General features: G+C 57.4%; 62 protein-coding genes and 4 tRNA genes (1 of these 66 running past the window's edge). 57 read left to right on the plus strand and 9 right to left on the minus strand.

Annotated elements, in window-relative coordinates; genetic code table 11:
• Positions 1-211 precede the first annotated feature (211 nt).
• The 49 genes from birA (at position 212) to bfr (ending at position 35,636) form a co-directional block, all read left to right on the plus strand.
• Positions 212-1,171 (plus strand): bifunctional biotin--[acetyl-CoA-carboxylase] ligase/biotin operon repressor BirA, encoded by a 960-nt coding sequence (gene birA, locus AC07SI_RS12470; RefSeq protein ID WP_120450163.1) that lies wholly within the window; start codon positions 212-214, stop codon positions 1,169-1,171.
• The gene (locus AC07SI_RS12475; protein WP_495005806.1) at positions 1,161-1,910 is read left to right on the plus strand and encodes a pantothenate kinase; all 750 of its coding nucleotides are present in this window, start codon (positions 1,161-1,163) and stop codon (positions 1,908-1,910) included. Before birA ends, AC07SI_RS12475 begins: the two co-directional genes overlap by 11 nt.
• Positions 1,911-1,917: 7 nt before the next feature.
• Positions 1,918-2,364 carry a hypothetical protein gene (locus AC07SI_RS12480; protein ID WP_106802492.1) on the plus strand — a complete coding sequence of 149 codons (447 nt, stop codon included), beginning with the start codon at positions 1,918-1,920 and terminating at the stop codon, positions 2,362-2,364.
• Positions 2,365-2,506: 142 nt separating this feature from the next.
• Positions 2,507-2,591: transfer RNA gene (locus AC07SI_RS12485), tRNA-Tyr, on the plus strand.
• Positions 2,592-2,615: 24 nt separating this feature from the next.
• Positions 2,616-2,689, plus strand: a tRNA-Gly gene (locus AC07SI_RS12490).
• A 26-nt stretch (positions 2,690-2,715) separates the two neighbouring features.
• Positions 2,716-2,791: transfer RNA gene (locus tag AC07SI_RS12495), tRNA-Thr, on the plus strand.
• A 161-nt stretch (positions 2,792-2,952) separates the two neighbouring features.
• Positions 2,953-3,028 (plus strand) — tRNA-Trp (locus AC07SI_RS12500).
• A 45-nt stretch (positions 3,029-3,073) separates the two neighbouring features.
• On the plus strand, positions 3,074-3,442 hold the full coding sequence (gene secE / locus AC07SI_RS12505) for a preprotein translocase subunit SecE (RefSeq protein ID WP_003194658.1): 369 nt from the start codon (positions 3,074-3,076) through the stop codon (positions 3,440-3,442).
• A gap of 9 nt (positions 3,443-3,451) precedes the next feature.
• Positions 3,452-3,985, plus strand: coding sequence for a transcription termination/antitermination protein NusG (gene nusG / locus AC07SI_RS12510; protein WP_003176436.1), 534 nt, complete (start codon positions 3,452-3,454; stop codon positions 3,983-3,985).
• Between the two features lie 117 nt (positions 3,986-4,102).
• Positions 4,103-4,534: a 50S ribosomal protein L11 gene (gene rplK, locus AC07SI_RS12515; protein WP_003176435.1), complete on the plus strand. Its 432-nt coding sequence runs from the start codon at positions 4,103-4,105 to the stop codon at positions 4,532-4,534.
• Positions 4,534-5,229, plus strand: a complete 696-nt coding sequence (rplA, locus tag AC07SI_RS12520; protein ID WP_003176434.1) for a 50S ribosomal protein L1 — start codon at positions 4,534-4,536, stop codon at positions 5,227-5,229. Before rplK ends, rplA begins: the two co-directional genes overlap by 1 nt.
• A gap of 199 nt (positions 5,230-5,428) precedes the next feature.
• A complete protein-coding gene (gene rplJ, locus AC07SI_RS12525; protein WP_016969477.1) occupies positions 5,429-5,929 on the plus strand; it encodes a 50S ribosomal protein L10 in 501 nt (166 codons plus the stop codon).
• A 78-nt stretch (positions 5,930-6,007) separates the two neighbouring features.
• Positions 6,008-6,373 carry a 50S ribosomal protein L7/L12 gene (gene rplL / locus AC07SI_RS12530; protein WP_016969476.1) on the plus strand — a complete coding sequence of 122 codons (366 nt, stop codon included), beginning with the start codon at positions 6,008-6,010 and terminating at the stop codon, positions 6,371-6,373.
• 219 nt (positions 6,374-6,592) lie between these two features.
• Positions 6,593-10,666: a DNA-directed RNA polymerase subunit beta gene (gene rpoB / locus AC07SI_RS12535; protein WP_025857208.1), complete on the plus strand. Its 4,074-nt coding sequence runs from the start codon at positions 6,593-6,595 to the stop codon at positions 10,664-10,666.
• A gap of 64 nt (positions 10,667-10,730) precedes the next feature.
• Positions 10,731-14,930 carry a DNA-directed RNA polymerase subunit beta' gene (gene rpoC, locus AC07SI_RS12540; protein WP_065909923.1) on the plus strand — a complete coding sequence of 1,400 codons (4,200 nt, stop codon included), beginning with the start codon at positions 10,731-10,733 and terminating at the stop codon, positions 14,928-14,930.
• Between the two features lie 217 nt (positions 14,931-15,147).
• Entirely contained in the window at positions 15,148-15,519 is a 372-nt protein-coding gene (gene rpsL, locus AC07SI_RS12545; protein WP_002555494.1) for a 30S ribosomal protein S12, read from the plus strand.
• Positions 15,520-15,637: 118 nt separating this feature from the next.
• The gene (gene rpsG, locus AC07SI_RS12550) at positions 15,638-16,108 is read left to right on the plus strand and encodes a 30S ribosomal protein S7 (protein WP_002555493.1); all 471 of its coding nucleotides are present in this window, start codon (positions 15,638-15,640) and stop codon (positions 16,106-16,108) included.
• Positions 16,109-16,138: 30 nt separating this feature from the next.
• The gene (fusA, locus tag AC07SI_RS12555) at positions 16,139-18,244 is read left to right on the plus strand and encodes an elongation factor G (protein WP_065909927.1); all 2,106 of its coding nucleotides are present in this window, start codon (positions 16,139-16,141) and stop codon (positions 18,242-18,244) included.
• A 30-nt stretch (positions 18,245-18,274) separates the two neighbouring features.
• Positions 18,275-19,468, plus strand: a complete 1,194-nt coding sequence (gene tuf / locus AC07SI_RS12560) for an elongation factor Tu (RefSeq protein ID WP_025857206.1) — start codon at positions 18,275-18,277, stop codon at positions 19,466-19,468.
• Positions 19,469-19,626: 158 nt separating this feature from the next.
• Entirely contained in the window at positions 19,627-19,938 is a 312-nt protein-coding gene (gene rpsJ / locus AC07SI_RS12565) for a 30S ribosomal protein S10 (protein WP_003186070.1), read from the plus strand.
• An 81-nt stretch (positions 19,939-20,019) separates the two neighbouring features.
• On the plus strand, positions 20,020-20,655 hold the full coding sequence (rplC, locus tag AC07SI_RS12570) for a 50S ribosomal protein L3 (RefSeq protein ID WP_003194649.1): 636 nt from the start codon (positions 20,020-20,022) through the stop codon (positions 20,653-20,655).
• 12 nt (positions 20,656-20,667) lie between these two features.
• On the plus strand, positions 20,668-21,270 hold the full coding sequence (gene rplD, locus AC07SI_RS12575) for a 50S ribosomal protein L4 (protein ID WP_003176424.1): 603 nt from the start codon (positions 20,668-20,670) through the stop codon (positions 21,268-21,270).
• A complete protein-coding gene (gene rplW / locus AC07SI_RS12580; protein WP_002555488.1) occupies positions 21,267-21,566 on the plus strand; it encodes a 50S ribosomal protein L23 in 300 nt (99 codons plus the stop codon). The genes rplD and rplW overlap by 4 nt, the downstream gene beginning before the upstream one ends.
• 14 nt (positions 21,567-21,580) lie before the next feature.
• Positions 21,581-22,405 carry a 50S ribosomal protein L2 gene (gene rplB, locus AC07SI_RS12585; RefSeq protein WP_003186055.1) on the plus strand — a complete coding sequence of 275 codons (825 nt, stop codon included), beginning with the start codon at positions 21,581-21,583 and terminating at the stop codon, positions 22,403-22,405.
• A gap of 16 nt (positions 22,406-22,421) precedes the next feature.
• Positions 22,422-22,697, plus strand: coding sequence for a 30S ribosomal protein S19 (gene rpsS, locus AC07SI_RS12590; protein ID WP_002555486.1), 276 nt, complete (start codon positions 22,422-22,424; stop codon positions 22,695-22,697).
• 11 nt (positions 22,698-22,708) lie between these two features.
• On the plus strand, positions 22,709-23,041 hold the full coding sequence (rplV, locus tag AC07SI_RS12595; RefSeq protein WP_003103908.1) for a 50S ribosomal protein L22: 333 nt from the start codon (positions 22,709-22,711) through the stop codon (positions 23,039-23,041).
• 13 nt (positions 23,042-23,054) lie between these two features.
• Complete coding sequence (gene rpsC / locus AC07SI_RS12600) at positions 23,055-23,741, plus strand: 30S ribosomal protein S3 (RefSeq protein ID WP_003176422.1); 687 nt, start codon at positions 23,055-23,057, stop codon at positions 23,739-23,741.
• 12 nt (positions 23,742-23,753) lie between these two features.
• On the plus strand, positions 23,754-24,167 hold the full coding sequence (rplP, locus tag AC07SI_RS12605; RefSeq protein ID WP_003176421.1) for a 50S ribosomal protein L16: 414 nt from the start codon (positions 23,754-23,756) through the stop codon (positions 24,165-24,167).
• Complete coding sequence (gene rpmC, locus AC07SI_RS12610; RefSeq protein WP_002555481.1) at positions 24,167-24,358, plus strand: 50S ribosomal protein L29; 192 nt, start codon at positions 24,167-24,169, stop codon at positions 24,356-24,358. The genes rplP and rpmC overlap by 1 nt, the downstream gene beginning before the upstream one ends.
• A 2-nt stretch (positions 24,359-24,360) precedes the next feature.
• Positions 24,361-24,627, plus strand: a complete 267-nt coding sequence (gene rpsQ, locus AC07SI_RS12615; RefSeq protein WP_003176419.1) for a 30S ribosomal protein S17 — start codon at positions 24,361-24,363, stop codon at positions 24,625-24,627.
• Positions 24,628-24,650: 23 nt separating this feature from the next.
• Positions 24,651-25,019, plus strand: a complete 369-nt coding sequence (gene rplN, locus AC07SI_RS12620) for a 50S ribosomal protein L14 (RefSeq protein WP_002555479.1) — start codon at positions 24,651-24,653, stop codon at positions 25,017-25,019.
• 11 nt (positions 25,020-25,030) lie between these two features.
• The gene (gene rplX / locus AC07SI_RS12625; protein WP_007896770.1) at positions 25,031-25,345 is read left to right on the plus strand and encodes a 50S ribosomal protein L24; all 315 of its coding nucleotides are present in this window, start codon (positions 25,031-25,033) and stop codon (positions 25,343-25,345) included.
• Between the two features lie 22 nt (positions 25,346-25,367).
• On the plus strand, positions 25,368-25,907 hold the full coding sequence (gene rplE, locus AC07SI_RS12630) for a 50S ribosomal protein L5 (protein WP_003194642.1): 540 nt from the start codon (positions 25,368-25,370) through the stop codon (positions 25,905-25,907).
• Between the two features lie 13 nt (positions 25,908-25,920).
• Positions 25,921-26,226: a 30S ribosomal protein S14 gene (gene rpsN, locus AC07SI_RS12635; protein ID WP_003176414.1), complete on the plus strand. Its 306-nt coding sequence runs from the start codon at positions 25,921-25,923 to the stop codon at positions 26,224-26,226.
• A gap of 208 nt (positions 26,227-26,434) precedes the next feature.
• Positions 26,435-26,827, plus strand: coding sequence for a 30S ribosomal protein S8 (gene rpsH, locus AC07SI_RS12640; protein ID WP_010566853.1), 393 nt, complete (start codon positions 26,435-26,437; stop codon positions 26,825-26,827).
• A gap of 12 nt (positions 26,828-26,839) precedes the next feature.
• Complete coding sequence (rplF, locus tag AC07SI_RS12645) at positions 26,840-27,373, plus strand: 50S ribosomal protein L6 (RefSeq protein WP_003176412.1); 534 nt, start codon at positions 26,840-26,842, stop codon at positions 27,371-27,373.
• 10 nt (positions 27,374-27,383) lie between these two features.
• Positions 27,384-27,734, plus strand: a complete 351-nt coding sequence (rplR, locus tag AC07SI_RS12650) for a 50S ribosomal protein L18 (RefSeq protein ID WP_003186037.1) — start codon at positions 27,384-27,386, stop codon at positions 27,732-27,734.
• 3 nt (positions 27,735-27,737) lie between these two features.
• On the plus strand, positions 27,738-28,238 hold the full coding sequence (rpsE, locus tag AC07SI_RS12655; RefSeq protein ID WP_010566852.1) for a 30S ribosomal protein S5: 501 nt from the start codon (positions 27,738-27,740) through the stop codon (positions 28,236-28,238).
• Between the two features lie 2 nt (positions 28,239-28,240).
• Entirely contained in the window at positions 28,241-28,417 is a 177-nt protein-coding gene (gene rpmD / locus AC07SI_RS12660; RefSeq protein WP_003176408.1) for a 50S ribosomal protein L30, read from the plus strand.
• A 3-nt stretch (positions 28,418-28,420) separates the two neighbouring features.
• A complete protein-coding gene (gene rplO / locus AC07SI_RS12665) occupies positions 28,421-28,858 on the plus strand; it encodes a 50S ribosomal protein L15 (protein WP_003176407.1) in 438 nt (145 codons plus the stop codon).
• Positions 28,859-30,187, plus strand: a complete 1,329-nt coding sequence (gene secY, locus AC07SI_RS12670) for a preprotein translocase subunit SecY (protein WP_003176406.1) — start codon at positions 28,859-28,861, stop codon at positions 30,185-30,187. It begins immediately after the preceding gene.
• Between the two features lie 28 nt (positions 30,188-30,215).
• On the plus strand, positions 30,216-30,332 hold the full coding sequence (gene rpmJ, locus AC07SI_RS12675) for a 50S ribosomal protein L36 (protein WP_002555468.1): 117 nt from the start codon (positions 30,216-30,218) through the stop codon (positions 30,330-30,332).
• Between the two features lie 129 nt (positions 30,333-30,461).
• Positions 30,462-30,818, plus strand: a complete 357-nt coding sequence (gene rpsM, locus AC07SI_RS12680) for a 30S ribosomal protein S13 (RefSeq protein ID WP_003194635.1) — start codon at positions 30,462-30,464, stop codon at positions 30,816-30,818.
• A 30-nt stretch (positions 30,819-30,848) separates the two neighbouring features.
• Entirely contained in the window at positions 30,849-31,238 is a 390-nt protein-coding gene (gene rpsK, locus AC07SI_RS12685) for a 30S ribosomal protein S11 (RefSeq protein ID WP_002555466.1), read from the plus strand.
• An 18-nt stretch (positions 31,239-31,256) separates the two neighbouring features.
• Entirely contained in the window at positions 31,257-31,877 is a 621-nt protein-coding gene (gene rpsD / locus AC07SI_RS12690) for a 30S ribosomal protein S4 (protein ID WP_003176404.1), read from the plus strand.
• A 22-nt stretch (positions 31,878-31,899) separates the two neighbouring features.
• Positions 31,900-32,901: a DNA-directed RNA polymerase subunit alpha gene (locus AC07SI_RS12695; RefSeq protein ID WP_003176403.1), complete on the plus strand. Its 1,002-nt coding sequence runs from the start codon at positions 31,900-31,902 to the stop codon at positions 32,899-32,901.
• A gap of 41 nt (positions 32,902-32,942) precedes the next feature.
• Positions 32,943-33,329 (plus strand): 50S ribosomal protein L17, encoded by a 387-nt coding sequence (gene rplQ / locus AC07SI_RS12700; protein WP_003176402.1) that lies wholly within the window; start codon positions 32,943-32,945, stop codon positions 33,327-33,329.
• A 238-nt stretch (positions 33,330-33,567) separates the two neighbouring features.
• Positions 33,568-35,016: a catalase gene (locus AC07SI_RS12705; protein ID WP_495005807.1), complete on the plus strand. Its 1,449-nt coding sequence runs from the start codon at positions 33,568-33,570 to the stop codon at positions 35,014-35,016.
• A gap of 155 nt (positions 35,017-35,171) precedes the next feature.
• Positions 35,172-35,636, plus strand: a complete 465-nt coding sequence (gene bfr / locus AC07SI_RS12710; protein WP_003176400.1) for a bacterioferritin — start codon at positions 35,172-35,174, stop codon at positions 35,634-35,636.
• Between the two features lie 66 nt (positions 35,637-35,702).
• Here the strand turns inward: bfr and uvrA are convergent, their stop codons facing one another.
• Positions 35,703-38,537, minus strand: coding sequence for an excinuclease ABC subunit UvrA (gene uvrA / locus AC07SI_RS12715; protein WP_106802493.1), 2,835 nt, complete (start codon positions 38,535-38,537; stop codon positions 35,703-35,705).
• 178 nt (positions 38,538-38,715) lie between these two features.
• On the opposite strand from uvrA, the gene AC07SI_RS12720 reads away from it, so the two are divergent.
• The 3 genes from AC07SI_RS12720 (at position 38,716) to AC07SI_RS12730 (ending at position 41,461) form a co-directional block, all read left to right on the plus strand.
• Positions 38,716-40,110 (plus strand): MFS transporter, encoded by a 1,395-nt coding sequence (locus AC07SI_RS12720; protein ID WP_065909934.1) that lies wholly within the window; start codon positions 38,716-38,718, stop codon positions 40,108-40,110.
• Between the two features lie 9 nt (positions 40,111-40,119).
• Positions 40,120-40,635, plus strand: a complete 516-nt coding sequence (locus AC07SI_RS12725; protein ID WP_003232445.1) for a single-stranded DNA-binding protein — start codon at positions 40,120-40,122, stop codon at positions 40,633-40,635.
• A gap of 283 nt (positions 40,636-40,918) precedes the next feature.
• Positions 40,919-41,461, plus strand: a complete 543-nt coding sequence (locus tag AC07SI_RS12730; RefSeq protein WP_495005808.1) for a hypothetical protein — start codon at positions 40,919-40,921, stop codon at positions 41,459-41,461.
• Positions 41,462-41,521: 60 nt separating this feature from the next.
• Here the strand turns inward: AC07SI_RS12730 and AC07SI_RS12735 are convergent, their stop codons facing one another.
• Positions 41,522-42,430, minus strand: coding sequence for a LysR family transcriptional regulator (locus tag AC07SI_RS12735; RefSeq protein WP_495005809.1), 909 nt, complete (start codon positions 42,428-42,430; stop codon positions 41,522-41,524).
• A gap of 101 nt (positions 42,431-42,531) precedes the next feature.
• On the opposite strand from AC07SI_RS12735, the gene tam reads away from it, so the two are divergent.
• Positions 42,532-43,290: a trans-aconitate 2-methyltransferase gene (gene tam / locus AC07SI_RS12740; RefSeq protein ID WP_495005810.1), complete on the plus strand. Its 759-nt coding sequence runs from the start codon at positions 42,532-42,534 to the stop codon at positions 43,288-43,290.
• 21 nt (positions 43,291-43,311) lie between these two features.
• On the opposite strand, the gene AC07SI_RS12745 is transcribed toward tam, so the two are convergent.
• Positions 43,312-43,875 carry a cysteine hydrolase family protein gene (locus AC07SI_RS12745; RefSeq protein WP_495005811.1) on the minus strand — a complete coding sequence of 188 codons (564 nt, stop codon included), beginning with the start codon at positions 43,873-43,875 and terminating at the stop codon, positions 43,312-43,314.
• A 96-nt stretch (positions 43,876-43,971) separates the two neighbouring features.
• Between AC07SI_RS12745 and AC07SI_RS12750 the strand changes: the two genes are divergently transcribed.
• From AC07SI_RS12750 to AC07SI_RS12760, 3 genes are all read left to right on the plus strand, one after another.
• Positions 43,972-44,931: a GlxA family transcriptional regulator gene (locus AC07SI_RS12750; RefSeq protein ID WP_495005812.1), complete on the plus strand. Its 960-nt coding sequence runs from the start codon at positions 43,972-43,974 to the stop codon at positions 44,929-44,931.
• 171 nt (positions 44,932-45,102) lie between these two features.
• On the plus strand, positions 45,103-46,212 hold the full coding sequence (locus tag AC07SI_RS12755) for a DUF3182 family protein (protein WP_495005813.1): 1,110 nt from the start codon (positions 45,103-45,105) through the stop codon (positions 46,210-46,212).
• A complete protein-coding gene (locus tag AC07SI_RS12760) occupies positions 46,202-46,957 on the plus strand; it encodes an alpha/beta hydrolase family protein (RefSeq protein WP_016969461.1) in 756 nt (251 codons plus the stop codon). Before AC07SI_RS12755 ends, AC07SI_RS12760 begins: the two co-directional genes overlap by 11 nt.
• A gap of 106 nt (positions 46,958-47,063) precedes the next feature.
• Here the strand turns inward: AC07SI_RS12760 and AC07SI_RS12765 are convergent, their stop codons facing one another.
• The 5 genes from AC07SI_RS12765 to AC07SI_RS12785 form a co-directional block, all read right to left on the minus strand.
• Positions 47,064-48,020, minus strand: a complete 957-nt coding sequence (locus AC07SI_RS12765; RefSeq protein ID WP_065909945.1) for a lysylphosphatidylglycerol synthase domain-containing protein — start codon at positions 48,018-48,020, stop codon at positions 47,064-47,066.
• Positions 48,010-49,272, minus strand: coding sequence for a cardiolipin synthase ClsB (clsB, locus tag AC07SI_RS12770; protein WP_495005814.1), 1,263 nt, complete (start codon positions 49,270-49,272; stop codon positions 48,010-48,012). Before clsB ends, AC07SI_RS12765 begins: the two co-directional genes overlap by 11 nt.
• The gene (locus AC07SI_RS12775; protein ID WP_106802500.1) at positions 49,269-50,045 is read right to left on the minus strand and encodes an endonuclease/exonuclease/phosphatase family protein; all 777 of its coding nucleotides are present in this window, start codon (positions 50,043-50,045) and stop codon (positions 49,269-49,271) included. Before AC07SI_RS12775 ends, clsB begins: the two co-directional genes overlap by 4 nt.
• A complete protein-coding gene (locus AC07SI_RS12780) occupies positions 50,042-50,968 on the minus strand; it encodes a DUF72 domain-containing protein (protein ID WP_495005815.1) in 927 nt (308 codons plus the stop codon). Before AC07SI_RS12780 ends, AC07SI_RS12775 begins: the two co-directional genes overlap by 4 nt.
• Positions 50,969-51,479: 511 nt before the next feature.
• Positions 51,480-52,682, minus strand: a complete 1,203-nt coding sequence (locus tag AC07SI_RS12785; protein ID WP_106802502.1) for an MFS transporter — start codon at positions 52,680-52,682, stop codon at positions 51,480-51,482.
• Between the two features lie 177 nt (positions 52,683-52,859).
• On the opposite strand from AC07SI_RS12785, the gene AC07SI_RS12790 reads away from it, so the two are divergent.
• The gene (locus AC07SI_RS12790; RefSeq protein ID WP_495005816.1) at positions 52,860-54,965 is read left to right on the plus strand and encodes a mechanosensitive ion channel family protein; all 2,106 of its coding nucleotides are present in this window, start codon (positions 52,860-52,862) and stop codon (positions 54,963-54,965) included.
• Positions 54,966-55,080: 115 nt separating this feature from the next.
• Here the strand turns inward: AC07SI_RS12790 and AC07SI_RS12795 are convergent, their stop codons facing one another.
• Positions 55,081-55,463 carry the end of an Lhr family helicase gene (locus tag AC07SI_RS12795; RefSeq protein WP_495005817.1) on the minus strand. It continues 3,865 nt past the right edge of the window, so the window shows 383 of its 4,248 coding nt (coding positions 3,866-4,248); the start codon falls outside the window, past its right edge — the gene reads right to left on this strand; it ends in the stop codon at positions 55,081-55,083.

Genomic DNA, 55,463 nt, shown 5'->3' on the forward strand with positions numbered 1-55,463 from the left:
ATGGTAGTGTGGGGTTTCCCCATGTGAGAGTAGGTCATCGTCAAGATTAAATTCCAGAACCCCTGTTTGCTAACGCAAACAGGGGTTTTGTTTTGGGCGATCGAAAATGCGCCGGGAGGTGGCTGAGACCTTTAGCGCTTATGTCCGGCCTTTCTATGCAATGACCCTGCGCATGGCTATCATGCGTGCCTCATTGTGAGGCGATACTTGCATGCTGACGTTGTTAAAACTTCTGAAAGACGGCCGATTTCACTCCGGAGAAGCACTTGGCGCCGCCCTGGGCGTCAGTCGAAGTGCAGTCTGGAAACAACTCCAGCACCTTGAGGCAGAGCTGAACCTGCCGATCCATAAGGTTCGTGGCAAAGGGTATCAATTGGCTTCGCCGCTGGTGTTCTTGAGTGCTGAGGAGATCGCGCTGTTTGCGCCCTCGTTGGCGTGGCCTGTTCATATTTCCGACTCCATTGACTCTACCAATGCCGAAGCACTGCGTCTTGTCGAGACAGGCTCTGCGGCGCCGTTCCTGGTGCTGGCGGAGCAGCAAACAGCAGGAAGAGGCAGGCGTGGCCGAAAGTGGGTCAGCCCCTTCGCGCAAAATGTGTATTACAGCCTTGTACTGCGTATAGAGGGTGGTCTTCGACAGCTTGAAGGTTTGAGTCTTGTTGTTGGCCTGGCTGTCATGCAGGCCCTGCGTGAGTCGGGTATGCGCGGGGCTGCCTTGAAGTGGCCAAACGATGTGTTGGTTGGGCAGAAAAAAATTGCCGGGATATTGCTGGAATTGGTAGGGGACCCTGCTGATATCTGTCACGTTGTCCTTGGAATTGGGATCAATGTGAATATGCAGAAGGCTGACGAGGTTGATCAGCAATGGACCTCGGTGCAGCTCGAGACGGGGGCTCCTGTCAATCGTAATGTCCTGGTGGCACAGCTCGGTTTGCAGTTGCAAAGCTATCTTGATCGTCATAGAGCCGCTGGCTTCGCAGCACTTCAGGCGGAATGGGAGCAAAGTCATGCGTGGCAGGGCAAGGCGGTATCGCTCATTGCAGGTGTCAACCAAGTGGACGGCGTGGTGCTCGGCGTCGACGGGCAAGGTGCTTTGCGTTTAAGCGTCGATGGGGTCGAGAAAATATACAGTGGTGGTGAGTTAAGCCTGAGGTTGCGTGATGATTCTTGAGCTCGACTGTGGGAATAGCTTTATCAAATGGCGTGTGCTCGGCTCAGGTGGGGTAGGCGCTTGCGCAGAGGGCGTTGCAGGTTCGGATATCGCGTTGATAGAAAGCCTGGTGGCGCTGCCTGGCTTGTCGCTGACGCGCTGCCGGTTGGTGAGCGTTCGTGCCCAGGAAGAAACAAGCAGGCTTGCCGAGGCGCTGGTGGAGGCTTTTGGCGTTGCTGTTTCCTGTGCGGCCTCTGCGCGTGAAATGGCAGGCGTACGTAACGGCTACGAGGATTTCGAGCGTCTTGGGCTTGATCGGTGGCTGGCAATGTTGGGTGGATTCAAATTGGCTTCAGGTGCCTGCCTCGTGCTTGATTTTGGTACGGCGGCGACTGCAGATTTTATTGCTGCAGATGGCGAGCACCTCGGCGGCTTTATTTGTCCGGGTATGCCGCTCATGCGAAACCAGCTGCGTACGCACACGCGCAAGATCCGTTACGACGATGCCGCCGCCGAAAGGGCTCTGGAACGCCTTTCTCCTGGTCGTACGACCGTAGAGGCAGTCGAGCGCGGCTGCACGCTGATGCTCAGGGGGTTTGTGTTGACTCAGCTTGAGCAGGCCCGTAGCTACTGGGGTGATGACTTCACTGTGTTCCTGACCGGTGGAGATGCCGATCTGGTCCGAGATGCCGTGCCCCAGGCCCGACTCGTTCCTGACTTGGTTTTTGTCGGGTTGGCGATGGCATGTCCTTTATCTTGAGGTGATTATGCGTTGGCTGTTTTTGCTTTTACTCGTCCTCAACGCCTTCTACTACATTTGGCACCAGCAAGAAGCGCCTCTGCGCGCCAAGGATGTCACGCCCTTGAGTCTCTATCGGGGTTCTCAGCAGGATATTCGACTGCTGAGTGAATCGTCGGATGCCGTGGTCCGCAGGGATCGGGCAAAAGCGTCCGATGCGCAAAGCACCTGCTTGTACATCGGCGGCTTTGCGGATCAGCACGAAGCGCAATCTCTCGAACAGCGTCTCATTAGCCTGGATATAAAGGTCAAGCTTCAGTTGCTGAGTACGCCCGACGTCTCGGGTTACTGGCTTCGCGTAGCCCCGGAAAGCCGACGCCTGGCGGATGATCTGCCCTTTGAAAACCTTGCTAAGGAATTCAATGAGTTAAAACATAAAATAATGCTGTGCGAAGGCATTGCAACTCTCGAATAGTTTGCATAGAATGGCGCCCGCTTCGCAGTGAAGACCTTTAAGGCCTTCAGTGAGAAGCGAGGTCAACGCAGCTAACCTCATATTTTTAAATGAGAAAATGCTTGACAGAAGGCCGGCGTGATGTAGAATGCCGGCTCGCTTAGGAGGGGTTCCCGAGCGGCCAAAGGGATCAGACTGTAAATCTGACGTCTACGACTTCGAAGGTTCGAATCCTTCCCCCTCCACCATTTTTAGCGTGAGCTGCAAGCTCCGCGGGTATAGTTTAGTGGTAGAACCTCAGCCTTCCAAGCTGATGATGCGGGTTCGATTCCCGCTACCCGCTCCAAGTTTGCAGGTTGTGCACGGTGTTTTGCTCTTGTAGCTCAGTTGGTAGAGCACACCCTTGGTAAGGGTGAGGTCAGCGGTTCAAATCCGCTCAAGAGCTCCATATAACAAGGCAGATATGAAAATATCTGCCTTTGTTTTAACAGCTGCCTCGGCTTGATTGTGTTGTGCTTGGCTTTGTTGCTGGGTGTTTTCAAGTCTCTAGGGGTTGGTTGTTGTAAAGTCTTTTTCAGGCCTGCATAATGGTCGGCCTGATTTTGTTTTAGGTCAGTAGCTCAATTGGCAGAGCGACGGTCTCCAAAACCGTAGGTTGGGGGTTCGATTCCCTCCTGACCTGCCAGATTCACGTGGTGTGTCTGGCTTTCTTTTCACAGGATCTTCATAGATGACTCCTAAGGCTGAAGCTCAAAGCTCTCGTTTCGATCTCGTCAAGTGGCTCGCCGTAGTCGCATTGGTGGTCGTAGGCGTTGTTGGCAATCAGTACTACTCTGCTTCGCCGATCCTGTACCGCGTCCTCGCTTTGCTCGCCCTTGCCGCTGTAGCTGCCTTTGTAGGCCTGCAGACTGCTAAAGGCAAGTCGTTCGCGGTCCTGGTAAAGGAAGCTCGCACCGAAATCCGTAAAGTCGTTTGGCCGACTCGCCAAGAAACCACGCAGACCACGTTGATCGTTGTGGCTGTTGTTCTGGTTATGGCGTTGCTGTTGTGGGGGCTTGATTCCCTGCTCGGCTGGCTTGTTTCCTTGATTGTTGGCTAAGGGTGTCCCGTGGCTAAGCGTTGGTACGTTGTGCATGCTTACTCGGGTTACGAGAAGCATGTTATGCGCTCTTTGCTAGAGCGCGTAAAGCTCGCAGGCATGGAAGATGGCTTCGGCGAAATTCTGGTTCCCACTGAAGAAGTGGTTGAAATGCGGAATGGCCAGAAGCGTAAAAGCGAACGCAAGTTCTTCCCTGGCTACGTGCTGGTTCAGATGGACATGAATGAAGGTACTTGGCACTTGGTCAAGGACACTCCTCGTGTCATGGGTTTTATCGGCGGTACTGCTGATAAGCCTGCTCCGATCACCGACAAAGAGGCAGAAGCAATTCTGCGTCGTGTTGCTGATGGTAGCGACAAGCCCAAGCCGAAGACTTTGTTCGAGCCGGGTGAGGTTGTTCGTGTCACAGATGGTCCGTTTGCTGATTTCAACGGCACCGTCGAAGAAGTTAACTACGAAAAGAGCCGGATCCAAGTGGCAGTGCTCATTTTCGGTCGCTCTACTCCGGTAGAGTTGGAGTTCAGCCAGGTCGAGAAGGTCTAGCTGGGCAAGCATCCCAACCCCGCAGCCTTAGGCTGTGGGGTTTTGTCGTCACTGGGATAAACGCGCAACTAACCGGGGAGCCTTTCGAGGCGTTAGAACCCGTAATTGGAGTGCCTCATGGCCAAGAAGATTACCGCTTACATCAAGCTGCAAGTGAAGGCCGCTCAGGCCAACCCTAGCCCACCCGTCGGTCCAGCTCTGGGTCAGCACGGCGTGAACATCATGGAATTCTGCAAGGCCTTCAACGCCCGTACTCAGGGTCTTGAGCCAGGTCTGCCGACTCCAGTGATCATCACTGTATACAGCGACCGTAGCTTCACTTTCGAAACCAAGTCGACCCCGGCTTCGGTTCTGCTGAAGAAAGCTGCTGGTCTGACTAGCGGTTCCGCTCGTCCTAACACCGTTAAGGTTGGCACCGTGACTCGTGCTCAGCTGGAAGAAATCGCGAAAACCAAAAACGCGGATCTGACTGCAGCTGATATGGATGCAGCCGTGCGTACCATCGCCGGTTCTGCTCGTAGCATGGGCCTTAACGTGGAGGGTGTGTAATGGCTAAGCTGACCAAGCGCCAAAAGGCTATCGCCGGCAAAATCGAAGCAGGCAAGTCCTACAACTTTGTAGACGCTGCTGCCCTGCTGACCGAGCTGTCGACTGTCAAGTTCAGCGAGTCCGTTGACGTTGCTGTAAACCTGGGTGTTGACCCACGTAAATCCGACCAGGTCGTTCGTAGCGCAACTGTGCTGCCACACGGTACCGGTAAGACTGTACGTGTAGCTGTCTTCACCCAAGGCCCGGCAGCTGAAGCTGCTCTGGCCGCCGGCGCTGACCGCGTTGGCATGGACGACCTGGCTGCCGAAATGAAAGGCGGCGACCTGAACTACGACGTGGTTATTGCTTCCCCGGATGCAATGCGCGTTGTAGGTCAGTTGGGTCAGATCCTCGGTCCACGTGGTCTGATGCCTAACCCGAAAGTCGGCACCGTGACTCCAGACGTAGCTACCGCGGTTAAAAACGCCAAGGCTGGTCAGGTTCGTTATCGCACCGACAAAAACGGCATCATTCACACCTCCGTTGGCAAAGTCGGCTTCGACGCCGTCAAGCTGAAGGAAAACGTTGAAGCCCTGATCGCTGATCTGAAGCGTATCAAGCCAGCTTCCTCGAAAGGTATCTACGTCAAGCGCGTTACCCTGAGCACCACTATGGGCCCAGGTCTGGTCATCGACCAAGGCTCGCTGGACGTATAAGACACAGATTGGCGCGAGAGATTGCGCCAATTGAAAAAATTGGGGTCCCTGCCTGGCGGGGGCTATCCAAGACCGTAGGCGGCGCAAGTCTTAAACCACAAGCCTACGCAGATGGTGCTCCCGGTTCCTTACCGAATCAGACACCAAAACGACATCCGGCTTCGGCCAGATGAAACGGTAACAAGCAGGAGTTAAACCCGTGGCAATTAATCTCGAAGACAAGAAGGCCATCGTCGCTGAAGTCAACGAGGCTGCCAAAGCTGCTCTGTCCGCTGTCGTGGCTGATGCCCGTGGTGTGACAGTAGGCGCTATGACCGGACTCCGTAAAGAGGCTCGTGAAGCTGGCGTATACGTACGTGTTGTACGTAACACCCTGCTCAAGCGCGCTGTTGCTGACACTGAATACAGTGTTCTCAACGACGTGTTCACCGGCCCGACTCTGATCGCGTTCTCCAAAGAACATCCAGGCGCTGCTGCCCGTTTGTTCAAAGAATTCGCCAAGAGTCAGGATAAGTTCGAGATCAAGGCAGCTGCGTTCGAGGGCAAGTTCCTCGCAGCTAACCAAATCGACGTACTGGCAACACTGCCGACCCGCGACGAAGCCATTTCGCAGCTGATGAGCGTGATTCAAGGCGCTACCAGCAAGCTGGCTCGTACTCTGGCTGCAGTTCGCGAGCAAAAAGAAGCTGCCGCAGCCTAAGGCTGAGCGACTTCTCTCGCGTATTTTTGTTTATTTCGATGGCCGCGTAGGCCGTCCCCCAATTCAGGAAATACAGCAATGTCTATCTCCCAAGACGATATCCTCAACGCCGTAGCTGAAATGTCGGTTCTGCAGGTTGTTGAGCTGATCAAAGCTTTCGAAGAAAAATTCGGCGTTTCCGCTGCCGCTGCTTCCGCTGGCCCAGCTGCTGCTGCTGCCGTTGTTGAAGAGCAAACCGAATTCAACGTCATGCTGACCGAAGCTGGCGAGAAGAAAGTAAACGTGATCAAGGCAGTACGTGAACTGACCGGTCTGGGCCTGAAAGAAGCCAAGGCTGTAGTTGACGGCGCTCCTGCCCTGGTTCTGGAAGCTGTTGCCAAAGACGCAGCTGACAAAGCCAAAGCAGTACTGGAAGAAGCAGGCGCTAAAGTCGAGCTGAAGTAAGCATCGACCTTGCGTCTCCAGCCCAAGCGTTAAGCTGAAGGCTGATGGCTGGTGGCTCTTGCCACCGGCCTTTTTCCGTTCTTGGCTGTCGACTCGGTCGCCGCCATTAACGCGCTGTAGCCACCCGATGCGGTGGTGCAAACCATGGGGTTTGCAAGATTTTCTGGCTGCTCCCGTCGGAGGGGCCAAACAAGCAGGTGACCAAGCTGGGGAACGCTGATGGCTTACTCATATACTGAGAAAAAACGTATCCGCAAGGACTTTAGCAAGTTGCCGGACGTCATGGATGTCCCGTACCTTCTGGCTATCCAGCTGGATTCGTATCGTGAATTCTTGCAGGCGGGAGCGACCAAAGATCAGTTCCGCGACGTGGGCCTGCATGCGGCCTTCAAATCCGTTTTCCCGATCATCAGCTACTCCGGCAATGCTGCGCTGGAGTACGTCGGTTATCGCTTGGGCGAACCGGCATTTGATGTCAAAGAATGCGTGTTGCGCGGTGTTACGTACGCCGTACCTTTGCGGGTAAAAGTCCGCCTGATCATTTTCGACAAAGAATCGTCGAACAAAGCGATCAAGGACATCAAAGAGCAAGAAGTCTACATGGGCGAAATCCCATTGATGACTGAGAACGGTACCTTCGTTATCAACGGTACCGAGCGTGTTATCGTTTCCCAGCTGCACCGTTCCCCGGGCGTGTTCTTTGACCACGACCGCGGCAAGACGCACAGCTCCGGCAAGCTCCTGTACTCCGCGCGGATCATTCCGTACCGTGGTTCTTGGTTGGACTTCGAGTTCGACCCTAAAGACTGCGTGTTCGTGCGTATCGACCGTCGTCGCAAGCTGCCGGCCTCGGTACTGCTGCGCGCGCTCGGCTATACCACTGAGCAAGTGCTGGACGCCTTCTACACCACCAACGTATTCAGCCTGAAGGATGAAACCCTCAAGCTGGAGCTGATCGCTTCGCGTCTGCGTGGTGAAATTGCCGTCCTGGACATCCAGGATGAAAAAGGCAAGGTCATTGTTGAAGCTGGCCGTCGTATCACTGCGCGCCACATCAACCAGATCGAAAAAGCCGGTATCAAAGAGCTGGAAGTGCCTCTGGACTACGTCCTGGGTCGCACTACCGCCAAGGTCATCGTTCACCCGGCTACAGGCGAAATCCTGGCTGAGTGCAACACCGAGCTGAACACCGAGATCCTGGCCAAAATCGCCAAGGCTCAGGTCGTTCGCATCGAGACCCTGTACACCAACGACATCGACTGCGGTCCGTTCATCTCCGACACTCTGAAGATCGACTCCACCAGCAACCAATTGGAAGCGCTGGTCGAGATCTATCGCATGATGCGTCCTGGCGAGCCACCGACCAAAGACGCTGCCGAGACCCTGTTCAACAACCTGTTCTTCAGCCCTGAGCGCTATGACCTGTCTGCGGTCGGCCGGATGAAGTTCAACCGTCGTATCGGTCGTACCGAGATCGAAGGTTCGGGCGTGTTGTGCAAGGAAGACATCGTCGCGGTACTGAAGACTCTGGTCGACATCCGTAACGGTAAAGGCATCGTCGATGACATCGACCACCTGGGTAACCGTCGTGTTCGCTGCGTAGGCGAAATGGCCGAGAACCAGTTCCGCGTTGGCCTGGTGCGTGTTGAGCGTGCGGTCAAAGAGCGTCTGTCGATGGCTGAAAGCGAAGGCCTGATGCCACAAGACCTGATCAACGCCAAGCCAGTGGCTGCGGCGGTGAAAGAGTTCTTCGGCTCCAGCCAGCTCTCGCAGTTCATGGACCAGAACAACCCGCTCTCCGAGATCACCCACAAGCGCCGTGTTTCGGCACTGGGCCCAGGCGGTCTGACCCGTGAGCGTGCAGGCTTTGAAGTTCGTGACGTACACCCGACGCACTACGGTCGTGTTTGCCCGATCGAAACGCCGGAAGGTCCGAACATCGGTCTGATCAACTCCCTGGCTGCGTATGCGCGCACCAACCAGTACGGCTTCCTCGAGAGCCCGTACCGCGTGGTGAAAGACGCTCTGGTCACCGACGAGATCGTGTTCCTGTCCGCCATCGAAGAAGCTGATCACGTGATCGCCCAGGCCTCGGCCACGATGAATGACAAGAAAGTCCTGGTCGACGAGCTGGTAGCGGTTCGTCACTTGAACGAGTTCACCGTCAAGGCGCCGGAAGACGTCACCTTGATGGACGTTTCGCCGAAGCAGGTAGTTTCGGTTGCAGCGTCGCTGATCCCGTTCCTCGAGCACGACGACGCCAACCGTGCGTTGATGGGTTCCAACATGCAGCGTCAAGCTGTACCGACCCTGCGCGCTGACAAGCCGCTGGTAGGTACCGGCATGGAGCGTAACGTAGCCCGTGACTCCGGCGTTTGCGTCGTGGCTCGTCGTGGCGGCGTGATCGACTCCGTTGATGCCAGCCGTATCGTGGTCCGTGTTGCCGATGACGAAGTTGAAACTGGCGAAGCCGGTGTCGACATCTACAACCTGACCAAATACACCCGCTCGAACCAGAACACCTGCATCAACCAGCGTCCGCTGGTGAGCAAGGGTGATCGCGTTCAGCGTAGCGACATCATGGCCGACGGCCCGTCCACCGACATGGGTGAACTGGCACTGGGCCAGAACATGCGCATCGCGTTCATGGCATGGAACGGCTTCAACTTCGAAGACTCCATCTGCCTGTCCGAGCGTGTTGTTCAAGAAGACCGTTTCACCACGATCCACATTCAGGAACTGACCTGTGTGGCACGTGACACCAAGCTTGGGCCAGAGGAAATCACTGCAGACATCCCGAACGTGGGTGAAGCTGCACTGAACAAGCTGGACGAAGCCGGTATCGTTTATGTAGGTGCTGAAGTTGGCGCAGGCGACATCCTGGTAGGTAAGGTCACTCCGAAAGGCGAGACCCAACTGACTCCGGAAGAAAAACTGCTGCGTGCGATCTTCGGTGAAAAAGCCAGCGACGTTAAAGACACTTCCCTGCGCGTACCTACCGGTACCAAGGGTACTGTCATCGACGTACAGGTCTTCACCCGTGACGGCGTTGAGCGTGATGCTCGTGCACTGTCCATCGAGAAGACCCAGCTCGACGAGATCCGCAAGGATCTGAACGAAGAGTTCCGTATCGTTGAAGGCGCGACCTTCGAACGTCTGCGTTCCGCCCTGGTAGGCCACAAGGCTGAAGGCGGCGCAGGTCTGAAGAAAGGTCAGGACATCACCGACGAAGTTCTCGACGGTCTTGAGCACGGCCAGTGGTTCAAACTGCGCATGGCTGAAGATGCTCTGAACGAGCAGCTCGAGAAGGCCCAGGCCTATATCGTTGATCGTCGCCGTCTGCTGGACGACAAGTTCGAAGACAAGAAGCGCAAACTGCAGCAGGGCGATGACCTGGCTCCAGGCGTGCTGAAAATCGTCAAGGTTTACCTGGCAATCCGTCGTCGCATCCAACCGGGCGACAAGATGGCCGGTCGTCACGGTAACAAAGGTGTGGTCTCCGTGATCATGCCGGTTGAAGACATGCCGCACGATGCCAATGGCACACCGGTCGACGTCGTCCTCAACCCGTTGGGCGTACCTTCGCGTATGAACGTTGGTCAGATCCTTGAAACCCACCTGGGCCTCGCGGCCAAAGGTCTGGGCGAGAAGATCAACCGTATGATCGAAGAGCAGCGCAAGGTCGCAGACCTGCGTAAGTTCCTGCACGAGATCTACAACGAGATCGGCGGTCGCAACGAAGAGCTGGATACCTTCTCCGACCAGGAAATCCTGGATCTGGCGAAGAACCTGCGCGGCGGCGTTCCAATGGCTACCCCGGTGTTCGACGGTGCCAAGGAAAGCGAAATCAAGGCCATGCTGAAACTGGCAGACCTGCCAGAAAGCGGCCAGATGCAGCTGTTCGACGGCCGTACCGGCAACAAGTTCGAGCGCCCGGTTACTGTTGGCTACATGTACATGCTGAAGCTGAACCACTTGGTAGACGACAAGATGCACGCTCGTTCTACCGGTTCGTACAGCCTCGTTACTCAGCAGCCGCTGGGTGGTAAGGCTCAGTTCGGTGGTCAGCGTTTCGGGGAGATGGAGGTCTGGGCACTGGAAGCATACGGTGCTGCTTACACTCTGCAAGAAATGCTCACAGTGAAGTCGGACGATGTGAACGGTCGGACCAAGATGTACAAAAACATCGTGGACGGCGATCACCGTATGGAGCCGGGCATGCCCGAGTCCTTCAACGTGTTGATCAAAGAAATTCGTTCCCTCGGCATCGATATCGATCTGGAAACCGAATAACACGTGACGCGAATCGAGAGCGGGGCCGTTTAGCCCGCTCTCTGCTCCGCCAGGAGGAAAGGCCTTGAAAGACCTACTGAATTTGCTGAAAAACCAGGGTCAAGTCGAAGAGTTCGACGCCATCCGTATTGGATTGGCATCGCCTGAGATGATCCGTTCGTGGTCGTTCGGTGAAGTTAAAAAGCCGGAAACCATCAACTACCGTACGTTCAAACCTGAGCGTGACGGCCTGTTCTGCGCCAAGATCTTTGGCCCGGTAAAGGATTACGAGTGCCTGTGCGGTAAGTACAAGCGCTTGAAGCATCGTGGCGTGATCTGCGAGAAGTGCGGCGTTGAAGTTGCACTGGCCAAGGTTCGTCGTGAGCGCATGGCGCACATCGAGCTGGCTTCGCCGGTTGCCCACATCTGGTTCCTGAAATCGCTGCCGTCCCGTATCGGCTTGCTGATGGACATGACCCTGCGTGATATCGAACGCGTTCTTTACTTCGAGAGCTATGTCGTTATCGATCCAGGCATGACCACCCTTGAAAAAGGTCAGCTGCTGAACGACGAGCAGTACTTCGAAGCGCTGGAAGAATTCGGTGACGATTTCGATGCCCGCATGGGTGCCGAAGCTGTCCGCGAACTGCTGCACGCTATCGACCTGGAGCACGAGATTGGCCGTCTGCGTGAAGAGATTCCGCAAACCAACTCCGAAACCAAGATCAAGAAGCTGTCCAAGCGTCTGAAGTTGATGGAAGCCTTCCAGGGTTCCGGCAACCTGCCAGAGTGGATGGTGCTGACCGTTCTGCCGGTTCTGCCGCCAGATCTGCGTCCGCTGGTACCGTTGGATGGTGGTCGTTTCGCGACTTCCGACCTCAACGACCTGTACCGTCGCGTGATCAACCGTAACAACCGCTTGAAGCGCCTGCTTGACCTGTCCGCTCCGGACATCATCGTGCGCAACGAAAAGCGTATGTTGCAAGAAGCTGTCGATGCCTTGCTCGACAACGGTCGTCGTGGCCGCGCTATCACCGGTTCGAACAAGCGTCCTCTGAAATCCTTGGCCGACATGATCAAGGGTAAGCAAGGTCGTTTCCGTCAGAACTTGCTCGGTAAGCGTGTTGACTACTCCGGTCGTTCGGTAATTACCGTAGGCCCGACCCTGCGTCTGCACCAGTGCGGTCTGCCGAAGAAGATGGCTCTCGAGCTGTTCAAGCCGTTCATTTTCGGCAAGCTGGAAATGCGCGGTCTCGCGACCACCATCAAAGCTGCCAAGAAAATGGTCGAGCGCGAACTGCCAGAGGTTTGGGACGTTCTCGCTGAAGTGATCCGTGAACACCCGGTTCTCCTCAACCGTGCACCGACCCTTCACCGTCTGGGTATCCAGGCGTTTGAACCGGTACTGATCGAAGGTAAGGCTATTCAGCTGCACCCGCTGGTCTGTGCTGCGTACAACGCCGACTTCGACGGCGACCAAATGGCCGTGCACGTACCGCTGACACTGGAAGCCCAGTTGGAAGCGCGCGCGTTGATGATGTCGACCAACAACATTCTGTCGCCAGCCAACGGTGAGCCAATCATCGTTCCGTCGCAGGACGTTGTACTGGGTCTGTACTACATGACCCGTGAAGCGATCAACGCCAAGGGCGAAGGTCGTGTGTTCGCTGACCTGCAGGAAGTTGACCGTGTGTTCCGTGCCGGCGAAGCCGCACTGCACGCCAAGGTCAAGGTGCGGATCAACGAAACCGTCAACGACCGTGACGGCGGCAGCGTGACCAACACCCGTATCGTCGACACCACTGTCGGCCGTGCGCTGTTGTATCAAGTTGTGCCAAAAGGTCTGTCGTACGATGTCGTCAACCTGCCGATGAAGAAAAAGGCGATCTCCAAACTGATCAACCAGTGCTACCGCGTGGTTGGTTTGAAAGAGACCGTGATCTTCGCTGACCAGTTGATGTACACCGGTTTTGCTTATTCGACCATTTCCGGCGTTTCCATCGGCGTTAACGACTTCGTTATCCCGGATGAAAAAGCCCGCATCATCGGTGCAGCCACCGACGAAGTGAAAGAGATCGAAAGCCAGTACGCCTCCGGCCTGGTAACCCAGGGCGAGAAGTACAACAAGGTGATCGACCTTTGGTCCAAGGCGAACGACGAAGTATCCAAGGCGATGATGGCCAACCTCTCGAAAGAGAAAGTCATCGACCGCCACGGCGTCGAAGTTGACCAGGAATCCTTCAACTCGATGTACATGATGGCCGACTCGGGCGCACGGGGTTCTGCTGCGCAGATCCGTCAGCTCGCCGGTATGCGTGGCCTGATGGCCAAGCCGGACGGTTCCATCATCGAAACGCCGATTACTGCGAACTTCCGTGAAGGTTTGAGCGTACTTCAGTACTTCATCTCCACTCACGGTGCTCGTAAAGGTCTGGCGGATACCGCGTTGAAAACCGCTAACTCCGGTTACCTGACGCGTCGTCTGGTAGACGTTGCACAAGATCTGGTTGTAACCGAGATCGATTGCGGCACCGAGCACGGCCTGCTGATGACTCCGCACATTGAAGGCGGTGACGTTGTAGAGCCGCTGGGTGAGCGCGTATTGGGTCGTGTTATTGCCCGTGACGTATTCAAGCCAGGTACCGAGGAAGTTATCGTTCCTGCCGGCACTCTGGTCGACGAGAAGTGGGTCGAGTTCATCGAACTCAACAGCATCGACGAAGTGATTGTTCGCTCGCCGATCAGCTGCGAAACCCGCTATGGCATTTGCGCCAAGTGCTACGGCCGTGACTTGGCTCGTGGTCACCAGGTGAACATCGGTGAAGCGGTCGGCGTTATCGCTGCCCAGTCCATCGGTGAGCCGGGTACCCAGCTGACCATGCGTACGTTCCACATCGGTGGTGCGGCAAGCCGGACCTCCGCAGCTGACAGCGTTCAGGTGAAGAATGGCGGTACCGTCCGTCTGCACAACCTGAAGCACGTTGAGCGAGTGGATGGCCACCTGGTTGCTGTGTCCCGTTCCGGTGAGCTGGCAATCGCTGATGACTACGGTCGTGAGCGTGAGCGCTACAAGCTGCCGTACGGTGCTGTGATCTCGGTTAAAGAAGGTGACAAGGTCGACGCTGGCGCAATCGTGGCCAAGTGGGATCCGCACACTCACCCAATCGTTACCGAAATGAAAGGTACCGTGACCTACGTGGGCATGGAAGAAGGCATCACGATCAAGCGTCAGACTGACGAATTGACCGGTATGACCAACATTGAAGTACTCGACGCGAAAGATCGTCCAGCTGCCGGTAAAGACATCCGTCCTGCCGTGAAGATGGTCGATGACAACGGCAAGGACTTGTTGCTGCCAGGCACTGACGTAATCGCTCAGTACTTCCTGCCAGCCAACGCCCTGGTCGGTGTAGCGGATGGTGCGAAGATCGCGATCGGTGATGTTATCGCGCGTATCCCGCAAGAAACTTCGAAGACCCGTGACATCACCGGTGGTCTGCCGCGTGTTGCCGACTTGTTCGAAGCTCGTCGTCCGAAAGAAGCGTCGATTCTGGCTGAAGTCAGCGGTACCATCGCGTTCGGTAAAGAGACCAAGGGCAAGCGCCGTCTGGTCATTACCCCGAACGACGGTAGCGATCCGTATGAAGAGCTGATTCCGAAGTGGCGTCACCTGAACGTGTTCGAAGGCGAACAGGTAAACCGCGGCGAAGTTATCTCCGACGGTCCAAGCGATCCACACGACATCCTGCGTCTGCTGGGTGTGAGTGCGCTGGCCAAGTACATCGTTAATGAGATCCAGGACGTTTACCGCCTGCAAGGCGTGAAGATCAACGATAAGCACATCGAGACCATCCTGCGTCAGATGCTGCGTAAAGTTGAAATCGCTGAGTCTGGCGATTCCAGTTTCATCAAGGGCGACCAGATGGAATTGACTCACGTGCTGGTGGAAAACGAGCGCCTGACGAACGAAGAGAAATTCGTTTCCAAGTTCACTCGCGTGCTGCTGGGTATCACCAAGGCGTCGTTGTCGACTGAGTCGTTCATCTCGGCGGCCTCCTTCCAGGAGACCACTCGCGTACTGACCGAAGCAGCGGTAACCGGCAAGCGCGATTACCTGCGCGGTCTGAAAGAAAACGTGGTCGTGGGTCGTCTGATCCCGGCAGGTACCGGTTTGGCTTACCACAGCGAGCGCAAGCGCCGCCGTGATGCTGACAAGCCGCTGCGCGTAAGCGCCAGTGAAGTGGAAGCTGCACTGACCGAAGCGCTGAACTCTAGCGGTAACTGAGTTCTGCGATAAATAAGTCTGGGCCCTGGCAGCCCCCATTCGTCGGATCGAGGCAATTTTGTCGCGGTTCGATGAGAGGGGAGGTCGGGGCCTTGCCTTGACTGGGGGCAAGATCCTCTTTAGACTCTTGTACCCCTAAATTTGGCGGGAATTCGTTCCTGCCATTTTGCTTTTCTTGCAAGACAATAGCGTCGCAAGACAACAGTGGAGCTAGTAGATGGCAACTATCAACCAGCTGGTACGTCAGCCGCGTAAGCGTATCGTCGAGAAATCCGACGTACCTGCGCTGCAGAACTGCCCGCAACGTCGTGGCGTATGCACTCGCGTGTATACCACTACGCCGAAAAAACCTAACTCGGCACTGCGTAAAGTATGCCGTGTGCGTCTGACCAACGGTTTCGAGGTTTCCTCGTACATCGGTGGTGAAGGCCACAACCTGCAAGAGCACAGCGTGGTACTGATCCGCGGCGGTCGTGTAAAAGACTTGCCAGGTGTTCGTTACCACACCGTACGCGGCTCCTTGGATACTTCCGGCGTTAAAGGTCGTAACCAGGGTCGTTCGAAGTACGGTACCAAGAAGCCTAAGTAGTAGCGGCTTTTTGTAAAACTGAATCATCTTATTTTCTGAGTCGATAAGAGTAAGGTCGGAGGCGTCCCGAAAGGGCACCGATTCCGAGCGAACCTGAAGACCGTTTGAGGGCTTATCCATGCCAAGAAGACGCGTAGCAGCCAAGCGCGAAGTGCTTGACGATCCAAAATACGGAAGCCAAATTCTGGCCAAGTTCATGAACCACGTGATGGAAAGCGGCAAGAAAGCCGTTGCCGAGCGTATCGTTTATGGCGCGCTGGAAAAGGTTAAAGAACGCAAGAACAGCGACCCCCTGGAAATCTTCGAGAAAGCTCTCGACGCCATCGCTCCGCTGGTCGAAGTGAAGTCGCGCCGTGTAGGCGGTGCTACTTACCAGGTTCCGGTTGAAGTTCGTCCGTCCCGTCGTAACGCTCTGGCAATGCGCTGGTTGGTAGACTTCGCCCGTAAGCGCGGCGAGAAGTCTATGGCTCTGCGTTTGGCTGGCGAACTGTTGGACGCTGCTGAAGGTAAAGGTGCTGCTGTTAAGAAGCGTGAAGACGTGCACCGTATGGCTGAAGCTAACAAAGCTTTCTCGCACTACCGCTTCTAATCTTAGCTTCACTAATTTTGCGAGGGCTTTATGGCTCGTACTACTCCGATTAGCCGCTACCGTAACATCGGTATCGTTGCTCACGTGGATGCTGGTAAAACCACCACCACCGAGCGCGTACTGTTTTACACCGGCAAAAGTCACAAAATGGGCGAGGTGCATGATGGCGCCGCGACCACAGACTGGATGGTTCAGGAGCAGGAGCGTGGTATTACCATTACTTCTGCTGCTATTACCGCCTTCTGGAAAGGTTCCGAGAAGCAGTACAAGGATGAGCATCGCTTCAACGTAATCGATACCCCGGGCCACGTAGACTTCACCATTGAAGTTGAACGTTCCCTGCGCGTACTCGACGGCGCTGTCGTTGTGTTCTGTGGTACTTCGGGTGTTGAGCCCCAGTCGGAAACCGTATGGCGTCAAGCCAACAAATACGGCGTTCCACGTCTTGTTTACGTAAACAAGATGGACCGTGCTGGTGCCAACTTCCTGCGCGTGATCGGTCAGATCAAGCAGCGTCTGGGTCACACCCCGGTGCCAATCCAATTGGCCATCGGTTCCGAAGACAACTTCCAGGGTCAGATCGATCTGATCAACATGGAAGCTGTTTACTGGAATGACGCTGACAAAGGTATGGTCCCTGTTCGCAAGCCTATCCCTGCAGAACTGCAGGAGCTGGCTGACGAGTGGCGCAATAACATGGTTGAGGCTGCTGCCGAAGCCAGCGAAGAGCTGATGAACAAGTACCTCGAAGGTGAAGAGCTCACCAACGCGGAAATCAAGGCCGCTCTGCGTCAGCGTACTATCGCTGGTGAGATCGTCTTGGCTGTTTGCGGTTCTTCCTTCAAGAACAAGGGTGTTCCCCTGGTTCTCGACGCCGTTATCGACTACCTGCCTGCCCCAACTGACATTCCTGCTATCAAGGGTACCAACCCTGATAACGAGGAAGAAGAGATGGAGCGTCACGCCGATGACAGCGAGCCGTTCTCGGCTCTGGCGTTCAAGATCGCTACTGACCCATTCGTGGGTACTTTGACCTTCGTCCGCGTTTACTCGGGCGTGTTGGCCTCCGGCGACGGCGTGATCAACTCGGTTAAAGGCAAGAAAGAGCGCGTGGGTCGTATGGTGCAAATGCACGCAAACGCCCGTGAAGAGATCAAGGAAGTACGCGCTGGTGACATCGCGGCCCTGATCGGCATGAAGGACGTCACCACTGGTGAGACTTTGTGCGACGCTGCTAAGCCAATCATCCTGGTTCGCATGGACTTCCCGGAGCCGGTTATTTCGGTTGCCGTTGAGCCTAAGACCAAGGATGACCAGGAAAAAATGGGTATCGCTCTGGGCAAACTTGCTCAGGAAGATCCATCTTTCCGCGTCAAGACTGATGAAGAGACTGGTCAAACGATCATCTCCGGCATGGGCGAGTTGCACCTGGACATCCTGGTTGACCGGATGCGCCGTGAGTTCAACGTCGAAGCCAACATCGGTAAGCCTCAGGTTTCCTATCGTGAGCGCATCACGAAGAACTGTGAAATCGAAGGCAAGTTCGTTCGTCAGTCCGGCGGTCGTGGTCAGTTCGGTCACTGCTGGATCCGTTTTGCTCCTGCTGACGAAGGTCAGGAAGGTCTGCAATTCGTGAACGAAGTAGTTGGTGGTGTTGTTCCTAAGGAATACATCCCGGCTATCCAGAAGGGTATCGAAGAGCAGATGAAGAACGGTGTTGTTGCCGGCTATCCGCTGATCGGCCTGAAAGCAACCGTTTTTGACGGTTCTTACCACGACGTCGACTCCAACGAGATGGCGTTTAAGGTGGCTGCTTCCATGGCAACCAAGCAACTGGCCCAGAAGGGCGGTGGTGAGTTGCTTGAGCCAATCATGGCGGTAGAAGTTGTTACACCTGAAGACTATATGGGTGATGTCATGGGCGACCTTAACCGTCGTCGCGGCATGATCTTGGGTATGGAAGACACGGTTTCCGGCAAAGTGATTCGCGCCGAGGTTCCGTTGGGTGAGATGTTCGGTTACGCGACCGACGTTCGCTCCATGTCCCAGGGTCGCGCAAGCTACTCTATGGAATTCAAAAAATACAACACAGCTCCGGCGCACATCGCTGAAACTGTATCCAAAAAACAAGGCTGATTCAGTCCTTTAGGCAAGGAGTTAATTGTCGTGGCTAAAGAAAAATTTGATCGTTCCCTACCGCACGTAAACGTTGGCACCATCGGCCACGTTGACCACGGTAAAACCACTCTGACCGCTGCTCTGACTCGCGTCTGCTCCGAAGTTTTCGGTTCGGCTCGTGTTGACTTCGACAAGATCGACAGCGCACCAGAAGAAAAAGCTCGTGGTATCACCATCAACACCGCGCACGTTGAGTACAACTCGACTATTCGTCACTACGCTCACGTTGACTGCCCAGGTCACGCTGACTACGTGAAGAACATGATCACTGGTGCTGCCCAGATGGACGGCGCGATCCTGGTTTGCTCGGCCGCTGATGGTCCGATGCCACAAACCCGTGAGCACATCCTGCTGTCCCGTCAGGTAGGCGTTCCGTACATCGTGGTTTTCCTGAACAAGGCTGACCTGGTAGACGACGCTGAGCTGCTGGAACTGGTTGAGATGGAAGTGCGCGATCTGCTGAGCACTTACGACTTCCCAGGCGACGACACTCCGATCATCATCGGTTCTGCTCGTATGGCTCTGGAAGGTAACGACGAAAACGAAATGGGCACCACTGCCGTTCGTAAACTGGTTGAAACTCTGGATACCTACATCCCAGAACCAGTTCGTCTGACCGACAAGCCGTTCCTGATGCCAATCGAAGACGTATTCTCGATCTCCGGTCGCGGTACTGTTGTGACTGGTCGTATCGAGCGCGGTATCGTTCGCGTTCAAGATCCACTGGAAATCGTTGGTCTGCGTGACACCACCGTCACCACCTGCACCGGTGTTGAAATGTTCCGCAAACTGCTCGACGAAGGTCGTGCTGGCGAGAACTGCGGCGTTCTGCTGCGTGGTACCAAGCGTGACGACGTTGAGCGTGGCCAGGTTCTGGTTAAGCCGGGTTCGGTTAAGCCGCACACCAAGTTCACCGCAGAAGTTTACGTTCTGAGCAAGGAAGAAGGCGGCCGTCATACTCCGTTCTTCAAAGGCTACCGTCCACAGTTCTACTTCCGTACTACTGACGTGACTGGTAACTGCGAACTGCCAGAAGGCGTTGAAATGGTAATGCCAGGCGATAACATTCAAATGACTGTTACCCTGATCAAAACCATCGCAATGGAAGACGGTCTGCGCTTCGCAATCCGCGAAGGCGGCCGTACCGTTGGTGCTGGCGTTGTAGCTAAAATCATCGAGTAATTATCTCTTCTGAGATAGCTCGATTTTTTGAGAAGGCCCCCGCTTAGCGGGGGCCTTTTTTATTGGGTTGACACCTATCTGGGGCGTCTATAGAATTGCGCCTCCTTTTAACGGGCGTATTGCGCTCGCTGGGAATAGCAGCCGGAGTCTGAAATCCAATGCAAAATCAGCAAATCCGTATCAGGTTGAAGGCTTTTGACCATCGCCTGATCGACCAATCCACCCAGGAAATCGTGGAAACCGCGAAACGTACTGGTGCTCAAGTGCGTGGTCCAATTCCACTGCCTACCCGTAAAGAGCGGTTCACCGTTCTGGTCTCCCCGCACGTCAACAAAGACGCGCGTGACCAGTACGAGATCCGTACTCATAAGCGCGTACTGGACATCGTCCAGCCAACGGATAAAACCGTTGATGCACTTATGAAGCTCGATCTGGCGGCCGGTGTGGAAGTACAGATCAGCCTCGGCTAAGACTTGGGTCTTAGTCGTGTAACGCTCTGAAATGGGCGGCCATAGCGGGTGAAAGCCCCGTACACTCATGAGGTTTACAACATGACTATTGGTGTAGTCGGTCGTAAATGCGGTATGACCCGTATTTTCACCGAAGAAGGTGTCTCCATTCCGGTCACGGTCATTGAGATCGAGCCGAATCGCGTCACCCAGTTCAAAACTGAAGAAACCGATGGCTATCGTGCAGTGCAAGTCACTGTCGGCGAGCGTCGTGCTTCGCGCGTGACTGCTGCTCAAGCAGGTCACTTCGCTAAAGCAAACGTTGCAGCTGGTCGCACTGTTATGGAGTTCCGTCTCGAAGACGGCGACTACCAGGCTGGCGATCTGATCAACGCTGAAATCTTCGCCGCTGGTCAACTGGTTGATGTAACCGGTCAGTCCAAGGGTAAAGGCTTCCAGGGTACGATCAAGCGTTGGAATTTCCGTGGCCAAGACAACACTCACGGTAACTCCGTTTCCCACCGCGTCCCGGGCTCTATTGGCCAGTGCCAGACTCCTGGTCGTGTATTCAAGGGCAAAAAAATGTCCGGTCATATGGGCGCTGAGCGCGTGACCGTGCAGTCCCTCGAAGTAGTGCGCGTCGACGCTGAACGCAATCTGTTGTTGGTCAAGGGTGCTGTTCCTGGCGCTACTGGCGGCAACCTGGTTGTACGTCCAGCGGCCAAGGCTCGCGGTTAAGGGGAAGCTGACATGCAATTAAATGTAAATGACGCTCAAGCGATCGAAGTTTCCGAACTGACATTTGGCGGCGAATTCAACGAGACGCTGGTTCACCAAGCAGTCGTGGCCTACATGGCCGGCGGCCGTCAAGGTAGCAAGCAGCAAAAGACCCGTTCCGACGTACGTGGTGGCGGTAAGCGCCCTTGGCGTCAGAAAGGTACTGGCCGTGCTCGTGCCGGTACTATCCGTAGCCCAATCTGGCGTGGCGGCGGTACCACTTTCGCAGCTCGTCCACAGGATCACTCTCAGAAGCTCAACAAGAAGATGTATCGCGCAGCACTGCGCTCCATCCTTGCTGAACTCGTGCGTACTGATCGTCTGGTTGTGGTTCAGGACTTCGCTGTTGAAAGCCCGAAAACCAAAGATCTGCTGGGCAAGCTGAACAACATGAGCCTGACCGACGTTTTGATCGTGTCTGAAGCTGTTGATCAGAACCTGTACCTGGCTGCTCGCAACCTGCCACACGTTGATGTACGTGACGTGCAAGGTTCCGATCCAGTTAGTCTGATCGCATACGACAAGGTGTTGATCACCGTGTCGGCCGTGAAGAAATTCGAGGAGCTGCTGGGATGAACCAGGAACGCGTATTTAAAGTTCTGCTTGGCCCGCACGTTTCCGAAAAGGCTACGGTTCTGGCTGACAAGAAAGGCCAGTTCGTTTTCAAGGTTGCAACCGATGCAACCAAGCTGGAAATCAAGAAGGCCGTCGAAAGCCTGTTCAGCGTGAAAGTAGAGCGTGTTACTACCCTGAATGTTCTGGGTAAGAGCAAGCGCACTGCTCGCGGTCTGGGCAAGCGTAATGACTGGAAGAAGGCAGTTATCTCCCTTCAGCCAGGCCAAGATCTCGATTTCAGCAGCAGTGCTGAGTAAGGAAGGGGTGCATCATGGCAATCGTTAAATGCAAACCGACTTCCCCTGGCCGCCGTTTTGTGGTCAAGGTGGTCAACCAGGAGCTGCATAAAGGCGCTCCTCACGCACCGCTGCTCGAGAAGAAATCGAAGTCTGGTGGTCGTAACAACAATGGTCGTATTACCACTCGTCACATCGGTGGTGGCCATAAGCAGCATTATCGTCTGGTCGACTTCCGTCGCAACGACAAAGATGGCATCGCTGCCACTGTCGAGCGTATCGAATACGATCCAAACCGTACTGCTCACATCGCTCTGCTGCTGTACGCAGATGGCGAGCGTCGCTACATCATCGCCCCTAAAGGCGTGAGCGCTGGCGACCAGCTGATCGCAGGTGCCCTGGCACCGATCAAGCCGGGCAACGCTCTGCAACTGCGTAACATTCCAGTTGGTAGCACCGTACACGGCATCGAATTGAAGCCAGGTAAAGGCGCGCAAATCGCTCGTTCCGCTGGTGCTTCGGCTCAGCTGATCGCTCGTGAAGGTGTCTACGTGACCCTGCGTCTGCGTTCTGGTGAGATGCGTAAAGTGCTGGCTGAATGCCGCGCGACCCTGGGTGAAGTCTCGAACTCCGAGCACAGCCTGCGTTCGCTGGGTAAAGCTGGTGCCAAACGCTGGCGTGGCGTTCGCCCAACCGTTCGTGGTGTTGCCATGAACCCGGTTGACCACCCACACGGTGGTGGTGAAGGTCGTACCTCTGGTGGTCGTCATCCGGTATCGCCATGGGGCTTCCCGACTAAGGGCGCGAAGACTCGTGGTAATAAGCGTACCGACAAAATGATCGTCCGTCGTCGCAAGTAAATAGAGGGATACGACAGTGCCACGTTCTCTGAAAAAAGGTCCTTTTATTGATCTTCACCTACTGAAGAAGATCGAAGTGGCGGCGGAAAAGAACGATCGCAAACCAGTTAAGACCTGGTCGCGTCGTTCGATGATCCTGCCACAAATGGTCGGTCTGACCATCGCAGTACACAACGGTCGTCAACACGTCCCAGTTCTCGTTAACGAAGACATGGTCGGCCACAAACTAGGCGAGTTTGCCGGTACCCGCACTTATCGTGGGCACGTGGCAGACAAGAAAGCCAAGCGTTAAGGGGTAAGGAAATGGAAGTAGCCGCTAAGTTGTCGGGCGCTCGAATCTCCGCCCAGAAAGCCCGCTTGGTCGCCGACCAGATCCGCGGGAAGAAGGTGGGCGAAGCGCTCAACCTGTTGGCTTTCAGCAGTAAGAAAGCCGCCGAGATCATGAAGAAAGTGCTGGAGTCGGCCGTAGCCAACGCCGAGCATAACGAAGGCGCAGACGTTGATGACCTGAAGGTCAGCACCGTTTTCGTCAACGAAGGGCGTTCGCTGAAGCGCATCATGCCACGTGCCAAAGGCCGTGCTGATCGCATCGTCAAGCGGTCTTGCCATATCACTGTCAAGGTTGCTGACAAGTAACGGAGTCGAAGAGATGGGTCAGAAAGTACATCCCATTGGCATTCGCCTGGGAATCGTCAAGGAGCACACCTCCGTCTGGTACGCAGACGGTCGGACTTATGCGGACTACTTGTTCGCTGATCTGAAGGTGCGTGAGTATCTCCAAGACAAACTAAAAAGCGCGTCCGTAAGCCGTATCGATATCCATCGTCCGGCCCAAACTGCACGTATCACCATCCACACCGCTCGTCCAGGTATCGTTATCGGGAAGAAAGGTGAAGATGTTGAGAAACTGCGTCAGGACCTGACCAAGCAAATGGGTGTGCCTGTGCACATCAATATCGAAGAGATCCGCAAGCCGGAGCTCGACGGTATGCTGGTTGCGCAGAGCGTGGCTCAGCAGCTGGAGCGTCGCGTAATGTTCCGTCGCGCTATGAAGCGCGCCGTACAGAACGCCATGCGCATTGGTGCCAAAGGCATCAAAATCCAAGTGAGCGGTCGTCTCGGCGGTGCTGAAATCGCACGTACTGAATGGTATCGCGAAGGTCGTGTGCCACTGCACACCCTGCGTGCCGACATCGACTATGCCAACTACGAAGCTCACACCACTTACGGTGTGATCGGTGTAAAGGTTTGGATCTTCAAAGGCGAAGTAATTGGTGGTCGCCAAGAAGAACTGAAACCACAAGCACCAGCGCCTCGTAAAAAAGCTGCTAAGTAAGGGGTACGCCAAATGTTGCAACCTAAGCGTACGAAGTTCCGCAAGCAGATGACAGGCCACAACCGTGGTCTGGCTCAGCGCGGTAGCAAAGTCAGCTTCGGCGAGTTCGCGCTGAAGTCTGTAGCTCGTGGTCGTCTCACCGCTCGTCAGATCGAGTCAGCGCGTCGTGCTCTGACCCGTCACGTAAAACGTGGCGGCAAGATCTGGATCCGTGTATTCCCGGACAAGCCGATCTCCAAAAAACCTCTCGAGGTTCGGATGGGTAAAGGTAAGGGTAACGTGGAATACTGGGTAGCCCAGATTCAGCCAGGCAAAGTCCTGTATGAAATCGAGGGTGTTTCTGAAGAGCTGGCGCGTGAGGCTTTCGCCCTGGCTGCTGCAAAGCTGCCGCTCGCCACCTCCTTTGTTAAACGGACGGTGATGTGATGAAAGCGAATGAACTTCGTGAAAAATCCGCACAGCAGCTGAACGAGCAACTGCTCGGCCTGCTGCGCGACCAGTTCAATCTGCGTATGCAGAAAGCAACTGGCCAGTTGGGGCAGTCTCATCTGCTCTCGCAAGTTAAGCGTGACATCGCTCGCGTGAAGACTGTGCTCAACCAGCAGGCAGGTAAGTGATCATGGCTGAAGCCGAAAAGACTGTCCGTACGCTGACTGGCCGTGTTGTCAGCGACAAGATGGACAAAACCATCACCGTTTTGATCGAGCGTCGCGTTAAGCACCCGATCTACGGTAAATATGTTAAGCGTTCGACTAAGCTGCACGCGCACGACGAAACCAATCAGTGCCACATCGGCGACAAAGTCACTATTCGTGAAACTCGTCCGCTGGCCAAGACCAAGTCTTGGGCACTGGTTGATGTTCTCGAACGCGCTGTGGAAGTCTAAGGACTAGGGGTCGGAGAAATTATATGATTCAGACTCAATCCATGCTCGATGTGGCCGATAACAGCGGCGCTCGCCGTGTTATGTGCATCAAGGTGCTGGGTGGCTCCCATCGTCGTTACGCTGGTATCGGTGACATCATCAAAGTTACCGTGAAGGAAGCAATTCCTCGCGGTAAGGTGAAAAAAGGCCAAGTGATGACTGCTGTTGTAGTCCGCACTCGTCACGGCGTACGCCGTGCAGATGGCTCCATTATCCGCTTTGATGGCAACGCTGCTGTTCTTCTGAACAACAAGCAAGAGCCGATCGGCACCCGTATCTTTGGGCCAGTGACCCGTGAACTTCGTACTGAGAAGTTCATGAAGATCGTCTCGCTCGCCCCAGAAGTGCTGTAAGGAGATCCGACATGCAAAAGATTCGTCGTGACGACGAGATCATCGTGATCGCCGGCAAAGACAAAGGTAAGCGCGGTAAGGTGCTGAAGGTTCTCGCTGACGACCGTCTGGTCGTTGGTGGTCTGAACCTGGTCAAGCGTCATACCAAGCCTAACCCGATGTCGGGCGTACAGGGCGGTATCGTCGAGAAAGAAGCGCCACTGCACGCTTCTAACGTCGCCATCTTCAACGGCGAAACCAACAAGGCTGATCGTGTTGGTTTCAAAGTAGAAGACGGTAAGAAAATTCGTGTCTTCAAGTCGACCCAAAAAGCGGTTGATGCTTGAACACTGCTAGGTAGATAAGACCATGGCACGACTACAAGAGATTTACCGGAAGGAAATCGCCCCCAAGCTTAAGGAAGAACTTAAGCTCGGGAACGTGATGGAAGTTCCGCGCGTTACCAAAATCACCCTGAACATGGGTCTGGGCGAAGCGATCGGCGACAAAAAAGTCATCGAGCACGCTGTTGCTGACCTGGAAAAGATCACCGGTCAAAAGGTCGTTGTGACTTACGCTCGGAAATCCATCGCTGGCTTTAAAGTCCGTGAAGGTTGGCCGATCGGCGTCAAAGTGACCCTGCGCCGTGAGCGTATGTACGAATTCCTGGATCGTCTGCTGTCGATCTCCCTGCCTCGGGTTCGCGACTTCCGCGGCCTGAATGCCAAGTCCTTCGATGGTCGTGGTAACTACAGCATGGGCGTGAAAGAGCAGATCATCTTCCCGGAAATCGACTACGACAAGATCGATGCTCTCCGCGGTCTGGACATCACCCTGACCACCACTGCCAAGAACGATGATGAAGGCCGCGCTCTGCTGCGTGCATTCAAATTCCCGTTCCGCAACTGATTGGAGTAGGACCATGGCCAAGATGAGCATGAAAAACCGCGAGCTGAAGCGTCAGCTCACGGTTGCCAAGTACGCCAAGAAGCGTGCAGCACTGAAAGCGATCATCGTTGATCTGAACGCAAGTCCAGAAGCGCGTTGGGAAGCTACAGTTGCTCTGCAGAAGCAGCCACGTGACGCAAGCGCTTCGCGCATGCGTAACCGCTGCCGCCTGACCGGTCGTCCACACGGCGTTTACCGCAAGTTCGGCCTCGGCCGTAACAAACTGCGTGAAGCGGCAATGCGTGGTGACGTACCAGGTCTGGTTAAAGCCAGCTGGTAAGTACTTTCAGCGTCCAGGTGGGAGGTATCGCAAGATACTGACCACCGGTGACCTTGAATCTGGAACAAGCCCCTTTTGGGGCTTGTTTCATTTCCGGAGTGTGTCTAGAATACCCGGCTCGCCTGAGCCCGTGTTTTCTATGCTCGGAGATTCTCGGCGACATATGTAGCCGCAAGGCTAATTTTTTTGTATTAGGAGCGTCTAGCCCATGAGTATGCAGGACCCGTTAGCGGACATGCTAACTCGTATCCGTAATGCCCAGATGGCTGAAAAGTCCGTCGTAAGCATGCCATCTTCCAAGTTGAAGGTAGCTGTTGCCAAAGTCCTGAAAGACGAAGGCTACATTGCGGGTTATCAGATCAGCAGCGAAACCAAGCCACTGCTGTCCATCGAGCTGAAGTACTTCGAAGGCCGTTCGGTCATCGAGGAAGTGAAGCGCGTTAGCCGTCCAGGCCTGCGTCAGTACAAGTCCGCTGAGGATCTGCCGAAAGTTCGTGGCGGTCTTGGCGTGTCTATCGTCTCCACCAACAAAGGTGTGATGACGGATCGTGCTGCGCGCGCTGCCGGTGTCGGCGGCGAAGTTCTTTGCACTGTGTTCTAAGGGGGGATAAGCATGTCTCGCGTCGCTAAGAACCCCGTTAAGCTGCCAGCCGGTGTCGAAGTCAAATTCGCAGGCCAACAGCTTTCGGTGAAGGGTGCCAAGGGTACTCTTGAACTGAACATCCATTCGTCCGTTGAGATCGTTGAAGAAGCTGGTGAGCTGCGTTTCGCTGCTCGCAATGGCGATCAACAAACTCGCGCAATGGCCGGTACCACGCGTGCGTTGGTAAACAACATGGTCCAAGGCGTAAGCCAAGGCTTCGAGCGTAAGCTCCAGCTGGTCGGTGTTGGTTACAAAGCGCAAGCAAAAGGCACGGTTTTGAACCTGGCCCTTGGCTTCTCGCACCCAGTGGATTACGAACTGCCGGAAGGCATCACCGCTGAGACTCCTAGCCAGACCGATATCCTGATCAAGGGCATCGATAAGCAGCTGGTAGGTCAAGTGGCTGCTGAGATCCGCGACTTCCGTCCACCAGAGCCGTACAAAGGCAAAGGTGTGCGCTACGCGGACGAAGTCGTCCGTCGTAAAGAAGCCAAGAAGAAGTAGGGCATAGCAAATGACCGACAAAAAAGTTACTCGACTGCGTCGCGCTCGCAAAGCACGCCTGAAAATGCACGAACTCGAAGTCGTGCGTCTCTGCGTGTTCCGCTCGTCGCAGCACATCTACGCCCAGGTCATCTCGGCCGACGGCAACAAAGTCCTGGCAAGCGCCTCGACTTTGGATAAAGAACTGCGTGATGGTGCCACTGGCAACATCGACGCGGCCACAAAGGTTGGCCAGCTGGTCGCTACGCGTGCTAAGGCCGCTGGCGTCTCGCAAGTGGCTTTCGACCGCTCTGGCTTCAAGTACCACGGCCGCGTTAAAGCGCTGGCTGATGCTGCTCGTGAAGCTGGGCTGGAGTTCTAAGTTATGTCAAATAACGACCAAAAGCGCGACGAAGGCTACATTGAGAAGCTGGTTCAAGTTAACCGCGTAGCCAAAACCGTTAAAGGCGGCCGTATCTTCACTTTCACCGCGTTGACCGTGGTGGGTGATGGTAAAGGGCGCGTTGGCTTCGGCCGTGGCAAGTCGCGTGAAGTGCCTGCTGCGATCCAGAAGGCAATGGAAGCTGCTCGCCGTAACATGATCCAAGTTGATCTGAACGGCACCACGCTGCAGTACGCAATGAAGTCCGCTCATGGCGCTTCGAAGGTGTACATGCAGCCTGCTTCTGAAGGTACCGGTATCATCGCTGGCGGCGCTATGCGTGCTGTCCTCGAAGTTGCTGGCGTTCAGAACGTTCTGGCCAAGTGCTACGGCTCGACTAACCCGGTAAACGTGGTTCACGCCACTTTCAAAGGTTTGAAAGCTATGCAATCCCCTGAATCCATTGCCGCCAAGCGTGGCAAAAGCGTCCAGGAGATCTTCTGATCATGGCTACCGTTAAAGTAACGCTGATCAAAAGCATGACCGGCCGCATCCCTAACCACAAACTGTGCGTTAAAGGTCTGGGTCTGCGTCGCATCGGTCACACTGTAGAAGTCCAGGATACTCCCGAGAATCGCGGGATGATCAACAAGGCTTACTACATGCTGCGTGTAGAGGGTTAATCGATGAAACTCAATGATCTGAGTCCAGCGCCGGGTTCCCGTCGCGAAAAGCATCGTCCGGGCCGTGGTATCGGTAGCGGTTTGGGTAAGACTGGTGGCCGTGGCCACAAAGGTCAAACCTCCCGCTCCGGTGGCACCATTGCTCCAGGCTTTGAAGGCGGTCAACAGCCGCTGCATCGTCGCCTGCCTAAGTTCGGTTTCGTTTCCCTGAAAGCCATGGATCGCGCAGAAGTGCGTCTGTCCGAGCTGGCCAAAGTGGAAGGCGACATCGTTACTGTGCAGACCCTGAAAGATGCCAACGTGATCAACGTCAACGTACAGCGTGTGAAAATCATGCTGTCCGGTGAAGTGACTCGCGCTGTCACTATCGGCAAGGGAATCGGCGCCACCAAAGGTGCGCGTTCGGCTATCGAAGCAGCTGGCGGCAAGTTCGAGGAATAAATGGCTAAGCAAGGTGCTCTCTCAGCGCTCGGCAAAGGCGGTATGTCTGAACTTTGGGCTCGTCTGCGTTTTCTGTTCCTGGCGATTATCGTCTACCGAATAGGCGCACACATCCCGGTTCCAGGTATCAACCCGGACCGACTCGCAGACCTGTTTCGACAGAATGAGGGGACCATTCTTAGCTTGTTCAACATGTTTTCCGGCGGCGCGCTGGAACGGATGAGCATCTTTGCACTGGGGATCATGCCGTACATTTCGGCATCGATCATCATGCAACTGATGACCGCCGTCAGCCCGCAGCTGGAGCAGTTGAAGAAGGAAGGTGAAGCTGGCCGTCGCAAGATTAGCCAGTACACCCGCTACGGCACTGTCATCCTCGCCCTGGTTCAAGCTATCGGCATGTCCGTTGGCCTGGCCGGGCAGGGTGTTGCGTTCACTGGTGACTTTGGCTTCCATTTCGTCGCGGTATCCACTTTTGTGGCTGGTGCGATGTTCATGATGTGGCTGGGTGAGCAGATTACTGAGCGTGGTGTTGGCAACGGTATCTCGATGTTGATTTTCGCAGGTATCGTCGCCGGTCTTCCGAGAGCAATCGGGCAGTCTTTCGAGTCTGCGCGTCAGGGTGATATCAATATTTTCGCCCTGGTTGCCATCGGTTTGCTGGCAGTAGCGATTATCGGTTTTGTGGTGTTCATTGAGCGTGGCCAGCGTCGTATTGCTGTTCACTACGCCAAGCGTCAGCAGGGCCGTAAGGTTTTTGCTGCGCAGACCAGCCACTTGCCGCTGAAAGTGAATATGGCCGGTGTTATTCCGGCAATTTTCGCGAGCAGCATTTTGCTGTTTCCGGCTTCGTTGGGTACCTGGTTTGGTCAGTCTGAAAATATGGGCTGGCTGCAGGACCTCTCTCAGTCGATCGCTCCTGGTCAGCCGTTGAATATTCTGCTGTTTAGTGCAGGGATTATTTTCTTCTGCTTCTTCTATACGGCGTTGATGTTCAATCCGAAAGACGTAGCGGAAAACCTGAAGAAGTCCGGTGCCTTTATTCCGGGTATTCGTCCAGGTGAGCAGTCTGCACGCTACATTGATGGCGTTCTGACTCGTTTGACCCTGTTCGGTGCTCTATATATGACGGCCGTGTGCTTGTTGCCCCAGTTCCTGGTGGTTGCAGCAAACGTTCCGTTCTACCTTGGCGGGACCTCGTTGCTGATCGTGGTCGTGGTTGTGATGGACTTCATGTCCCAAGTACAATCGCACCTCGTTTCGCACCAGTACGAATCCCTGATGAAGAAAGCCAACCTGAAGGGCTACGGCAGCGGCATGTTGCGCTGAGTACCCCATAAGGTTCGAGGAGTTGGTGATGAAAGTTCGTGCATCGGTGAAAAAGCTGTGCCGTAACTGCAAGATTATTCGCCGCGAAGGTGTTGTTCGAGTAATTTGCAGCGCGGAACCGCGTCACAAACAGCGCCAAGGCTGAGTGTGATCCGCTTGAAGCCCGGCAGCTAGTGCGCTGCCGGGTTGATTATTTGTTATTACAGCGATATTATCTCGCGCCCTATTTCTTGGCTTCCGGGGCGTAGGTAGCTGTCAATTGGAGTCCCACTGAATGGCCCGTATTGCAGGCGTTAACATTCCAGATAACAAGCACACTGTTATCTCGCTGACCTACATCTATGGTGTTGGTCGCACTACTGCGCAGAAAATTTGCGCAGTTGCTGGGGTAAACCCAGCCGCTAAGATCAAGGATCTGAGCGACGAGCAGATTGAACAGCTGCGTGGCGAAGTGGCGAAGTTCACCACTGAAGGTGACCTGCGTCGCGAAATCAACATGAAAATCAAGCGTTTGATGGACCTCGGTTGCTATCGCGGTCTGCGTCATCGTCGTGGTCTTCCAGTACGCGGTCAGCGTACCAAGACTAACGCGCGTACCCGTAAAGGTCCGCGTAAGCCGATCCGCAAGTAATCGCCCCAGCGAATCGACAGGAAAATTATCATGGCAAAACCTGCTGCTCGTCCTCGTAAAAAAGTTAAAAAGACAGTGGTTGATGGCATCGCCCACATCCATGCTTCTTTTAACAACACCATCGTGACCATCACCGACCGTCAAGGTAACGCGCTTTCTTGGGCTACCTCCGGTGGTTCGGGTTTCCGCGGTTCCCGCAAGTCCACCCCGTTTGCTGCTCAAGTAGCTGCTGAACGTGCTGGTCAAGCTGCGCTGGAATACGGCCTGAAAAACCTCGACGTTAACGTCAAAGGTCCAGGTCCAGGTCGTGAGTCTGCTGTCCGTGCTTTGAACGGCTGTGGCTATAAGATCGCCAGCATCACCGACGTGACGCCAATCCCGCACAACGGGTGCCGTCCGCCGAAGAAGCGCCGCGTGTAATCCAGGAGATTGTAAAGAATGGCTCGTTACATTGGTCCAAAATGCAAACTCGCTCGTCGCGAAGGCACCGATCTCTTCCTGAAGAGCGGCGTGCGCGCGATCGAATCGAAGTGCAACATTGAAGCAGCACCTGGTATCCACGGCCAACGCCGCGGTCGCCAGTCCGATTACGGCACCCAACTGCGTGAAAAGCAGAAGGTCCGTCGTATCTACGGCGTTCTCGAGCGTCAGTTCAGCGGCTACTACAAAGAAGCTGCTGGCAAGAAAGGTGCAACCGGTGAAAACCTGCTGCAACTGCTCGAATGCCGTCTGGACAACGTTGTATACCGTATGGGCTTTGGTTCGACTCGTGCCGAATCCCGTCAGCTGGTATCGCACAAGTCGATCAGCGTTAACGGTCAGACCGTAAACGTTCCGTCCTACCAGGTTCGTGCTGGTGACGTGGTCGCAGTTCGCGAGAAAGCAAAAAACCAACTTCGCATTGTCCAAGCTCTCGATCTGTGTGCCCAACGTGGCCGCGTAGAATGGGTAGAAGTAGACACTGAGAAGAAGTCGGGCGTTTTCAAGAACGTTCCTGCTCGCAGTGATCTGTCCGCCGACATCAACGAAAGCCTGATTGTCGAGCTCTACTCCAAGTAAGGGCTAGAAAATAGGTGCATCCATGCAGATTTCGGTAAATGAGTTCCTGACACCCCGCCACATTGATGTGCAGGTTGTCAGTCCAACCCGCGCCAAGATCACTCTCGAGCCTCTCGAGCGTGGTTTTGGCCACACCCTGGGCAACGCGCTGCGCCGCATCCTGTTGTCCTCAATGCCCGGCTGTGCAGTAGTCGAGGCCGAGATTGACGGTGTGCTCCACGAGTACAGCGCCATCGAAGGTGTACAGGAAGACGTAATTGAAATCCTGTTGAACCTTAAAGGTCTGGCTATCAAGCTGCACGGCCGTGACGAAGTTACGCTGACCTTGTCGAAGAAGGGTTCGGGGGTGGTTACCGCTGCCGATATTCAGCTGGATCATGATGTCGAGATCGTTAACCCCGATCACGTAATCGCTAACCTGGCGTCTAACGGCGCCCTGAACATGAAGCTCACCGTAGCTCGTGGTCGTGGTTATGAACCGGCCGACTCGCGTCAGAGCGATGAAGACGAAAGCCGCAGCATTGGTCGCTTGCAGCTTGACTCTTCGTTCAGCCCGGTTCGCCGTATCGCATACGTGGTGGAAAACGCCCGTGTCGAACAGCGTACTAACCTGGACAAGCTGGTTATTGATCTGGAAACCAACGGTACTCTGGATCCTGAAGAGGCTATCCGCCGCGCTGCAACCATTCTGCAACAGCAGTTGGCTGCGTTCGTCGACCTCAAAGGTGACAGCGAACCAGTGGTAATCGAGCAGGAAGACGAGATCGATCCGATCCTGCTTCGCCCGGTTGACGATCTGGAACTGACTGTACGTTCGGCTAACTGCCTTAAGGCGGAAAACATTTACTACATCGGCGACCTGATTCAGCGTACCGAAGTAGAACTGTTGAAGACTCCGAACCTGGGCAAGAAATCCTTGACTGAAATCAAGGACGTTCTGGCCTCCCGCGGTCTGTCCCTCGGCATGCGCCTCGACAACTGGCCGCCTGCAAGTCTTAAGAAGGACGACAAGGCGACTGCCTGATCGTCGTAATCACCGAACGTGAGTTTGGTAAGGAATGAACCATGCGTCATCGTAAAAGTGGTCGTCACCTGAGCCGTACCAGCTCGCACCGCAAGGCCATGTTCCAAAACATGGCGGTGTCGCTGTTCGAGCACGAGCTGATCAAAACTACACTGCCGAAAGCTAAAGAACTGCGTCGCGTTGCTGAGCCGCTGATTACTTTGGCCAAGACAGACAGCCTGGCTAACCGCCGTCTGGCTTTCGACCGTACTCGTTCGAAAGCTATCGTTGGTAAGCTCTTCAACGACCTGGGCAAGCGTTACGCTACCCGTGAGGGTGGCTACCTGCGCATCCTCAAGTGCGGTTTCCGCGCTGGCGACAACGCGCCTATGGCGTACGTCGAGTTGGTTGATCGTGCTACTGCTGGCGAAGCTGTAAGCGCCGAGTAAGACGACAAGCTGTAACGAAGAACCGGGCCTAGTGCCCGGTTTTTTGTGCGCGTAATAAAAGCGCCACGTGTACAAGCTTTCGTCAGGTCAAGATTGGCACTATGAATGAAGGGATTGCCGGTAGTTTTTCTCTATTGATGTCTGCAATTTAATGAATTTGTAGACGTCATGTTGATGATCGATACTTCCTCCAAGCCGATAGCCGGCAGTTCCAAGTCCGACCTGAGGAAAATTGAGCATGAGCCAGAACAAAATCCTTACTACTGCCAGTGGCGCGCCCGTTGCGGATAACCAGAATTCCCGTTCCGCCGGCCCTCGTGGCCCGCTGCTTCTTGACGACTTTCACCTGATCGAGAAGCTTGCCCATTTCAACCGTGAGAACATCCCTGAGCGTCGCGTACACGCCAAAGGCTCGGGTGCTTACGGTACATTCACCGTGACAAAAGACATTACTCAATACACCAGTGCCAAACTGTTCGAGTCTATTGGCAAGCAAACCCCAACCTTCCTGCGGTTTTCCACGGTAGGCGGCGAGCGTGGTTCGGCTGACACCGAGCGCGATCCGCGTGGTTTCGCCCTGAAGTTCTACACCGAAGAAGGCAACTGGGACATCGTGGGTAACAACACGCCGGTATTCTTCATTCGTGATCCATTGAAGTTCCCTGACTTCATCCACACCCAGAAACGTCTGCCGCAAAGCAACTTGAAAAGCGCGCAGATGATGTGGGACTTCTGGTCGCACTCCCCTGAGGCGTTGCACCAGGTCACCATCCTGTTTTCGGACCGTGGCATCCCCGATGGCTACCGTCACATGCACGGCTTCGGCAGCCATACCTACAGCCTGATCAACGCCAAGGGCGAGCGTCACTGGGTGAAGTGGCACTACAAGACCAAGCAAGGCATCAAGAACCTGGCGCCTGCCGAGGCTGCACGCCTGGCCGGTACCGATCCTGATTACGCCCAGCGCGACTTGTTCGGTGCAATCGAGCGCGGTGATTTCCCGAAATGGCGCGTCTGCATCCAGATCATGACTGAAGCCCAGGCAAACGCTCACTATGAGAACCCTTTCGACGTGACCAAGACCTGGTCGCAGAAGGAGTTTCCGCTGATCGAAGTGGGTGAGCTGGAGCTTAATCGCAATCCGCAGAACTATTTTGCCGAAGTGGAACAAGCTGCGTTCGGTCCGAACAACATGGTGCCGGGTGTTGGCTTGTCGCCAGACCGCATGCTGCAGGGGCGTGTGTTCGCGTACGCAGATGCACACCGCTACCGCGTCGGCACGAATCACCAGCAACTGCCGGTGAATGCCCCGCGTAGCCCGGTGAATAGCTACCAGCGTGACGGCTCGATGGCATTCGGCAGCAACGGTGGTGCGGCGCCCAACTATGAGCCTAACAGCTACAGTGACGCACCGAAGCAAGCGCCGCAGTACGCTGAGCCTGCCCTGGCGCTGAGCGGTGCCGCGGATCGCTACGATCACCGCGAAGACACCGATTACTACAGCCATGCAGGTGCGCTGTTCCGGCTGATGAATGATGAGCAGAAAGCATTGCTCACCAGTAACATCGCCGGTGCAATGTCCGGGGTTTCCAGTGATGTGGTTCAGCGTCAATTGCAGCACTTCTACAAGGCAGACCCTGCTTATGGAGAAGCAATCGCAAAGGCACTGGGTGTATCGCTTAACTAACTCTAAACGATAAGCAGAACCGCCCTCATTTGGGCGGTTTTTGCGTTATTTCAGCTACTTTTCTCCGGAAATCTTCACTTTTCTGCCGTTGATCCCGTGACCTATAGGTCAGCATGGTTCAAACTACAGGCTTTCAAGCAGGGAGATGTAGGGCGATGCAAGGTCACCCCGACGTAATCGATTACCTCAACACGTTGCTGACGGGCGAACTGGCAGCTCGTGACCAATATTTCATCCACTCGCGTATGTACGAAGACTGGGGCTTTACCGAGCTCTACGAGCGTATCAACCACGAAATGGAAGAAGAGGCACAGCACGCCGACGCTCTGATGCGCCGTATCCTGATGCTCGAAGGCACGCCACGTATGCGGCCCGACGATCTGGATGTGGGCACCACGGTGCCTGACATGCTCGCTGCCGATCTTCGCCTTGAGTACAAGGTTCGTGCCGCCCTCTGCAAAGGCATCGAGCTTTGCGAGCAGCACAACGACTACGTCACCCGGGAAATCCTGCGGGTGCAGTTGAACGATACCGAAGAAGATCACACCTACTGGCTGGAAAAACAGCTGGGCCTGATCAAGCTGATCGGCCTGGAGAACTACCTGCAATCGCAGTTCTGATTTCCGGCTACAAAAAGGCCCCTGTCATCTTGAAGTGACAGGGGCTTTTTATTGGGCCCGGGAAGGTCAGGCCCGATCGCGCGCCAGCAGCGGTTTCAAGTAGTAACCGGTGTGGGACTGTGGCATCTCGGAGACCTGCTCCGGTGTCCCCACTGCAATGATCTGACCGCCCTTCGAGCCGCCTTCCGGTCCCAGGTCTACCAGCCAGTCGGCAGTCTTGATCACATCCAGGTTGTGCTCGATCACTACCACGGTGTTGCCGTGGTCCCGCAAGCGGTGCAGCACGTCCAGCAGTTGCTGAATATCCGCGAAGTGCAGGCCGGTGGTTGGCTCATCGAGGATATACAGGGTCTTGCCTGTATCGCGCTTGGACAGCTCGCGCGACAACTTCACCCGCTGCGCTTCACCGCCGGACAGGGTGGTCGCCGATTGCCCCAGCTTGATATACGACAGGCCCACATCCATCAATGTTTGCAGCTTGCGCGCCAACGCCGGGACGGCGTCGAAGAACACCCGGGCTTCCTCGATGGTCATCTCGAGGGTTTCGTGGATGCTCTTGCCCTTGTATTTGATCTCCAGGGTTTCGCGGTTATAGCGCTTGCTCTTGCACACATCGCATGGCACGTAGATGTCCGGCAGGAAGTGCATCTCGACCTTGATCAAGCCATCGCCCTGGCAGGCCTCGCAGCGCCCACCCTTGACGTTGAACGAGAACCGGCCGGGCCCGTAGCCCCGCGAGCGGGACTCCGGTACACCGGCGAACAGCTCGCGAATCGGCGTGAACAGCCCGGTATAGGTTGCCGGATTGGAGCGCGGTGTACGGCCAATCGGGCTCTGGTCGATATCGACCACCTTGTCCAGGTGTTCCAGGCCCTTGATGCTGTCGTGCGCCGCAGCTTCCAGCGTAGTCGCGCCATTCAGGGCGGTGGCACTCAGCGGGAACAGCGTGTTGTTGATCAGCGTCGACTTGCCCGAGCCGGACACGCCGGTCACGCAGGTCAACAGGCCCAAGGGGATTTCCAGGTCCACGTTGCGCAGGTTGTTGCCACGCGCTCCCTTGAGGTGCAGCGCGAGCTTCTTGTTGCGCGGTGTGCGCTTGGCCGGCACTTCAATCTTCACGCGGCCAGACAAGTATTTGCCGGTCAGCGAGTCCGGGTGGGCCATGACTTCAGCAGGTGTGCCCTCAGCGACGATATGCCCGCCATGCACACCCGCACCCGGGCCAATGTCGACGACATAATCCGCCAGGCGGATCGCGTCTTCATCGTGCTCGACCACGATCACCGTGTTGCCGATATCCCGCAGGTGTTTCAGCGTACCCAGGAGGCGGTCGTTGTCGCGCTGATGCAGGCCAATCGACGGTTCATCAAGGATATACAGCACGCCCACGAGGCCTGCACCGATCTGGCTGGCCAGTCGAATCCGCTGGGCCTCGCCGCCGGACAAGGTATCGGCGCTGCGATCCAGCGACAGGTAGTCCAGGCCCACGTTAACCAGGAACTGCAGGCGCTCGCGGATTTCCTTGAGGATCTTGTCGGCAATTTCCCCGCGGCGTCCGGTCAGCTTCAGTACACCAAAGTATTCACAGGCATCGCCGATTGGCAGGTTGGTCACCGCCGGCAGGGTCTTCTCGCCGACCCAAACATGCCGGGCCTCACGACGCAGGCGCGTGCCACGGCAATCCGGGCACGGCTGGGTGCTGAGGAATTTCGCCAGCTCCTCGCGCACGCTTGCCGACTCGGTCTCGCGGTAACGGCGTTCCAGGTTCGGCACGATGCCTTCGAACGGGTGCGAACGCTTGACGATGTCGCCACGGTCGTTCAGGTACTTGAAGTCGACGTTCTGCGAACCACTGCCGTTGAGAATGACCTTCTGCTGGTCGGCCGGCAGTTGGTTGAAGGGCACTTCAAGACTGAACTTATAGTGGGAGGCCAACGACCCGAGCATCTGGAAGTAATAGACGTTGCGCCTGTCCCAGCCGCGTATCGCCCCCTCCGCCAGCGTCAGTTCGCCATTCACCAGGCGCTTGATGTCGAAGAATTGCTTCACACCCAGGCCATCACAGGTCGGGCAGGCGCCGGCCGGGTTGTTGAAGGAAAACAGCTTGGGTTCCAGCTCGCTGATGGCGTGGCCACAGATTGGGCAGGCGAAGCGCGCGGAGAAGATGATCTCTTCGCCTGGCTCGTCGTCCATCGGCGCGACCAGGGCGATGCCATCGGCCAGCTTCAGCGCGGTCTCGAACGACTCCGCCAAACGCTGCTGCAGGTCGGCGCGCACTTTGAAGCGGTCGACCACCACATCGATCGAGTGCTTCTTCTGCTTGTCGAGCTTGGGCGCTTCGTCCAGCTCATAGAGCTTGCCATTGATGCGCGCGCGTACAAAACCTTGCGCACGCAGCTCTTCGAAGACCGAAAGGTGTTCACCCTTGCGCTCGCGAATCACTGGTGCCAGCAGCATCAGCTTCGCGCCTTCCGGCTGCGCCAGCACCAGGTCGACCATCTGGCTGACGGTCTGGGCCTCCAGCGGAATGTCGTGGTCCGGGCAGCGTGGAATACCTACTCGCGCGTAGAGCAGGCGCAGGTAGTCGTAGATCTCGGTAATGGTGCCCACGGTGGAACGTGGGTTATGGGAGGTCGACTTCTGTTCGATGGAGATCGCCGGCGACAGGCCTTCAATGGTGTCGACGTCTGGCTTTTCCATCATCGACAGGAACTGGCGGGCGTAGGCCGACAGCGACTCCACATAGCGGCGCTGGCCTTCGGCATACAGCGTGTCGAACGCCAGGGACGATTTGCCGGAGCCGGACAGGCCGGTGATGACGATCAGTTTGTCCCGGGGCAGGGTCAGGTCGATGTTCTTCAGGTTGTGGGTTCTAGCCCCACGAATCAGGATCTTGTCCAAGATGGCCTCGCACGGCGGGCGTAAATAATGCCGGAGTATACGGCTAAAGACTGGATGAATATACACTGTCAAAAGGCCGCTTGCAGCCTTACATGAAAGCTGCGCGGCAAACCGCCGCATATACCCTCTCAATCGATGGGACTGGTAGAATCGCCGCCGGTTCACACGAGGTTTTTCCATGCACGATCCCCACAGCGAACGCATGAGTAGCGGCGAGACCCGAGCAGCAAGCGGTCTGGCCCTGGTGTTCGCCTTCCGTATGCTTGGCATGTTCATGGTGTTGCCGGTGCTGGCGACCTATGGGATGGACCTCGCAGGCGCGACCCCCGCATTGATCGGCCTGGCGATTGGCGCCTATGGGCTGACCCAGGCAATTTTCCAGATTCCTTTCGGGATCATTTCCGACCGCATCGGCCGTCGTCCGGTGATTTACCTGGGGCTGATCGTGTTCGCCCTCGGCAGTGTGCTCGCGGCCCAGTCCGATTCGATCTGGGGCGTGATCGCCGGACGAATCCTGCAAGGCGCCGGGGCAATTTCCGCCGCTGTCATGGCGCTGTTGTCGGACCTGACCCGCGAGCAACACCGCACCAAGGCCATGGCCATGATCGGCATGACCATCGGTCTGTCCTTCGCCGTGGCGATGGTGGTCGGCCCCTTGCTCACGCGTGCCTTCGGTTTGCACGGGCTGTTCCTGGCCACTGGCGGCATGGCGTTGTTCGGTATCGTGATCGTGGCCTTTATGGTGCCGCGCTCCACCGGCACCCTGCAGCACCGTGAATCGGGTGTCGCGCGCAAGGCGTTGTTACCGACGCTCAAGCACCCGGACCTGTTGCGCCTGGATTTAGGTATCTTCGTATTGCACGCGATGCTGATGTGCAGCTTCGTCGCCTTGCCTCTCGCACTGGTGGAAAAAGCCGGTCTGCCCAAGGAGCAGCACTGGTGGGTCTACCTGACAGCGCTGCTGGTTTCGTTCTTCGCCATGATCCCGTTCATCATCTACGGCGAGAAGAAACGCAAAATGAAACGAGTTTTGCTCGGCGCCGTCACGACGCTGATGCTCACTGAGCTATTCTTCTGGCAGTTCGGCGACAGCCTGCGGGCGCTGGTAATCGGCACGGTGGTGTTCTTCACCGCGTTCAACCTGCTGGAGGCTTCGCTGCCGTCGCTGATCAGTAAAGTTTCACCGGCCGGGGGCAAGGGCACTGCGATGGGGGTGTATTCCACCAGCCAGTTCCTGGGTTCCGCACTGGGCGGCATCATGGGCGGCTGGATGTTCCAGCATGGCGGTTTGTCGGTTGTGTTCCTCGGATGCGCCGGGCTGGCTGCACTTTGGCTGGCCTTTGCTGTTACCATGCGCGAACCTCCCTACGTCACAAGTCTGCGTTTGCCGCTGTCGCCAGAGGCGATCCGTGAAAGCGGTCTGGTAGAGCGCCTGAAGGCCGTCGTAGGGGTAACAGATGCAGTCGTGGTCGCTGAAGAGGCGGCCATTTACATCAAACTGGACACCGAATTATTGGATCGCGCGACGCTCGAGCAACTGGTCAACCCAGTGCCGACAGCGCGCCCAGCCTAGGAGAACGTTATGGCCCGTGGGGTTAACAAAGTCATATTGGTCGGTACATGCGGCCAGGATCCCGAGGTTCGCTACTTGCCTAACGGTAACGCCGTGACCAACCTGAGTCTGGCGACCAGCGAACAGTGGACCGACAAGCAGACCGGCCAGAAGGTCGAGAAAACCGAATGGCACCGCGTATCGATGTTCGGCAAGGTCGCCGAGATCGCCGGTGAGTACCTGCGCAAAGGTTCGCAGGTCTACATCGAAGGCAAGCTGCAGACCCGCGAGTGGGAAAAAGACGGCATCAAGCGTTACACCACCGAAATCGTGGTCGACATGCAAGGTACCATGCAACTGCTGGGCGGCCGTCCACAGGGCGACCAACAGGGCCAGGGCGGCATGTCCAACTCGGCACCGCGTCCACAACAGTCGCGTCCGCAGCCAAGCCAGCAGCCACAGCGTGAGTCGCGTCCAGCGCCACAACAGGCCGCGCCGCAGCCTGCGCCGGATTTCGACAGCTTTGACGATGATATCCCGTTCTGAGGAGCAGCTTTTCAGATCGGAAGTACTAAAAGCGAAGCCATTAATTTGGCTTCGCTTTTTTATTGTTTACAGTTTTTGGCGTAGAGAGAGCTACATTTGTTATTTGTTACCTCTTGAAGTTGTCGACAAATGACTATGCAATCGCCCGGGCTGCCTTGTTCGACCCGACTGCATTTGGCCTACCATTTCGTCTGGATTTAACTAAGGCTGTGTTCGGTGTCGAATTTTTATAGTTTCTTACAACCTATAGTGAGGGATGATTTTGTCTAAACGTAGAGCGAAAGTGATCGAGCAAGATGTCGGATGGGGGGTATTCGGTGCGCGGTCTCTAGATGACATGGTTTGGAAGCTGGCCTGGGAGATACGAAATCTTGAGAGGGAAGAGGCTTCAATTACCGGACCTTTCCAGCGAGATAAAGAAGCCGAGTTCGCTGCGTTCAACTGCTCAATAGCTGCCTGGCATACGCTGGACTGGATTTGGCGCTCCTGCAGTCAGAAAAAGAGGAAGCAAATAAGCTCTACGGGCAGCTTCAAGGACTTTAAGGTCGAAATGGCAGCCGAGTGCAGGAGCCTTTTAATTTGCCAGAATTTGTGCAACTCATCTAAACATGCCTCCCCTGGAGGAAGCATGGTGCTGCGCTGCATCGGTCAATTTATAGTTCATGACGTAAGTTCACGCGATATGAGTTTCTCTCTGATAGTTGAAGTTGAAAAGGAGCGGCTTCCTGCGGTTAGTGTTTTTAGAGAAGCAGGTTTATTTCTTTTTAACAAAATACTTCAGTGGGATTTATTCGAGGTTTTGAACGAGGACGACACCCTTTTTTGAGTGATCTTATTGATTGCACGATGTGCAGGGATTGGGAAGGGCAATACACTGCGTTGTGGGCTAAAACTCCTTAAAAGCAGCCGCGACCACCAATTCCCTAAACCTCTCCAATACCGAAGACGTATCACCCTCCCGGGTAGCCAGGTGCAACGGCGCTACTAGGCTTCGACACCCCGAAAGCTCGCGATAAACAATCCCGTCACCTCGTAACCGTTGCATGGAGGCGGGCACAATCGACACCCCAAGACCCGCAGCCACCAGGCTCAACGTGGCGGTCATGCGCGGGGCTTCCTGGACCACTTGCGGACTGAACCCCGCTTCACGGCAGGCTACCAGGATTGCATCATACAACCCCAGTCCGACACGACGGCGATAGAGCACGAAAGACTCGGTGGCCAGCGCAGACAGGGGCAGGGGGATGTCAAAGTCGATCGCCAACGGATGATCGGTCGGCAGCGCCAGCAACATCGGCTCCACCAGGATCGGCTCGTCCTGCAATGATTGCGTGCCGCTGAGCGGTGAGCGGATAAACGCCGCGTCGAGTTTCTCATGCGCCAGCGCGTCCAGCAGTTCGCCGGTTCCGGCTTCCTCCAGTACGACCGAGACTCCCACGAAAGTTTCCCGAAACAGCCGCAACACACTCGGCACAAACGGGTGCAGGGCCGCTGAGCTGGTAAAGCCGATGGCCAGGCGCCCGCGTTCTCCCCGAGCGGCGCGACGCACGACATCGGCGACACCGTCGACGCGCGCCAGCACCTCGCGTGCTTCATCCAGCAGGGCCAACCCGGCCGGAGTCGGCCGCACGCCGCGTGGCAGGCGTTCCATCAGCACCACGTCCAATTCGGCTTCAAGGCTTTGCAGCAAGCGCGTCAACGGTGGCTGCTGCATGCCCAGGCGTTGCGCCGCGCGGGTGATGTAGCCTTCTTCGGCAATGGCAACGAAGGCTTTGAGTTGGCGAAGCTCCAGCATAGGAATACTTTTGAGGTATGGGAGGTAGCCAATCCTGGCATTTGTTCTCATGGCTCACAAGAATTAGGCTGTAGCCAACCTCAAAAAGAAGGAAAGCCGTGATGACCTGGTCAGCCAAGCAGTACACGATGTTCGAACAGCAGCGCACTCGTCCTGTCCGTGACCTGGTCGCGGCCATTCCGAATACTGAGGTGCGCAATGCCGTTGACCTGGGCTGCGGCCCCGGCAATTCCACCGAAGTACTCGCCGAGCGCTTCCCGCAGGCGCACGTCACGGGCATGGACAGCTCCGATGACATGCTGGTCGATGCCCGCAAACGGCTGCCGGCGTTGAGCTTCGAACTGGCGGATATCGGTGCCTGGCGCCCTGCACAGGCTTTCGATGTGATCTTGGCCAATGCCTCCCTGCAATGGCTGCCGGACCACGCCACGCTCTACCCGCATTTGGTCAACCAACTGACGCCCGGCGGTACGCTGGCCGTGCAGACACCGGACAACCTCGACGAACCTGCCCACCGGCTGGCCCGCGAGGTGGCTGCCGACGGCCCATGGGCGGCCAGGATCGGTACGGTCAAACACAATGAGCGGCACAGCGCGAACTACTATTACGAGTTGCTGAGCAAACACAGCACCGTGGACGTCTGGCGCACCACGTACCTGCATCCACTGGCCGACCATGCGGCTGTGGTGGAGTGGTTCAAGGCCTCGGCATTGCGGCCGTTTCTGGCGCCGTTGACCGACGAAGAAAAGGTCGCCTTCCTACGTGAATATCAGGCACGAATTACCCAGGCTTACCCAGCCCTGGACGATGGCACCGTGTTGCTGCCATTTCCGCGCCTGTTCATCATCGCCACGCGCTGAGGCGCTCCACACGAGTGGCGGTTACGCGGCCGCCGCTTGTGCCTGCAAATACTCCTGTGCCGACACCACGCCGGCATAACCAAACGCCAACGATGCCATGTAGGTGTCATGCACTTGCGCCGCCGGGATCACCTTGCCATTGAATTCCAGGTCCCGCGTGGCGCAGGCGTCATGGATCAGTGTGACCTTGTAGCCCAGGTCCGCCGCCGCTCGCACCACCGCATCAATGCACATATGGCTCATGCTGCCGACCACCACCAACTCCGTGATGCTGCGTTGTTCCAGCAGTGCGCGCAGGTTGGTCTCGCGAAACGCATTGACGAAATGCTTGAGCACCACCGGCTCGCTGCCCTCATTTAGCACCTTGGGGTGCAAATAAGCACCCTCGGAGCCCGGGGTGAAGAAGGGCGCGTCTTCCGAGGTAAATTCATGGCGCACATGAATCACCGCATCGCCCGCCTGGCGAAAGGCCTGGAGCACCTGCGCGGTCTTGTCTGCCGCGGCTTCCACGCCGTCGAGCGGCCACTTGCCCTGGGGGAAGTAGTCGTTCTGGATATCGATTAGGATGAGCGCTTGCTTGGCCATGGGTATTGCCTCGTGATGGGTTGATGGGGCCAGTATGTTAGCTGGCGCCGGCGCACGGGATTGGCTGCACCGACAATAACAGGGGGAAAACTGACAATGGCGGTTGTGGAGCTGGGCGTGTTGATCTACCACGGTGCACAGTTGGCGGCTGTCCACGGCCTGACCGATTTGTTCGGGGTGGCCAACCGGATTGCTGCCGAGCATCAATCCGCGCAACTGCCGTTGCTGCGGGTCAGCCACTGGCAGGTGGATGCCCATGGCACGCCTGCGCGGGTATTCGACACTCACCCCGGCACTGAGCAACCGATGATGGCCCTGCTGGTACCGCCTTCAATCGGTGAGTTCAGCGAAGAACAGGCACCGCCCGCGCTGCTCGAGTGGATTCGCCAGCAACACGCGGTGGGCACTGTGCTCGGCGGTGTGTGCATCGGCTCAATCATGCTGGCGCGCAGCGGCCTGTTGGACGGGCGCAGCGCCACCACCCATTGGTCCTCCGCCAGTGCCTTCGCCACACGGTATCCGGCGGTGCGCCTGGAGGCCGATAAACCTATCGTCGATGACGGCGACCTGATCACCACTGCCGGGCTGATGGCGTGGTCCGAACTGGGCCTGCGCCTGGTCGATCGCCTGATGGGCCCGAGCATCGCCGCCGGTACCGCGCGCTTCCTTGTGATCGAGCACAGTGACAGCGCCAGCCAATGCGGCAGCAACTTTGCGCCGATCCTGGGGCACGGCGACAGCGCGATCCTCAAGGTTCAGCATTGGCTGCAAGCCAGTGGCGCAGTGGACGTGTCGGTGGCGGCGATGGCGCAGGAGGCGGGCCTGGAAGAACGCACCTTCCTGCGGCGGTTTCGCGCCGCCACCGGCTTGAAACCCACCGAATACTGCCAGCACCTGCGCGTCGGCAAGGCGCGGCAGATGCTGGAATTCACCAACGGCACCATCGACCATATCGCCTGGACCGTGGGCTACCAGGACCCCAGTGCATTTCGGGCCATCTTCAAGAAGATCACTGGCCTGGCCCCCAGCGATTATCGCAACCGTTTCGGCGTGTGAATCGTGCAGAACGCCGCAGCATCAAGGCGGCGTCGTGCAGAATCAAACAGGCCAACTGCCATCGCTTTTTCGATAACCGGTTGATTTCACTCGCATCCTCTTTGAAAGCACCTTGGCCTGATCCCTGCAACCTTCCCACTACACACATGGCGGGAAGGCCAAGGGGGACGCATGACCCCGAAGAATCGCAAGAAACTCGTAGTTGCCCACTCCACGCGGGAGGGTGCGCCACAGCATGAGGTGGAAACCAATCGTGCGCTGGCGCGCTGGCTGGCGCAGATCCTCGGGCTGAAGTTCGGCGGCAGCTATGACCCCGACCAGCACGCCGACCGAGCCCTCTACCTGTTGCCCACGCAAACCCTGGTCGGCGCGGCCCAGGCTCGCGCGCTGAACGTCAACGGCCCCGAAGACCTTTGGGGCGGCTATGTGGATCACGACTTCATCTGCACCAAAGCCATCAGCCATGGCGTTTTGGGCCCGGATGCGGTGACCCCACCCGGCTGGTCGCCATTGTTCTGCGAGCGGGTACGCGACGTCGTGCTCGACGGCCTCAGCGTATTTGCCCTGAAGGATGCACGCGAAGCCGCGACACGCTTGCTCTACAGCGGCCCGATCCGTTTGAAACCGGTACATGCCTGCGCCGGGCGTGGCCAGGAAGTGATCCGCAGTCTCGACGCGTTCGATGCGGTGCTGGCGCGACCGAACGCCGCGCAACTGTTTGAGAGCGGCGTGGTGCTGGAGCAGGACTTGCACGACGTCATCACCCACAGCGTGGGCCAGAGCTTTATTGGCGAGCACGTGCTCAGTTATTGCGGCGAGCAGTTCCTGACACAAGACGCACACGGCGAAGAGGTTTACGGTGGTTCCGATTTAATCGTGGTCCCGGGCGACTACGAAAAGCTGCTCGCCCTCGCGCTGCCGGACGACGTGCGCCAGGCCATCGAACAAGCACAGGTTTTCGACGCGGCCGCCGATGAGGCCTACCCTGGCTTCTATGCCTCGCGGCGCAACTACGACATCGCCCAGGGCCTGGACAGTGACGGCCAGCGCCGCAGTGGCGTGCTCGAACAATCCTGGCGCATGGGCGGGGCCAGCAGCGCGGAAGTCGCGGCGTTGCAAAGCTTCATCAACCACCCCGGTCTACGCGCGATCCGGGTGTCCTCGGTGGAAACCTACGTGGAGCAGGCGCTGCCGGCCGATGCCATCGAGGTGTACCGCGGCCCGGCGGAAAACAGCGAGTTTCTTCTCAAGTATGTGACGGTTAAATCTTATGACGGCTAGAAGCGAAAGCATTGCGATCGATATCGACGACGAACAGATGAGCGCCACCTTCCTGAGCCCCAAATCCAAAGTGCCGGGCGTGTTGTTTGTGCACGGCTGGGGCGGTAGCCAGGAGCGCGACCTGGAGCGTGCCAAAGGCATCGCCGGCCTCGGCTGCGTGTGCCTGACCTTCGACCTGCGGGGGCATGCCGGCACCGGTATCCCGTTGTCGCGCGTCACCCGCGAAGACAACCTGCGCGACCTGCTGGCAGCCTATGACCGGCTGCTCTCGCACCCGGCCATCGACACCTCCGCAGTGGCGGTGGTGGGCACCAGCTACGGCGGTTACCTGGCGGCGATTCTGACCTCGTTACGCCCGGTGCGCTGGCTGGCGCTGCGTGTGCCGGCGCTGTATCGCGATCAGGAATGGCTCAAGCCCAAGCGCGATTTGGACAAGGCCGACCTGATGGATTACCGCAGCACGCTGGTCCACGCTGAGACCAATCGCGCGCTGCATGCCTGCGCGCAATTTACCGGGGATGTGTTGATCGTCGAATCGGAAACCGACGACCATGTGCCCCATGCGACCATCATGAGCTACCGCGCGGCCTGCCAGCAGACGCACTCGCTGACTCACCGCATCATCGATGGCGCGGATCACTCCCTTAGCGATCCAGTGTCCCAGCAGGCCTACACCTCGATCCTGGTGGACTGGATTACCGAGATGGTGGTGGGCGAGCGGTTGAGCATTATCCAGTCTCAATAGGGGGGCTTTGGATCGCTATTGGCGGCAAGCCGACACCTGCAGGAGAACGCATCGCAATGTAGGCGCTGGCTTGCCATCGATAGCGATGCACCCGGCAACATCTTTCTCAAGCCGGTGTTTTCTTCACCCGCAACGCCTTGGCCTTCGCCTCGACACCGACGTACATCACCAGCGCGATCAGCAGCGGCAGAATAAAGTAGATCGCGCGGTAGGCAATCAGCCCGGCAAGCAAACTGCCGCGCGAGGCTTCATGTTGCAGCAGGGCAATAAACACCGCCTCCAGCACGCCCAGCCCGGCGGGGATATGCGTGATCACGCCGGCAATCGCGCTGATCAGTAACACGCCGAGCACGAGCGGATAATCCAGTTTCGCCGGCAGCAAGGTGAAAATCACCGCCGCCATCAACGACCAGTTCAACGCCCCCAGCGCCAATTGCAGGCATGCCATGCGCAGCGACGGCAGGTTGATCTCGATCCCGCGAATCGACCAGGCGCGCTTTTTCGAAAACTGGCAGGCCGCCAGATACCCCAGGCTGGCCAGGACCAGCAACACACCAATGCCCTGCAAGGCACCGCTGCTGACTTTCCACCCTGGCGGCATCGTCACCAAACCGCTGCTGAACACCACCCCGGCCAAGGCCATATAGCCAAACCAATTGGTGGCCAGGCTCAGGCCGAGGATCTTGGCGATGTTGCCAGTGCTCACCCCCAGCCGCGAATACAGCCGATAGCGCATCGCGATGCCGCCGACCCAGGCGCTCAGGTTGAGGTTGAACGCATAGCTGATGATGCCCACTGGCAGGATCTGTTTCCAGCGCAGGGGCTGACGGATGTAGGTGCGGCCGATCAGGTCGAAGCAGGCGTAGACGACAAAGCTGCACGCTGTCAGCCCCCCCGCGATGATCAGCGTGCGCACCTTGAAATTGCCGAGGGTCTCGAACACCTCGCTCCAGTCGATGCGCCGGGCGAGCAGTGTGAACAGCACGATCAACAACAGGAAGAACGCGACAGTCAGCGGTTTCTTCCAGCGCGCGAACCGAGAACCGCTGGCTTCAGACGTCATGGGGCGAACGCTCGAAAGGTTTCAGGCGGGGCTTGTGCGCCGGCAACCAGCCCGTCAGCGCGGGGAAGTGGCGCATCACATGGAACACCAGGAAACCCACGGTCAGCCGCCACAGCCACAGGCGCGGCTTGCGGTTCTCCGGCATGGTCCGGCAATGCGTGTCAGCGAGTACTTCCAGGCGCTCGTAGAGCTGCTGGTTGAAGGCGCGGTCACGAATCAGCACATTGGCTTCCAGGTTCAACGACAGGCTCAGCGGGTCGAGGTTGCTCGAACCGACGGTGCTCCATTCGTCATCCACCAGCGCGACCTTGCCGTGCAGCGGCCGCTGGCAATACTCGTGAATCACCACACCGTCCTTGAGCAGGTAGTCGTAGAGCATGCGCGCAGCCAGCTTGGCCAGCAGCACGTCAGGCTGGCCCTGCATGATCAGCTGCACGTGCACGCCACGGCGCGCGGCGTTACGAATCTCGCGCAGCAGGCGGTAGCCGGGGAAGAAATACGCGTTGGCGATCACCACGCGTTTCTGCGCCTTGCTCAGGGCGTGGATATACGCCTCTTCGATGTCGTCGCGATGCTGGACGTTGTCGCGATAGATCAGGCGCACCAGGCCTTTGCCTTTCTCGGTGGCCCACAGCGAAGGGCGTTGCTGGCGCCGGCGCCAACCGCGGCGTGTGCGGACCTGTCGACCGCTTTGCGCGAGGGCGAAATGATGCAGGTCGGCCACCGCCGGGCCCGTCACCTGCACCGCGTAATCCTGCTTGGCCTCGGGGCCGAAATCGCCCAGATGGTCGGCGGAAAAATTGATCCCGCCGATAAACGCCACGGCCGCGTCCACCACCACAATCTTGCGGTGCAGGCGGCGAAACCAGTTGGTGCGGATGCCCAGTGTCTTGGACGCCGGGTCAAACATCTGCACCGTCACTCCTGCCTCCGCCAGCTCACCGAGAAACCCCGGGCTCAGCTCGCCGCAGCCAAAACCATCCAGGCTTACGACCACCTTGACCCCGCGTTGCGCCGCCTCGATGAGGATGCCCTGCAGCTCGTGGCCGATCTTGTCTTCGAAGAGGATAAAGGTCTCCAGCAGGATCTCCCGATGCGCTTCACGCATCGCTTCGAAGACCCGGGGGAAATACGCCTCGCCGTTCTCCAGCAACTCGACCCGGTTGTCGCTCTGCCAGCCGTAATCCAGGTCGCGGGCCTTGGCTTCATCCGGCGGCTGATCGGTAGCGATGTGTTCCACGGCAACGTTCATAGCTCAATCTCCACCGACAGGGGCGCGTGGTCTGACAAATGTGACCAGGGGCGGGCAGTGAGCACTCGCGGGTTATGCACCTTCACGTTGCGCACATAAATGCGGTCCAGCGGCAGCAATGGCAGGCGCGCCGGGAAGGTGCGTGCGGGTTTGCCGTGGGTCTCGATGAACACTTCCTTCAGGCCGCTCTGGCTGAGGTCGGCACGCTGGCGCCAGTCGTTGAAATCGCCGGCAACCACCAACGGTGCATCGGCCGGAATCTCGCGGATGCGCTGCTCCAGCAAGCGCAATTGCTGCTGGCGATGCACCTCGCGCAGGCCCAGGTGAATGCAGATTGCGTGTACCTCTTGGCCGGTGCCCGGCAGGCGCAGCACGCAATGCAACAGGCCACGGTTTTCATGCCCGCTTTGTGAAATGTCGAGGTTGTCGTAGCGCACGATCTGGAATTTCGACAGCAGCGCATTGCCGTGGTCGCCATGCGGGTAGACCGCGTTGCGCCCGTAGGCGAACTGCGGCCAGATGCTGTCGGCGAGGAACTCGTACTGCGGCATGTTCGGCCAGTCGCTATAGCGCTGGGGATGGCGCTCGTGGGTGCCATGGATTTCCTGCAGGAACACCATATCGGCGCCGATACTGCGCACCGCTTCACGCAACTCGGGCAGGATGAAACGTCGATTCAGCGCAGTGAAGCCCTTGTGAATATTCACCGTCAACACGGTAAAACGCGTTATCGCGGTGGTGGGGGCGATGGGTACCCATTCCGGCTGTGTCATGGCAACACCCCGGGTTCCGGCAACTTGCCAGGTTCGGTGAGGAGATGCTTATCCAGCCCGAAACGCCCGAGCAATTGACGGGCATCGAAGGGCGCCCGCACCTTGATGTCGTTGTCGAAAAAACAGAAGACCTCGCGCTGCTTGCGCGCGGCGGGCTTGCGCTGCGGGTCGACCAGGTGCGCATCCGCCGGCTGCTTGCCGTGTGCCCAGCGCTCGATGCGATTACCCCAGCGCTCGAGGGCTTCATCGGTGTAGCCGCTGGCGTACAGCTGCTTGTCGCCATGCAAACGCAGGTAGAGGAAATTGGCGGTGACGTCTTCGAGGTACGGCCACTTGCCGGCGGTGTCCGCCACCACCAGGGCCACGCCGTGCCGAGCCAGCATCTGCACAAACTCAGGCACCGCAAAACTCTTGTGCCGGATCTCCACCGCATGACGCAGGGCGCGCTTGCCATGAGCCTGCAGGCTCGCCTTGCCGTTCAGGCGTGGCTCATGCTGGCGGGCGATGGTCGCGGCTTGCAGCGTGTCAGTGGGCAAATCGGCGAGGAAGGCTTCGAACAGTGGTGGGTCGAAGGTGAAGCTGGGCGGAAATTGCCAAAGGATGGGGCCAAGTTTTTCCTGCAGCTCCAGTACCCCGGAGGCGAAGAAATTCGCCATTGGCTTGTGCACCTCCCGCAGGCGCAGGATATGCGTGATATAGCGCGGAGCCTTGACGCTGAACATGAAGTCTTCAGGGGTGTCGGCGTACCACTCGGCGTAGCGCTTGGGGGTTTGCAGCGCGTAGAACGAGCCATTGATTTCAATGCTGTTGACGGCACGTGACGCAAACTGCAACTCGCGTTTCTGGGTCAGCCCCTCGGGGTAGAAATCCCCGCGCCAGGGCGTGTAGCGCCAGCCGGAAATGCCGATATGAATCGCCGCCATGGTGACTCCCGTGAATGGTGGGTCGAGTGACCTCCGTTCTGGAATGACTGCGCTATTTGCGCGAAAGTTTCCACGGTCCTACAGACGGCACCGGCTAAAACTGTGGGAGCGGGCTTGCTCGCGAAGGCAATCTGTCAGCAATCAATTCATCGACTGACCCACCGCCATCGCCGGCAAGCCAGCTCCCACATGGGGTTGAGGCGTGGCCGGATCAGTGCCCGGAAAAACTGTGGGATTGAAGGTGTTACCGGATCAGCGCCCGGTAAAAAACTGTGGGAGCGGGCTTGCTCGCGAAGGCAATCTGTCAGCAATAAATTCATCGACTGCCCCACCGCCATCGCAGGCAAGCCAGCTCCCACATGGGATTGAGTCGTGGCCGGATCAGTGCCCGGTAAAAAACTGTGGGAGCGGGCTTGCTCGCGAAGGCAATCTGTCAGCAATCAATTCATCGACTGACACCCCGCCATCGCCGGCAAGCCAGCTCCTACATGGGATTGAAGGTGCTACCGGATCAGTGCCCGACCACACTGCGTGTCGAACTCTCGGGATACACCGGGCCAAGGCGGTCCAGCCGGCCACTCCACGCGGTCAGCGCCAGGGCCACCAGCACCACCAGCCCGCCAATCCACGCCGTGTGGATCAGGCCCATATGGGCCACGATCAAACCACCCGCCCAGGCACCGCCGGCGATTCCCAGGTTGAACGCGGCGATATTCAGCCCCGACGCCACGTCCACCGCATTCGGCGTGTGATGTTCGGCCTGGCGCACCACATACACCTGCAGGCCGGGCACGTTGCCGAAGGCGACCGCGCCCCACACCAGCACGGTGGCGAGGGCCAGCCAAGGATTGCTGGCGGTCATCGTCAGGACAAACAGCACGGCCGCGAGCAGCGCAAAGATGATTTTCAACGCGCTGATCGGGCCGCGTTTATCCGCCAGTTTGCCGCCCCAGATGTTCCCGGCCGCGACCGAGATGCCATACACCAGCAGCACCAGGCTGACCGTGCCGGCGCTGAAGCCGGAGATGTCCTGAAGGATCGGCGCCAGGAAGGTAAACGCGATGAACGAGCCGCCGTAGCCGACGGCTGTCATCGCGTACACCAGCAGCAAACGCGGTTGCTTGAGCACTTGCAGTTGTTGCAGCAGCGACGCGGGTTTGCTGTGGGCGATGTGCTTGGGCACGTAGATCAGGCTGCCGATAAACGCGATCACACCCAGGGCCGACACGGCGAGGAAGGTTTCGCGCCAGCCGAAGTGCTGGCCGATAAAGGTGCCCAGCGGCACACCCGTGACCAGGGCGACGGTGAGGCCGGTAAACATGATGGCAATCGCGCTGGCGGCCTTTTCCTTGGGCACCAGGCTGGTGGCGATGGTCGAGCCGATCGAGAAAAACACCCCGTGGGCCAGGCCGGTAACGATCCGCGCCAGCACCAGCGATTCATAACTCGGCGCCTGCCAGGCCAGCAAGTTGCCAAGGGTGAACAGCACCATCAGCGACAGCAGCAGGAATTTGCGCGGCACCTTGCCGGTGAGCGCGGTCAGCACCGGCGCGCCGATGGCCACGCCGAGGGCGTAGAGGCTGACCAACAGGCCGGCGGACGGCAGGTCGACACCCAGGTCGGCGCCGATAGTGGGTAACAGGCCAACGATGACGAACTCGGTCGTCCCGATGGCGAAGGCGCTGAGGGTCAGCGCGAGCAAGGCAATGGGCATGGCTGCAACTCCGGTGGGTTTCATTCAGGAGCGCAGTGTCTGGTTTTGGCCTGTGCGGAAAAAGCCAGGGATCGGCATTTGATATTTGCCTGCAGGTCAAAGATCTCGAAACAGGGGAACGATCAGGGTTCAAACCCGTCAGTTCCTTACACACCCTGTTGATGGAGGCCCGGTGTTTTGCTGAATCTCAAGACTGCATTACTGCTCGGCGCGCTGCTGTTTTGTGGCAGCGGCGCGCTGCAAGCCGCGGCCACCGCGCCTGAACCCGAAGCGCCGGCCAAGCCGGAATTGCTCGTCGAAGGCGGCCTGCTCGGTGCCATCAGCTCCAGCATCGATGACGTGCAGGAGAAGCTCGACCTCAATCAAAACCTGATCGATGAATGGCGTTTGCGTGCCGACCGCGCCGCGGATGAAGTCGGCCGGCTGGTCGATCAGACGGCCGAGCGCTCGCCGTGGAGCGTCGCCGGGGATTTCCTGTTGCTGTCGGGTGTGTGGATAGGCGCCTTCGCGGTGTTGACGTTGCTCGCGCGCTTCAGCGTACGGCGCCTGAGCCAGCGCACGTTCATTCAGCAGCGCAAGCGATTGCAGGCGGTGCTCGGGTATGTGCTGCCCTACACGATCCCCGCGCTGATCTGCCTGCCGCTGACCCTCTACGTCAGCCATTTTTTACCCACCTCTATCGGCCGCGCGCTGGCGCTGTGTTTTGCCTACGCCACCAGCAGCGGCATCTTCTCTACCTCGATGCTGCTGTGCGTCATCGTGATGTTCAACGTAGGGCACAAGCGCCCGGCGGTGCAGATCATTCGCGATTACTGCCCCAAGCCGCTGTTCCTGATCGGCTTCCTCGCCGCCCTCAGTGATGCGCTGACCAGCCCGCAGATCGCCCGCCAACTCGGTGGCAATATCACCAGCAGCATCGCGGTGTTTACCGGCCTGTTTGCCGCGGTGATCTTCGGCGTGCTGGTGGTGCGCCTGCGCCGTCCGGTGGCGCACCTGATCCGCAACCGACCCTTGGCCCAGCGCCTGAAACACCCGGCGCTGCAACAGTCGCTGCGGGTGTTTTCGGGGCTGTGGTACTGGCCGATCCTGTTGATGGTGCTGGTCTCGGCAATCAACCTGATCGGCGCCGGCGACGACAACCAGAAGGCCCTGCGTTGCGCGCTGTTCACCACCATCCTGTTGATCGGCACGGTGTTCCTCAGCACTGTGCTGCAACACCTGTTCAAGTCGCGCAGCCAGGTGGCGATCCAGCGCAGCAGTGCCTACAAGGAGCGCTTCCTCAGCCTGCTGCACGCGATCCTGCGCATCGCCATGGCGATCGCCTTTATCGAAATCCTCGGGCGTATCTGGGGTGTCTCGCTGTTCGAATTCGCCCAGCGCAATTCGGTGGGCCGCGCCATCAGCGACTCGCTCAGCAGCATCGGCCTGATCCTGCTGGTGACGTGGCTGTTCTGGGTGGTGCTCGACACGGCGATCCAGGAAGCGCTGAAGCCACCGGTGAACAAACGCTCCAGCCGTCAGCCCAGCACGCGGGTCAAGACCATCCTGCCGCTGCTGCGCAATGCGGTGAAAATCATCCTGGTGGTGATCTGCGCGATCACCACCATGGCCAACCTGGGCATCAACGTCGCGCCGCTGCTGGCGGGTGCCGGTGTGGTCGGCCTGGCGATTGGTTTCGGCTCCCAGCAATTGGTGCAGGACGTGATCACCGGCCTGTTCATCATCATCGAAGACACACTGTCCATCGGCGACTGGGTGGTGCTCGACTCCGGCCATGCGGGCACCGTCGAAGGCCTGACCATCCGCACCCTGCGCCTGCGCGACGGCAAGGGCTTCGTGCACTCGGTGCCGTTCGGGCAGATCAAGGCGGTCACCAACCAGTCACGCCAGTTTGCCTATGCGTTCTTCTCGGTGCAGTTCACCTACGACACCGATGTGGACAAGGCCGTGGAGCTGATCCGCGAAGCCGGGCAGTCGATCCGCGACGACGTGTTCCTCAAGTACAACCTGCAAGGGCCGCTGGAGGTGTTTGGCGTCGACAAGATGGACCTCAACGGTGTGGTCCTCACCGCGCAGTTCCGCACCGTGTCCGGTGGGCAATATGCAGTCAGTCGCGCGTTCAACCAGCGCCTGAAAAAGCTTGTGGATAACTGTGATGAGGTGCACTTCGCGCAGACTTATCCACAGCAGGTGCTGCTGCCCAAGCGCACGCCGCAGGTAGATGAGCCGGATGAAGCGGTGCCGGCGTCGGTGGTGGTGACGGAGCAGCCGCGTACCCAGTGATTGATGCGCCCGGGCTGGCCTCATCGCGGGTAAGCCCGGCTCCACATTGTCGACCGTGTGAACCCGTACAAATGTGGGCACTGGCTTGCCTGCGATGGCGTCAGATCAGGCATCCCTAATGCCTGATCAACTTCTCCTGCACCGCCTGCGGGTCCACTTCCAGCAACACCTGCTGCTTGCCCGCGACCATCACCGCCGCCGGCAACCCATCGCGGTACACAATCCGATTGCCGCTCACCGCCGGCACTTTGCTGCCGGGCAACAATGTGCCCACCAGGTTCAGCGGATCGGCCCCGCACACGGCAATCAGACTCCCATCATGCGGGCGCCGTCGCACCTCACGCAGCAGCGGGATCGCTTCCGGCAACGCAAACTGTTCCCCCGCCAAGCCACTGACAAACCGCCCGCCGCGAATCTCACCGCGCGCTTCCAGCCGATGGAACGTGCGCAGCAATTCGCGCCAGCTCGGTAACCAGTCCGCCTCTCGCTCCAGCAGCC

The sequence above is a fragment of the Pseudomonas sp. GW821-FHT05D12 genome, assembly GCF_059419825.1.

Coding starts and splice junctions, on each gene's coding strand:
- birA (WP_120450163.1), top strand. CDS start 212: ATGCTGACGTTGTTAAAACTTCTGAAAGACGGCCGATTTCACTCCGGA.
- AC07SI_RS12475 (WP_495005806.1), top strand. CDS start 1,161: ATGATTCTTGAGCTCGACTGTGGGAATAGCTTTATCAAATGGCGTGTG.
- AC07SI_RS12480 (WP_106802492.1), top strand. CDS start 1,918: ATGCGTTGGCTGTTTTTGCTTTTACTCGTCCTCAACGCCTTCTACTAC.
- secE (WP_003194658.1), top strand. CDS start 3,074: ATGACTCCTAAGGCTGAAGCTCAAAGCTCTCGTTTCGATCTCGTCAAG.
- rplK (WP_003176435.1), top strand. CDS start 4,103: ATGGCCAAGAAGATTACCGCTTACATCAAGCTGCAAGTGAAGGCCGCT.
- rplA (WP_003176434.1), top strand. CDS start 4,534: ATGGCTAAGCTGACCAAGCGCCAAAAGGCTATCGCCGGCAAAATCGAA.
- rplL (WP_016969476.1), top strand. CDS start 6,008: ATGTCTATCTCCCAAGACGATATCCTCAACGCCGTAGCTGAAATGTCG.
- rpoB (WP_025857208.1), top strand. CDS start 6,593: ATGGCTTACTCATATACTGAGAAAAAACGTATCCGCAAGGACTTTAGC.
- rpsL (WP_002555494.1), top strand. CDS start 15,148: ATGGCAACTATCAACCAGCTGGTACGTCAGCCGCGTAAGCGTATCGTC.
- rpsG (WP_002555493.1), top strand. CDS start 15,638: ATGCCAAGAAGACGCGTAGCAGCCAAGCGCGAAGTGCTTGACGATCCA.
- fusA (WP_065909927.1), top strand. CDS start 16,139: ATGGCTCGTACTACTCCGATTAGCCGCTACCGTAACATCGGTATCGTT.
- rpsJ (WP_003186070.1), top strand. CDS start 19,627: ATGCAAAATCAGCAAATCCGTATCAGGTTGAAGGCTTTTGACCATCGC.
- rplC (WP_003194649.1), top strand. CDS start 20,020: ATGACTATTGGTGTAGTCGGTCGTAAATGCGGTATGACCCGTATTTTC.
- rplD (WP_003176424.1), top strand. CDS start 20,668: ATGCAATTAAATGTAAATGACGCTCAAGCGATCGAAGTTTCCGAACTG.
- rplW (WP_002555488.1), top strand. CDS start 21,267: ATGAACCAGGAACGCGTATTTAAAGTTCTGCTTGGCCCGCACGTTTCC.
- rplB (WP_003186055.1), top strand. CDS start 21,581: ATGGCAATCGTTAAATGCAAACCGACTTCCCCTGGCCGCCGTTTTGTG.
- rplV (WP_003103908.1), top strand. CDS start 22,709: ATGGAAGTAGCCGCTAAGTTGTCGGGCGCTCGAATCTCCGCCCAGAAA.
- rpsC (WP_003176422.1), top strand. CDS start 23,055: ATGGGTCAGAAAGTACATCCCATTGGCATTCGCCTGGGAATCGTCAAG.
- rplP (WP_003176421.1), top strand. CDS start 23,754: ATGTTGCAACCTAAGCGTACGAAGTTCCGCAAGCAGATGACAGGCCAC.
- rpmC (WP_002555481.1), top strand. CDS start 24,167: ATGAAAGCGAATGAACTTCGTGAAAAATCCGCACAGCAGCTGAACGAG.
- rpsQ (WP_003176419.1), top strand. CDS start 24,361: ATGGCTGAAGCCGAAAAGACTGTCCGTACGCTGACTGGCCGTGTTGTC.
- rplN (WP_002555479.1), top strand. CDS start 24,651: ATGATTCAGACTCAATCCATGCTCGATGTGGCCGATAACAGCGGCGCT.
- rplX (WP_007896770.1), top strand. CDS start 25,031: ATGCAAAAGATTCGTCGTGACGACGAGATCATCGTGATCGCCGGCAAA.
- rplE (WP_003194642.1), top strand. CDS start 25,368: ATGGCACGACTACAAGAGATTTACCGGAAGGAAATCGCCCCCAAGCTT.
- rpsN (WP_003176414.1), top strand. CDS start 25,921: ATGGCCAAGATGAGCATGAAAAACCGCGAGCTGAAGCGTCAGCTCACG.
- rpsH (WP_010566853.1), top strand. CDS start 26,435: ATGAGTATGCAGGACCCGTTAGCGGACATGCTAACTCGTATCCGTAAT.
- rplF (WP_003176412.1), top strand. CDS start 26,840: ATGTCTCGCGTCGCTAAGAACCCCGTTAAGCTGCCAGCCGGTGTCGAA.
- rplR (WP_003186037.1), top strand. CDS start 27,384: ATGACCGACAAAAAAGTTACTCGACTGCGTCGCGCTCGCAAAGCACGC.
- rpsE (WP_010566852.1), top strand. CDS start 27,738: ATGTCAAATAACGACCAAAAGCGCGACGAAGGCTACATTGAGAAGCTG.
- rpmD (WP_003176408.1), top strand. CDS start 28,241: ATGGCTACCGTTAAAGTAACGCTGATCAAAAGCATGACCGGCCGCATC.
- rplO (WP_003176407.1), top strand. CDS start 28,421: ATGAAACTCAATGATCTGAGTCCAGCGCCGGGTTCCCGTCGCGAAAAG.
- secY (WP_003176406.1), top strand. CDS start 28,859: ATGGCTAAGCAAGGTGCTCTCTCAGCGCTCGGCAAAGGCGGTATGTCT.
- rpmJ (WP_002555468.1), top strand. CDS start 30,216: ATGAAAGTTCGTGCATCGGTGAAAAAGCTGTGCCGTAACTGCAAGATT.
- rpsM (WP_003194635.1), top strand. CDS start 30,462: ATGGCCCGTATTGCAGGCGTTAACATTCCAGATAACAAGCACACTGTT.
- rpsK (WP_002555466.1), top strand. CDS start 30,849: ATGGCAAAACCTGCTGCTCGTCCTCGTAAAAAAGTTAAAAAGACAGTG.
- rpsD (WP_003176404.1), top strand. CDS start 31,257: ATGGCTCGTTACATTGGTCCAAAATGCAAACTCGCTCGTCGCGAAGGC.
- AC07SI_RS12695 (WP_003176403.1), top strand. CDS start 31,900: ATGCAGATTTCGGTAAATGAGTTCCTGACACCCCGCCACATTGATGTG.
- rplQ (WP_003176402.1), top strand. CDS start 32,943: ATGCGTCATCGTAAAAGTGGTCGTCACCTGAGCCGTACCAGCTCGCAC.
- AC07SI_RS12705 (WP_495005807.1), top strand. CDS start 33,568: ATGAGCCAGAACAAAATCCTTACTACTGCCAGTGGCGCGCCCGTTGCG.
- bfr (WP_003176400.1), top strand. CDS start 35,172: ATGCAAGGTCACCCCGACGTAATCGATTACCTCAACACGTTGCTGACG.
- AC07SI_RS12720 (WP_065909934.1), top strand. CDS start 38,716: ATGCACGATCCCCACAGCGAACGCATGAGTAGCGGCGAGACCCGAGCA.
- AC07SI_RS12725 (WP_003232445.1), top strand. CDS start 40,120: ATGGCCCGTGGGGTTAACAAAGTCATATTGGTCGGTACATGCGGCCAG.
- AC07SI_RS12735 (WP_495005809.1), bottom strand. CDS start 42,430: ATGCTGGAGCTTCGCCAACTCAAAGCCTTCGTTGCCATTGCCGAAGAA.
- tam (WP_495005810.1), top strand. CDS start 42,532: ATGACCTGGTCAGCCAAGCAGTACACGATGTTCGAACAGCAGCGCACT.
- AC07SI_RS12745 (WP_495005811.1), bottom strand. CDS start 43,875: ATGGCCAAGCAAGCGCTCATCCTAATCGATATCCAGAACGACTACTTC.
- AC07SI_RS12750 (WP_495005812.1), top strand. CDS start 43,972: ATGGCGGTTGTGGAGCTGGGCGTGTTGATCTACCACGGTGCACAGTTG.
- AC07SI_RS12755 (WP_495005813.1), top strand. CDS start 45,103: ATGACCCCGAAGAATCGCAAGAAACTCGTAGTTGCCCACTCCACGCGG.
- AC07SI_RS12760 (WP_016969461.1), top strand. CDS start 46,202: ATGACGGCTAGAAGCGAAAGCATTGCGATCGATATCGACGACGAACAG.
- AC07SI_RS12765 (WP_065909945.1), bottom strand. CDS start 48,020: ATGACGTCTGAAGCCAGCGGTTCTCGGTTCGCGCGCTGGAAGAAACCG.
- clsB (WP_495005814.1), bottom strand. CDS start 49,272: ATGAACGTTGCCGTGGAACACATCGCTACCGATCAGCCGCCGGATGAA.
- AC07SI_RS12775 (WP_106802500.1), bottom strand. CDS start 50,045: ATGACACAGCCGGAATGGGTACCCATCGCCCCCACCACCGCGATAACG.
- AC07SI_RS12780 (WP_495005815.1), bottom strand. CDS start 50,968: ATGGCGGCGATTCATATCGGCATTTCCGGCTGGCGCTACACGCCCTGG.
- AC07SI_RS12785 (WP_106802502.1), bottom strand. CDS start 52,682: ATGCCCATTGCCTTGCTCGCGCTGACCCTCAGCGCCTTCGCCATCGGG.